Here is a 56700-nt window from a genome sequence, read left to right as displayed (position 1 = left end):
GTGGACGACGGCTCTTCGGACGGCTCCACTGAACTGATTCGCCGGCTGGCAGAGCAGGATGAGCATATCCGTCCGGTCATCTTTGCGCGCAACTTCGGGCATCAAATTGCCGTGACCGCCGGATTGGATTACGCCCGCGGTGATGCCGTGGTGATCATTGACGCCGACCTGCAAGATCCGCCGGAGGTCATTCCCGACCTGGTGGCACGCTGGCGGGAAGGGTACGAGGTGGTCTATGCCGTGCGCACCGAACGCGAGGGCGAATCGTGGTTTAAACTCTTCACCGCCTCGCTGTTCTACCGCCTTATCTTCCGCATCACCGATGTCAAAATTCCCATGGACACGGGCGACTTCCGCCTGCTCGACCGCAAGGTGGTGAATGTACTGAAAACCATGCGCGAAAGACACCGCTTCCTGCGGGGTATGGCAGCATGGGTGGGCTTTCGACAAATTGGCGTGCCGTACAAACGCGCCGCGCGCTTTGCCGGAAGCACCAAGTATCCTTTCAAGAAAATGCTCCGGCTGGCGCTTACTGCCATCACCGGTTTTTCGTACTTTCCCCTGCAGGTAGCCACCTATCTGGGCTTCATTGCCGCAGGGCTGGCGCTGATTTTCATCCCCATCGTCGTCATTGAGCGGTTGATCGGCAATCAAGCCTTCTTCGGGCAGGCAACCACACTGGTCAGCGTGCTTTTCCTGGGCGGCGTGCAGTTAATTTGTCTGGGCATTTTAGGTGAATACATCGGGCGAATCTATGATGAGGTCAAAGGCAGACCCCTGTACATTGTGCGCGAAGCGCCCGAAAACGACTCTTCCCAACCTCAAAAATGAGAAAGGAAAATCATGGCAACCATTGATTTGACTGTCCACCCCGACCGACTGGAGCGCGCCGTCCAGCGCGCCCGCGAACGCGGCATCATCATTCCTACCTTTGCGCAAATGAAAGATCCCACCCGCATTCCGGAGAAAATCCGTGAGCAGTTGAAGCAAACCGGATTGTGGGACGTGACCCCCGTCAACCTCTTCCGCATCACCTGGAAAAATGAACCCAAACCCTTTGGCGGACTGTATGGCGGGGTGAATTTCATCGAGTTTCCCTCCAGCCTGACCGGCGTGCCTGCGCGCATCATTGCACTGGTGGGCAAGTGGTTCCCCACAGGAGCACACAAGGTCGGCGCCGCGTTTGGCTGTCTGGTGCCGCGGCTGGTCACCGGACAGTTTGACCCCACCACGCAAAAAGCCGTCTGGCCCTCCACCGGTAATTACTGCCGCGGCGGCGCGTATGACTCGGCTCTTCTGGGATGCCAGTCCATTGCCATCCTGCCGGAAGGAATGAGCCGCGAGCGCTTTGAATGGCTTTCCCGCATCGCCGGTGAGGTCATTGCCACCCCGGGAAGCGAGTCCAACGTCAAAGAAATTTTCGATAAATGCTGGGAACTGCGCCGCTCGGGTGAAGACCTGATGATTTTCAATCAATTTGACGAATTTGGCAATTACCTGTGGCATTACGAGGTCACCGGTCACGCCATGGAAGAAGTCCTGCACAGCGCCTTAGGTTCAAACGATGCCTATCGCGGCGTGGCGTTGACCACCGGTTCAGCAGGGACGATTGCCAGCGGCGATTACCTGAAACAGTTGTACCCCACCAGCAAGATCATCGCCTCAGAAGCCCTGCAGTGCCCCACCCTTTTGCAAAACGGCTTTGGCGCGCACCGCATCGAAGGCATTGGCGACAAGCACGTACCGTGGATTCACAACATCAAGAACACGGACATCGTGGTTGCCATTGATGATAATGACGTGGTCAAAATCATGCGCCTGTTCAACGAGCCGGCAGGGCAGGAATATCTGCAACGCAAGGGCGTTCCGGTGGAAATCATCGAACAACTGGACCTGCTGGGATTCTCCGGCATTGCCAATGTCCTGTCGGCAATCAAGTTTGCCAAATACTATGAACTGACCGGCAACGATGTTGTCCTGACGGTACTGACCGACTCGATGGAACTGTACAACACGCGCATTGAAGAATACCGCGAGCAATTCGGCGAGTTTACTCCCGCCGACGCCGCTGAAGCCTTTGCCGGCGCCCTGCACGGCGTGCGCACCGATGCGCTGCTTGAACTCTCATACGCCGAGCGCAAGCGCATTCACAACCTCAAGTACTACACCTGGGTTGAACAGCAGGGCAAAACCTACGAGGAAATTCAGGCACAGTGGTACGACCCCAATTACTGGACAGATATTCAGCGCCAGGTTGGCGAAATTGACGCCAAAATTGAAGCCTTCAACCGTATGGTGGGCTTGCTGTAAAGGTTCCGGGTTTTACGTGCGCCGCTCTGCTGAACGGCGCACGTTTCTTCTTCAAAATCCTATGCCGCCGGTTGATACCGATTTAATTCTGGTCGTTTACCTGCCCGCGCCGCGCGATTGGGAAATTGCCCGTGTGCTGGGCTGGTACCGCATCCCCCTGCGCCATGCTCCCAAAATCATCGAAGTGGACTATCTGGCATTTTATCAGGGAGCGGCGTTTGGAGAAGATCACCGCTGGCGCATTGAGTCCATTGCGCGGGTGCTGGGTCACGAACTCACCACCCGCGCCGCCCTGCTGCGCGATGAACCCGAACACCCCCGCGCGCATGAGGAATACTACAAGATCCAGATTGGCGCGCTGGAGCGCCTGCCAGCACCTATCCTTGCGGGACGCTGGAAGCGCATCACCTTCCTGTACACCACCGGAGAACGCCTGTTGCGCGCGCGCACACTTGCCGACCTGACCGTTCGGAACGAAGAAGAACGGCAGGTGCTGTGGCGTTCCCTGCGCGAACGCGCCCTCCAGGGAGGTAGTTACCGTACCGGAGACCTTCCTGAAATACCGCTTGACCCGCTTCTGCTGGCACTGCTGGGTGGATGGATGCCCGAAGAGTAGCCCTAGAAAAACGCCTTCCCGCAGGGTTTCCTGCGGGAAGGCTGGTGATGGAGCGGTACTGGCTTCATTTCTTCTGAAGCGGTGTGCGGCTCTGCCACCAGGCAAACACCAGCAGAAGCACAATACCGGCAAGCACAGCGACCAAACCGAGGATGTCGTTACCAGCGTTCATCTCTCACCTCCGTATGTCTAAAAGGCTCGACCTGCGATGACGCTTGATGAACGAACAGTCCCGCAATTCTCGTCCGGTTTTAAGGTGCCGCTTTTCCCTCCAGCCGCACCTGCGCCTGAGCAATCCAGTCTTCCGGATTGGCGTTGGGAAGGCGTAATCCGGACTGGCTCAGCAGGTCCCGCAAAACATCCGGCGAAGATTGCGCCAGTTGGGCAAAAGTGCGGATGCCGGCTTGAGCCAGCACGCTGGCAGTTTTGGGTCCAATGCCCCGGATGACCGTCAGGTCGTCAGCGGGGAGAGGGGCATCCTCTTCCGGGGGGAGGACAATGCGCGGGGCAGGCGGAGAAACCGCGGGACCCTGTTGATGAACCCGTTTGCGGCGCTCTACCAGCAAGAGGGCAAACAAGCCTGCCAGTAACGCCATCAGCGGGATCACAAACCACCATGCCACCCCAGCACGTCTTTGTTGCATGCACACCTCCATTTATATTATAGAAAAATCCGGGGCTTTTTTCCAGTAGTTCTGGCTTTTCGATGAAAATGCCCCCTTCCCGTACAATGTGCAATTATTCCACCGCCAATCTCTTTACCCCCATCCCTGGGACCATCTTGCTGAGTTCATTTTCATGCCATGGTTTGGAAAAGTCCCTGCCCCGCTCATCTGGACTGTGTCCGTTGCCACACTCTGGCAACCCTGGAATTCACCCGGGTGTTTAACGATTATCTCTGGGCAATTATCCTGCTCCGTGCCGATACCCTCCGCCCGGTGACGGCTGGACTGGCAACCCTGCGGGGACAGTACAACACCGACTGGCCCGTCATCACCGCGGGGGCTTTACTGGCAACTATCCCCACCCTGATCGTTTTTGTCTTCCTGCAGCGCTACTTCATCCAGGGGTTGACGCTGGGTTCCAGCAAATAGCCCTTCTGGTCTACTTAAACCCAAACGCCCGCACCCTGTCTGGATGCGGGCGTTTCTTTTTAACTCTGAACATCAATGCTTCTTGTGCCCGTTGCGTTTGGGACAGAAGTGTCCTTCGGGATCCATGGGCTGACCGCAATACGGACAAATTGGACGTCCGCGCGCCGCCACCTCTAATCCCCAGCGCGCCATGGCATGAATTTGCGATCGGGTGCACCAGAAACGCACCACCGCGGCGCGTTCCTCCATCGAGGCGGGGTCTTCTCCCATTTCTTCTTCTGCCACCAGTTCTCGGGCAATCAAAATCACCCGGTCATTGTCAGCATCGTATGCCAGTGCCAGTTCGCCCACCCGAAAGAGCGGATCCACCGGTGGAGAAATGCGCATTTTAGATTCGTCAAACTCTGCAGCGGGAGCGCTCAGGTGAGGAAACCGGTTGGCAATTTCCTGTAAAAATTCCTCTACCCCAAGAGCAAGCGTCTGGATTTGAATTTTTTCCACGATCAGCGTCACAACCTGATCGCCTTGCACCCCTTGAATGTAAAATACCCGCTTGCCGGGTTGTCCAATAGCATCGGTGGTAATGTGATCCACCGGGTTCAGGTCCAGTTCAAAACGCGGCATAAGATGACTCCTCTTTGTTAGTATACCAGTTCCGGATGAATCTGCTCATCCCACTGTATGACCTCTACCTGAGGATTGGGAAAGACCTTCCCGAGCAACCGTACAATCATCCTCCGAAAAGCCTCTCCATCTCCAGTAGTCAGGAACCGCACCGGTGCCGGCGCATCCCCCTCTGCAAGCCAGCCATGCGCTTCCAACACACGGAGAGTCTGCCGCGCCACCGCGGGGGCAGGGTCAATCACCCGCACCGCCTCGCCGACAATCTGCTGAATAAGTGGAATTACAAAGGGATAATGGGTACAGCCCATCACCACCGTATCCATGCCGCGCGCCAGCATAGGGAGCAGGGCATTTTCCAGAATACGGCGGGTGTCTTCTCCATTCAGGTTGCCTGCTTCAATTTGCTGAACCAGCCCTGAGCAGGTATCCTGCAGAAGAGTCACCCCATGAGCGAACCGCTCCACCACCGAAGCGTACAGCGCCCCCTGAAAGGTTGCCGGGGTTGCCAGCACCCCCACCACGCCCGACTGGGTGCTCTCGGCGGCGGGCTTGACCGCCGGTTCCATGCCCACAAATGGCGTCTCCGGGAAGGTTTGCCGCAAATGGTACAGCGCCGCCGCTGAAGCCGTGTTGCAAGCCACCACAATCACCTGTGCGCCTTGCTGAATCAGGAACTGGCTGATGGCGCGGGAAAATTCGCGCACCTCATCCAGAGGACGCGGTCCATAAGGCACATGCGCCTGATCTGCCAGATAGATGACCGGCTGAGCGGGAATGAGGGTACGAATTGCCCGCAGGACCGAAAGCCCGCCCACACCTGAATCGAACACGCCAATCATAGCCGTATTGTATCTTATTTCTGACGGACAGCAGACTGCACAAAAGCAGAGAACAGCGCCTGTTGAGGAGCGTATTCCTGCAACCATTCCGGGTGCCATTGCACCCCCACTGCAAAGGGATGTCCCTCCACTTCCACCCCTTCAACCAGACCGTCCGGAGCGTGCGCCGTCACCCGCAAAGAGGGCGCTACCGATCGAATGCCCTGATGGTGCAGACTGTTAACCTCGAACTGCGTGCCCCCCAGCACCCGCGCCAGCAGGCTCTGGGGATGTACCTGAACGGCATGCGCCAGGGTATTACGGGGATAACCGGGGAAGTAATCATGTTTGAGCGCGCCGGGCATTTGATCAGCGAGGTCTGTGTAGAGGGTGCCGCCCAGCGCCACATTCATCACCTGCACCCCGCGGCAAATGCCCAGCAGAGGCATGGATGCCTCCAGCGCCACGCGCACAAGATGGATTTCCATCGAATCGCGTTCGGGTTCAATGCCATAAACCCGCGGATGCTCCTCTCCCTGATAGAGAGCAGGGTCGAGGTCGCCGCCGCCGGTGATCAATACCCCATCAAGGCGCTCCAGCAAGGCAGGAATCTGCTCGCGGGAGAACACGGGCGGAATCAACACCGGAATTCCTCCGGCACGTTGAACAGCCTGAATATACGAGAAGGGAGTAGCATACCAGTGGGTCTGTCCCGCTTCTCCTTCCTTTCGGCTGGCAGTAATTCCAATAAGGGGCAGGGTCATCTTCTTTTTCCTCCAGGACGGCAAAAAATTACAAACAGTCAGAGGTTCTGGCAAACACAAAAAGGTGCAGCCGTAGCAGACTGCACCTTAAGTTTACACCACAAAGATTCTTAGAAACGCTGTTTGAGGCGCGCGCTCTTGCCCGTGCGGTTGCGCAGGTAGAACAGACGAGCGCGGCGCACCTTGCTGTGACGTTCCACCACGACCTTCTCAATGCGGGGCGAGTAAGTGAGGAAGGTGCGTTCTACGCCAATGCCGTTGGACGCAATGCGGCGCACGGTGAAGGTGGAGCCAGCACCCGCGTTCTTGGTGAACAGGACGGTGCCCTTAAATTCCTGTACACGTTCGCGGTTGCCTTCTTTGATTTTCACATGCACGCTCACCACATCCCCGGGACGCAGGGGCGGAACATTCGGATTGGGCTGAGGTTCAATTGCTTTCAAAATTTGCTCGCTCATGGTTTAATAATCCTTCCATGGTTATAATGGCTCATTCCATTGCCGCTCGTAGGCGCAAGGCGGGATTATATCATGGGAACGACAGCAGGTAAAGGTTTTTTTCAGCCAGTTTTTCTCCTTGTCTTCCCTCTTGAGGAAAGATTATATCGCTCAAACAGGTGACTCGACAAACCTTTGGTTGATGGTAGAATCAGAGCAGGAAAGTTGCAATCTTACGGGAACCTGTGGAGAGGGGGCAAATGAACTCATTTGTGATCTCCCTCCCGTTCCCGGGTCTGTCTGGAAAACCCCGCTCGAACCCTTCGAGGTGGTGTGGGGTTGAGGAAAGAGGAGTGATCCACTATGTCAGGAATGGAACGTTTTACCCAAAGAGCGCGGCGTGTGCTCAGTCTGGCTCACCAGGAGGCAGAGCGCCTGCGCCAGGAGACCATCAATACAGAGCACTTACTGTTGGGATTGATTGAAGAAGATGGAGGCATTGCCGGTCGGGTTCTGCGAGAGTTAGGGCTGGAGCCTGAACGGGTGCGCGAAATGGTTGAGCGCCTGGGAGGCATCGGTACTTACCGCGGCGGTAAAATTGATCTTGCTCCCGGCACCCAACAGGTACTGGAATACGCCATTGAAGAAGCCCGCCGCATGGGGCACCACTACATCGGTACAGAACACCTCTTGCTGGGGCTGGTTCGATCCACCGACGGGCTGGGCATGGAAGTACTGCGCAAACTGGGCGTCACAGCCGAGCAAATCCGCCGCCAGACGCGGCGTATCCTGCAGGAAAGCAGTTCTGCGCCTACCGGCGCTCCTGCCGGGACTGCCCCAACAGGCGGACGCCCTGCCTCTTCCCGCCAGGAGAAGGAACGCCCCAAGACTCCGCTGGTGGATCAACTGGCAGTGGACCTGACCGCCAAAGCCGAAGAGGGTAAACTGGACCCGGTCATTGGGCGCCAGATGGAAATTGAGCGCGTCATCCAGATTCTGGCGCGCCGATCCAAGAACAACCCTGCTCTGATTGGCGAACCCGGCGTGGGCAAGACCGCTATTGTCGAAGGACTGGCACAGCGCATCGTCGAAGGCGATGTGCCACCACTTCTGCTGGGCAAGCGTGTCCTGCAACTGGATGTAGGATCGCTGGTGGCGGGCACCATGTACCGCGGTCAATTCGAGGAACGCCTCAAACGGGTCATTGACGAGTTAAAGTCCTCCGGCGCAATTCTCTTCATTGATGAAGTGCACATGCTGGTTGGCGCTGGCGCAGCGGGCTCCTCTGTGGATGCCGCCAACATTCTCAAACCCGCCCTTTCGCGCGGCGAACTGCAGGTCATCGGCGCAACCACACTGGATGAATACCGCAAGCACATCGAAAGCGATGCCGCACTGGAGCGCCGCTTCCAGCCCATCATCGTCAACGAACCCACCATTGAGGAAACCATCGAAATCCTTAAGGGCATCAAGACGGCATACGAAGAACATCACCGCCTGACCATCACCGATGAAGCCCTTGAAGCCGCCGCCAAACTTTCGGCGCGCTACGTCACCGATCGGTTCCTGCCCGATAAAGCCATCGATCTGGTGGATGAGGCTGCCTCGCGAGTGCGCATGTACAAAAGCACTGCCGCCGCAACTGCCCGCGAAATCATGAAGAAACTGCGCGAGGTGCGTCAGAATCACGCCCTTGCGGTTGAAGATGGACGACTGGACGACGCCCAGGAATTTCTGGAGCGCGAAGCCGAACTGGAAGAACAACTGGAACGTCTGCGCACCGGTTGGGATCGTGCCGCCAGCCCCAAAGTGACTGCCGATGACATTGCCGAGGTGGTTTCGATGTGGACGGGCGTGCCGGTCATGCAAATGGCAACCGAAGAATCCGAGCGATTGCTTCACATGGAAGAAGAACTGCGCAAGCACATCGTCGGACAGGATGAAGCCATTGACGCCATCGCCAAAGCGGTGCGCCGCGCCCGCGCCGGTCTGAAAGACCCGCGCCGCCCCATCGGCTCATTCATCTTCCTCGGTCCAACCGGCGTTGGCAAGACCGAACTGACCAAAGCCCTTGCACGCTTCATGTTCGGGAGCGAGGATGCGCTCATCCAGCTGGATATGAGCGAATTCATGGAACGCCACACCGTCAGTCGTCTGGTGGGCGCGCCGCCCGGATACGTGGGCTACGAGGAAGCCGGTCAACTCACCGAAGCCATCCGCCGCCGTCCGTACTCCATTGTAGTGTTCGACGAAATCGAGAAAGCCCACCCCGAAGCCCACAACATGCTTCTGCAAATCATGGAAGAGGGGCATCTCTCCGATGCCAAAGGGCACAAGGTGGACTTCCGCAACGCCATCATCATCATGACCTCGAACATCGGCGCGGATATGATCAAACGTCAAACCTCGCTGGGCTTCCCACTGGCAAAAGACCAGACAAAGGAAGAGCAGGAAGCCTACGAGGATATGCGCAAGAAACTGCTCGATTCCCTGCGGCGGGTGTTCCGTCCGGAATTCATCAACCGTCTGGACTCGGTCATCGTCTTCCGCGCCCTCAACCGCGACCACATTCGCCAGATTGTCAACCTGGAACTCAACAAGGTGGCGGAACGGCTCAAAGAAAACGGCATCACCCTGCGGGCGACCGAAGCCGCGCTGGAGAAACTGGCAGAAGAGGGTTACGACCCCGAAATGGGTGCCCGTCCTCTGCGCCGTGTCATCCAGAACAAAGTGGAAGACCGCCTCTCCGATCTGGTGCTGGCGAAAGAGTTCAATCCCGGCGATGAGGTACTGGTGGATCTCGACCCCGAGACCAACGACATCATCCTCTGTCGTCCAGAGGAAAGTCCTCAGGAGCCTGAACAAGCCCTGAACATGAGTTAACGGTTCGATCGTAAAACAGCACACCCCCGACGAGTTGCCGGGGGTGTGTTTGTTTATGGAATTCCCCTCAAGGCTTATGCCTTAACGGCAAGGTACTCCGCGCCGCGTTTCAGCGCCTCGACGTTCAACGGCAACAGGCGGTGATGCCGCGCCGGCAGGTGCGCTTCCAGTGTCTGGATCAGCGCTTCCAGCGGCAGGATGGGTAGATTCGCCAGCAAAGCCCCCAGCATGACCATATTGGTCATGCGGCGGTCGCCCAGTTCCTCAGCGATCTCATTACCCGGCACCATCACCCAGTGGATATCGGTGCGGGTGGGCTGACGGTTGACCATTGAGGCATTGACGATCAGTACGCCCCCACTTTTGACCAGCGGCTCATACTTATCCAGCGAAGGCAGGTTCATGGCAATGACCGCCTGCGGGTGTCTGACCAGCGGCGAGCCAATCTCCTCATCGGAGATGACCACGGTACAGTTGGCAGTGCCGCCGCGCATCTCCGGACCGTACGAGGGAATCCACGTAACCTCCTTGCCGGCATCCATGGCGGCATAGGAAAGCAACTGCCCGGCAAATAACACGCCCTGCCCGCCAAACCCGGCGATGATGATTTCTGTTTGCATACCTGTTCCCTCCTTAAATCCGAATCTGCGCCACCATTGGGGCAACTTTGTAATCGCCCAGCGGATAATACGGAACCATGTGTTCTTCCAGCCAGTGCAGCGAATCCACCGGCGTCATTCCCCAGTTGGTGGGGCAGATGGAAAGCAATTCCACCATGGAAAAACCCATGCCCTGCGCCTGCACTTCCAGCGCGGTGCGGATGGCTTTCTTGGCAAGGCGAATGTTTTTGGGATCGTGCAAACTGCGGCGCACCACGTAAGACGCCCCTTCGAGCGTTGCCAGCAGTTCAGCGGCACGGATGGGATACCCGGCAGTTTCCACATCGCGCCCGCCGGGTGAGGAAGTGGTGCGCTGTCCGGGCAACGTGGTGGGCGCCATCTGTCCGCCGGTCATGCCGTAATTGGCATTGTTGATGAAAAACACGGTAATGTTCTCCCCCCGGGCAGCAGCATGCACCACCTCTGCCATGCCGATGGATGCCATATCGCCATCTCCCTGATAGGTCACCACAAAGCGATCGGGCAATACCCGTTTGATGCCGGTTGCCATGGCAGGGGCGCGCCCATGAGGTGCCTGCACCCAGTCGAAATCAAAGTAGTTGTAAGCAAACACCGAGCAACCCACCGATGCCACACCAATCATGCGATCGCGGATGCCCATTTCATCAATCACCTCGGCAATCAAACGGTGGGCTACACCATGCGTACACCCGGGGCAATAATGGGTGCTCACCTCTACCAGCGATTCAGGACGCTGATAGACAATTTCTTCCGGAAGGATCTGTTCCATGACCATCGCACCTACCTCCTAATTCTTACCATTCATACGCTGGAGCCAGCGTTCGCGAGGATGTCCTTCCAGCGTGAGACCGCCGGACGCAATGCGCTGAATCTCGGAGAGGATTTCATCGGGGAAAGGCATCACTCCGCCCAGACGCCCGTAAAACTCCACCGGCTTTTGCCCGGCAACCGCCAGGCGCACATCTTCGAGCATTTGCCCGGCATTCATCTCCACCACCAGGAAGCCTTCCACCCGTTGTGCCAGTTTGCGGATGTGCTCATACGGGAAGGGGCTGAGAGTGACAGGACGAAGCAAGCCCACGGGAATGCCCTCGGCGCGAGCCGCACGCACCGCCGAAAGCGCCACCCGTCCCGCCGAGCCAAACCCCACCACCACATAGCGGGCATCGTCCATGAAGTATTCCTTGAAACGGATTTCACTGGCTTCTACCTCTTGCCAGCGGCGCAAAAGGCGCAGGTTGGTTTGCTCCTCATCGGGGGGATTGAGGTAAATGCTGGTGAGGATGTTACGCTTTTCCCGCTTTCCCATCATACCGGTTGCCGCCCATTCCGGGAAAGTGGTTTTGACCGGCCGCATGGGGGGCAATTCCGCCGGTTCCATCATCTGTCCCAGCGAACCATCCAGCAAAACCACGGCTACCGTGCGGTACTTCTCCGCAAGGTCAAACGCCAGCACGGTGAGATCAACCGCTTCCTGAACACTGGCAGGCGCCAGCACAATGAGGTGATAGTCGCCGTGCCCGCCGCCGTGCACGATTTGATTGTAGTCGCTTTGCGCCGGGGCAATGTTGCCCAGACCCGGGCCGCCGCGCATCACATCCACCAGCACGGCAGGCACTTCGGTACCGATGATGTAGGAAATTCCCTCCATCATTAAACTGATACCGGGGCTGGATGAAGATGTCATCACTCTTGCCCCGGTACACGCCGCTCCATATACCATGTTGATTGCGGCAAGTTCGGACTCCGCCTGAACAAAGGCACGCCCCAGTTCGGGCATGCGTTTGGACATCCATTCCAGCAGTTCAGTTTGCGGGGTAATGGGGTAACCAAAATAAGCCTGCAATCCCGCACGGATGGCGGCTTCAGCGATGGCTTCATTTCCTTTCAACAGTTCGCGCGCCATGACGCCCTCCTATGCTTCAGCCGCTTTGCGAGTCGGCATCTTTTGCCGGTATACCGTAATGGCGGCTTCCGGACAAACCACTGCACAGATGCCGCAACCGGTGCAACCGGGTCCCGCCAGTTCTGCCGGGTGGTACCCCTTGGCGGTAAGACGATCGGGCGAGAGTTGCAACACATGTTGTGGACATGCGGCAACGCACAACTCGCAACCTTTACAATACAAATCGCTGACAACTATACGTCCCTGTACGGGCATTCGCAGTCCTCCTGTGTAAATTTGAGAACTCGGACAAAAACTGTGCGCTTTTTATGCGCACTTTCATTATGGCGCAATTCTCGATAAAAAAGGTAGTGATAAGTTTCCGCAGGAATGCAAACATTGTTCACGTCACCTTCAGGCAACCCGTGCATCTGAATTAAAACAACCTGCCCCGCTTGAAGGAAGAGGCAGGTTGTTTTTCCTTCAATCGTTTGTCGAAACTCAATCGTCTTTTTTCTCGCGCTGTTGCCGTCGAGCCAGCCGTAAAACCCGTCGCACCAGTTCAAGCAGACGAGGATCGAGGGCTTCTTCGTGGGCTTCCAGCGTGTGCCGCTGAACCTCGTCCTCGATGGTGATGATATACTCAAACTGATTCACAGCCAGGGTGTTGGCAGTGAGACGCGATGGAAGACGGAAGAATTCGCTCTTTTCCACCAGATCTTCCAGTTCTTCGCGCTCTTCTGCATCCAGGCGCTCGGTATCAATGACGGCATGCATGCTCAACCCGGCAAAGCCGCCCGTCCGTTCCACTTGAATGATCATGCACCCCTCAACAATTTCAAAAATGCCTGCAAACAACCAGGATTGGGACTGCCGTTTCCGCCGCCATCGCCGGTCACCTCGATACCTACCAGCGACCAGGCACGCTTAACCGCCTGTTGTTCCAGGCTGTTTGCCCCAAACAGATCGCCTGCTACCGCAAACGTCAGGTTTGCGGCATCCTGAAACGTCGAACCCGCCCGCAGACGGTCGCGCAGGGTCACGTACCAGATGCGTCCGGCTTTTTCCCAAGCATACCCACCCATCTCGATTGCCGCATAGTAGAAGGCATGGTTGGGAATGCCCGAGTTAATGTGCACTCCCCCGTTATCGCGGGTGGTGGTGACGTAATCGCGCATGTGTCCGGGTTGCGGGTCTTTGCCCAGAATGGGATCGTTGTACGCCGTGCCCGGCTCTTTCATGGAGCGCAGCCCTACCCCACTGACGTTCGAGGTAAACAGCCCTTTGCCAATGATCCAGTCCGCCTCGGCGGCGGTCTGGCGCAACTGATACTGCCGTACCAGCGAGCCAAACACATCGGAGAAAGACTCGTTAAGCGCCCCCGACTGATTGGCATAGGTCAGGTTAGCGGTGTACTGGGTGATGCCGTGGGTCAGTTCGTGTCCAATGACATCCAGCGAGATGGTAAAGCGGTTAAACAGACGATCTTCTTCCGGTAAATCTTCATCGCCGTCGCCGTACACCATTTGATACCCGTTCCAGAAAGCGTTATCGTACCCTTTCTGGTAATGAACCGTGGATACCAGCGGCATCCCTGCGCCGTCAATCGAATTGCGCTGATAGACATCCCAGAACAAATCGTATGTAGCGCCGGAGCCGTCGTAGGCTTCATCCACAGCGGGATCTCCGCTGGGGGCTGATCCCTCGGAGCGTACCAGCACGCCCGGCAGGTTGCTCAAAAACTGGGCAGAATGCACCGAGCGCTGACGTACCGCTGGCCCTGCGCCTCGCAAGGCTTCAGTGCGCACCGCCTTCTGGCGCTGTTCTCGCATCTGCTCGGAAAGGACCAGGGCTTGTTTGGCGCGTTCCTGCTGAACAGCCGTTCCATTTTCGGCAATGCGCTCCAACATGTAAGGCGGGATAACGCAAAATAAAGGATGACGGTGAGACAAGGAATCACCTCCTCAGGGAAATTCTATACCATTCTTATTCAGTATAGCCCGATAAAAAGTAAAACACAAGACTTTTAGAAACGCAGAGGCAAGTTCCGAAACCTTTTCTGTTCCCCTTGACGGAAGCCCATTCCCTTTGTATAAACAAATTAAAACTGGCATTACAGGAATGATCACATGACTGAACGCATTCTTTCCCCCCGTGGAGAAGATCTGCGCCGTGCAATGCGGCGCTGGGTCACGGGGGTTTCCATTGTGACCGCAGCACACGACGGTAAACGCCACGGCATGACGGTCAACTCGTTTGTCTCCGTCTCAATTGACCCGCCGCTGGTAACCGTCACCCTGGCGAACACTACCCGCACCCATAAACTGGTCAGCGAGTCAGGACGTTTTGGGGTAACCATTCTGGATATTCATCAGCAAACCGTATCAGATCGTTTTGCCGGGCGTATCCCCGAAGATGGTGACCGTTTTCACGGGTTAGAGGTGTTCTCGCTGTCCGGGCAAGTACCTCTGTTGAAAGGCGGACTGGCGGCGCTGGAGTGCCATGTGGTGCACCGCTATGAGATGCCCCATTCCACCCTGTTTGTTGGCGAGGTGGAACAGGTCTGGGTACGCGAGGACGGTGAGCCGCTGGTGTATGTCAACCGCGCTTACCGCTGCCTGAAGGACTGCTGATCAGATAGGAAAATCAAGAAGGGAGGGCAGTATGTCTCGAGAGCCGCTGAGTGAAGAGGAACGCCGCCTGTTACTGCAACTGGCGCGCCGATCGATCGAAGCCGCTGTGAACGGCAAACCCCTTCCTGAGATTCGCCCTGAAGAGTACCCGGCGCGGTTGTTCGAGCCAGGGGTGTGTTTCGTCACCCTGACAGATGCTCATGGAGAACTACGCGGGTGCGTGGGAGCACTGGAGGCATATCAACCCCTGGTGGAAGACGTTCGCGAGCACGCCGTCGCCGCCGCCCTGGAAGACTACCGCTTTCCCCCCGTTCGCCCGCAAGAGGTGGAGCACTTGAAAATCGAAATTTCCCGCCTGACTCCGCCTCGTCCCCTGCCCTATGAGAACCCTGAAGACCTGCCCCGCCTGCTGAGACCGCATGTGGACGGGGTGATTTTGCGGGATGGCATCCGCCGGGCAACCTTCCTGCCGCAGGTGTGGGAAAAGATTCCCGAACCGGAAGCGTTCCTCAGTCATCTGTGTCAGAAGATGGGGGCACCTGCCGGTTTATGGCGTAAGAAAAAACTGGACGTGTACACCTACGAAGTAGAAGAATTCCACGAATAAAAAACATGCCCCCCAGTCCATTCGCCGGGGGGCAAATTCTGTTTAGTTTAAACAGTGGGTTACAGTGAGCGATTGACCTGCGCCTGTTTGTAAGCCTGCCCGTAGAAGTGATACAGCACCGCCGCAGCATAGGTATAGGTGAAAATCACCCCTACCACGCAGGCAATCGAGCCGAGCCCGGCAACAAACCCGCAAAGAATCGTTGCCAAGAGCACAATCAGATAACCGCCAGGATTACCGGTGACGGTGCGCCACACCTCGCCGAACTGGAAAGCGGCTCTCAACGTATCGGTGGCAGCAAAGCGCGCATATGCTGCCGGCGCCAGCAGGTTAAGCACCAGCCCGTACAGGAAGATGAGAAGAACCACGCATACCATCAACAGGACAAGAATGGCGCTGGCAAAATCAGAGGAGGCATTGTCGAGAGCAACGCCAAAAATGGTGCTTAAGATCGCCAGCACAATCATCGGCACAGAATACACCAGACCGATGATAAACCCTTTGAAGCCATCGCTCAGATGCCTGCCAAAGTCCAGTTCAGGCAACCAGGGACGCTCATCCCGAATCACCCGGCGGGTAATATCCAGCCCCCAGCCCAACAGGACCAGCACCCCGACCACGGGAATCAGGGAGACAATCGCCACAAGAGCAATCTTCTCAAGCCACTTCTCATCTTCAAACACGAACGTAAAAGGTCTGGCAAAATCCATGATGTTCTCTCCAGATGACAGAGTAGTGAGCAGGGTTAGAAGTGGACGTACTGATCTACTTTAATCACAAAGATGGTGGCATGACGGGTGCCAGGTTCTGCGGGTGTCTGACAGTTATTGCGGATGATCTGCAAAGCAGGTTCAACCTGCTCGTCTTCACACCCCACCATCAGGGTGGTGTTGCCGCGCCGCCAGAAACCGCCCGTTGAAGCAATCATTGTGACCCGGTAACCGGCAGAGGTGAGGGCTTGAGAAACCGCATCATGATCAATATCGCGTAGAATCGCAAGAATCAGTTTCATGGCTAAATCTCCTCATAATGATCCACTTCAAGGGTGAAAATGGTTGCCCCGCCCACCGTCACCGGTGTGGGAGTAGGCATGGGCAGGGGGGCACTTTCCAGAGGGATGGCAATGAACTCCACCCGCTGACGGCAATTCTCGTGCAGGGCTTGCTCCACCAGATCCTGTTTCTCCGGGGGCACCCCAATTAACAGGGTGGCGTTGCGCCGCCCCAAAAAACCCCCCACGCTGGGAAGCCGCTCCACGTGCAGTCCTAATTTCTCAACGGCTTCGCGGGCAATCTCGGCGTCCTGCGCCTGCACCACGGCAATCCATAAACGAATGGGTTGGATAGGAAACTCCGCGCTCATTCATCCTCCTTTCTCGGAAAATTAATCGAGTCTTCAGGTCAAGGAGATGCGTCGGGCTTCCGAGCCGGTAACCGTGTAAGCAGGATGTCCCGGAAACCGTACAGTGGTGGTATCCCCTTCCCGCGTCACGCTGATTCTCTGATATTTTACCGTAACTGGGAATGGAAAGGCATTAAAACCGCTCACTTCCACTTCCTGTGGAGCAATTTTCTCAATACCGGCAATACGCAGGAACAATCTCAACGGGGGAATGCCCCACAGATGACCGGCTTCCCCCATGGGAGCGCCGGTTTCGGCATGATAGTACTGGAAGAAAGTATGCCGGGTCTTCAGCGCTTCCAGGGCAGGCTGGAGAAAGCGCCCAAACAAATCCGCGGCTTCCCGGCGCATTCCCCAATCCAGAAGGCTGTGGGCAATCAACGCATTCCACGGCAAAGATACCGCCTGCCCCTCGGCAGGCGTCGGGGAATTTTTTCCCTTACCCATCAACACGGGCAAGCCAAAACGGCGGAGCATTTGCCGGAAGAGGGTCTTTTGCACCAAATTTTTTGCCTGTTTATCCTTCACCACACCCGCCCACAACGGCAGGAACAGACTGATGTCCACCACATCCAGTCCCGCGGCAAGCACCCTGCCCTGATCTCCGAAAGGAACGCCGCTGACCGAAATTTCCTCCACCCGGGCGAACAGATTGCGGGTGGTAAGACGACCCACGCCATTGTGCCAGGAGATTTCGCGCGGTGAAAACTCTTCCTGCACCCGTTCGTTGACCGCATTCACCCCGCGGATGTGCACAATTGCCGAAAGGGTGTGCGCCTCGGGTGCAGTCAGTTGCACCACCAGCCTTTGCGGTTTAAGCGGTTGACGTTTGGGTTTGAACACCCCCGAGCCATGAAAAGCGAGCAGTTCCCGCGCGGCAGGAGAGCGGTGGGACTGCATATCCCGGTAGCGGAAGACACCGCTGCGATGATCCCAGCAGGACTGCACGGCGGCATTCAACAGCGCGGCTTTGGCTTCCAGCCAGGCTTCTTCTTCGCCGCGTCCCAAACGGCGCGCCAGGCTCAAGAGAACCTCGACCTCGCGCACCAGCATGGCACCCAGAGCAGGGGATTCCACCCATTCAATGCTCATCCCCTGAGCCGAAGGATGCCACAGATCAAACAGGGGATGATTTTCCAGCATGGTCTGCAGGGGATGCTGATACTCGGGCAGAGCGTCCTGATCGCGATCATGTTCGTAATCCAGCCACGCCTGGATCAGGTGGAACAGAATCGGAAAGAAAGTTTCTGTCTCTTCTTGAGAGAGCGATGTGAGATCGTACAGTTGAGTCAACAGGGGGAGCGCCAGCCGGCTGGAACGCTGTCCGCCCAACCCGGGTTTCCATACCGGCACACCCTCTTCATTCACGGCGGCGGCAAAATTACGCAGGAAGCGCTTTCCCAGATCGGGGATGCCGGGCAGGACATCGAGAAAATACAAACTGTCGAAAGCGGTTTGCCCGCTCCACAGGTAGGGATAATCACTGCCATCGCCGCGGGTGGAGTAGCCCTGATCGGGGCGGCGGGTAAGCACAAAAGAATCTTCAGGAAGAGCGTCGGTATGGGTTTGCAACAAAGATACCGCGGCAACCTGCGCCTGCCAGAACAGCGCATCCCACTCCGGTTGAGAAGTGACGACTTCGATGAAATCGGCGGTGGTTTGCAGTTCAATGCGGGCGGTGGCAGCATCCCATGAGCGCATGGTGGCTTCGCGAGCCTGCTCAAAGGCCTGGTCGGTATCTGCCGCGGCAGAGACCGCCCAGTGGAAAGCAATACTCCCACCCGGATAGAGGTTAATGGGTAGGCACAACGAGGGGTACACCCCTTTGCCGGGTTCAATCCCCCCAGAGACGAACACCACAACTGCCAGATCGCCCGTGTTCCCATGCAGGATGGTGTTCAACCCCACAGGAAGGACACCCAGCCCTACGCCATACCCCAGCGGGTCCAGCACCCCCGCCCAATCCACACAGCCCTCCTGCGCTAGCACACTGCGGTTCAAAACCCGCACCCGCCCGGTGAGGGTCTGTGAAGAATCCACCCTGTACTCTAACTGCACATCCACCCCTTCAAAGGGCGAAAGGGTCAGGGAAAGATAACCGGGAAGAATCTGAGTCACCTGTGGTGGACGATGAAACTCAGCCGGATCATGAACACTGCGCTGACCAAATCGAAAGATGGGGAAGAGGCGCATCTGCGCGGCGCGTAAACCAAACGTAGTCGTCACTGCCAGCGCCGGTGGCTCTCCACCGTGCAGTTGCAATGCCCAGATGATATCGTTAGGGTATGTGGTGGAAGTCACCCGCGCATTTGCCGCCAGTGTTAAGAACAGTGGAGCATCCTCGTTCAATTTCCATGAGCGCATAAAATGATTGTACCATGCTCTCCAGAAGGCATCATGTCGCTTTCAGGGCGCATTTACAGGTGCAATTTCATGTGGGGAAAAACCCTTGACCAATTTCCGGGCTTACATTAAAATGAGATTAACTCTGAGAAAGGAAGCAAAACGCATGGTCTATTCTGTCATCCAGGTTGCTGTTCGTCTCCGTACCGAAGCGAGTGGTGCGCTGATTCCTTCTCGGAGTGTGTCTACAGGCAGGTAATCTACACAAAATTGCTGATGAACCAGCCACGGACATGCTCCCCGCCCCGTGGCTGGTTTTATTTTCCCCACCGGGCGAACCGTTAAAAAGTTTTTGATATGGAGAACTGTCATGAAACCGAATTTCTCTCTACCCCCTGCCTTCACTTCCCGACCGGCAACTCTTGCCGACGCTGAAGCGGTAGCCAGTTTGTTAAACCGGTGTTCGATGGAATGGGTCGGCGCTCCTGAAACCAGCGCGCAAGACATCCTCAGTTTCTGGACAAACCCCATGATGAACCTGGAACGGGACACCCTGCTGATTCTCGATGAGGATCAGCAGGTGGTAGCCTATGGGGAGATGTACGACTCGCCCCCGCATGTGCGCCTGTATCTGTATGGCAGGGTGCACCCCGAATGGAAGGGCAAAGGGCTGGGCACAGCCCTCATCCAGTGGGGGCTGGCGCGGGCTGCTCTTGCGCTGGAAAGCGCCCCCGCTGAGGCGCGCGTGGTTGTGCATCAGTACCTGCCCTCGCAGGCAGTTGACGGCGCGCAATTGCTGGAAAGGTCTGGTTTTCGGCACATCCGCAACAGTTACCAGATGCGCATCGAGTTCAACACTCCTCCACAGCCTGCCATCTTCCCGGAGGGCATTCAGGTGCGTCCGGTGAATCTGGAACAGGACCTTGAAGCACTCATTCACGCCCATAAACAGACCTTTAAAGACCACTGGGGATACGTGGAAACCCCCATGGAGGAAGCGCTCAAGGACTGGCGGCACTGGATTGAAACCGACCCGCACGTTGACCCGGCTCTGTGGTTTGTTGCCATGAACGGCGGGGAAATTGCCGGGTACTGCCTGTGCTCAACCGGCACTGAAGAAGACCCGCAACTGGGCTGGATCAACCTGCTGGGTGTGCGCCGTGAGTGGCGCAAGCATGGACTGGGGCTGGCGCTGCTGTTACACGGATTCCATGCGCTGTATCAGCGCGGGTTTTACCGTATCGGGCTTGGAGTGGATGCTTCCAACCTGACCGGTGCTACCCGTCTTTATCAACGTGCCGGGATGCACGTCCATCGAGAGTATCATCTCTTTGAATACGAGATGCGCCCCGGCAAAGATTATCTGACGCAAACCATCGAAGGTCATGAACACGAAAAAGCCGCTGCTGAATGAGACCTTAATCTGGTTTCTCATCGCCATGATTCTGGCGAATATCGCCGGATCCATGTACATGGATCTTCTGCCCCTGTACCTGCAGGAATTGAACGCTACCGTCACACAGGTGGGGTTGTTCTTCACCCTTTCCGCCATCATCCCGCTGGCGCTGCAAATTCTGGGTGGTTGGATCTCCGATAGTCTGGGGCGCCTGCGCAGTATCGCCATGGGCAGTCTGGCAGGAGTGCTTTCCTACGTTGGACTGGTGCTGGCGCCCTCATGGGAATGGATTTTGCTGGCGCAGGGGTTAGGCGCGGTAACAACGGCGCTGGTCGCCCCCAGTTACGGCGCATTCATTGCCGAATCGTCCAGCGAGGAAAACCGCGCCCGTGTGTTTGGGGTGGTCGAGACGCTCTACGCGGTTGTGGGCATCATCGGTCCACCGCTGGGAGCATGGCTGGTGCAAATCCGCGGATTCAAGCCCATGCTGTTTGTGGCGGGAATCCTCTACCTGAGCGCTACCATCATCCGGGTTCGCATGGCACGCAATGCCCGCCGACAAAACCCGGCGCCAGCCAGCCCGTTAACGCTGGACAGTTTACGCGTCAACCTGCGCAGTCTGCTGATCTTGCTGGTCAGCGGTGGATTGCTGACGTGGCTGTTCCTCACAGACGGGGTGCGCGATATCTTCTTCCGCATGTCGTTCACTTTCTTCCCCGTTTACCTCAAATCGGTGGGTGGACTGACCATTCAACAGATTGGCTGGCTGAGCGCCGCTCTGAGCGGCGCGATCATGGCAACCAACCTGGCAGGCGGCTGGCTGGCAGACCGTAAAGGCGAACATGTCGCCATCAGTTCAGGGTTTCTAATTGAAGGGATCTCCATGGTCATCTTCCTCAACGCCCACACCTTCCCGATGTTTTTGCTCTCGTGGACGCTGGCGGGAGTAGGCATTGGCATGATGAGCCCGGCATACAGTTCGCTAATGAGCAAAGCCCTGCCGGAACGTCTGCGCGGCACCGGCTTTGGACTGCTGCACTCCAGTCTGGGGGTGTTCTCCCTGCCTGCCCCATCCATTGGAGCCTACCTGTATGAAAAGTTCAGCCCGCGCGCGCCGTTTATGCTTACCACGGTCATCTCTTTTCTGACCATATTGCCAGCGTGGTTCAAATTCCGCGCCCACAGCGGTACACCTTCTATTATTATCCCGGAAGGACAATCCGCACCAGAAAACGAACAGGGGTAAACCTGTGGAGCAACAAATATCCCCTCCCGTAAGGTGATGGGAGGGGATATCACCTTCTCGTTCCCCCGAGTTAATCCAGTCCCGTCCTGCCTTCGAGCATGCGCTCCAGGTCTTTCGGACGAAAGAGGGTGATATGCCCCTCGGTGTCAAAGGTGAGCACTCCTTCCCGGCGCAAGGTCACCATGACCTGATTGACGCGCTTACGCGAAGAACCCACCAGTTCGGCAATATCCCCCTGAGTGAGGCGCAGAGGAATAAACACCCCACCGCCCTGTTCTCTGCCGTAGGTGTGCGCCAGCGAAAGCAACTGCCGGGCAATCCGTCCAGGGATGTCCAGAGAAGCGTAAGCCTGCACGTTTTCGGTCGTCAGGCGCACCCGTGCCGAGAGGATGCGCAGAAGATTCTCGTTCATCTGAGGAATAGTGCGCAGGGCTTCCTGAAACATTTCGCCGGTCATCCAGATAGTTTCGGTGCGCTCCAGCGTCACCACACTGGCAGAGCGCTCCCCGCCGTCAATGACGCCCAGTTCCCCCACGGTATCGCCAGGACCGAGGATGTTGACGATAACTTCCGAACCGTCCACCTGAGGCACGAAGATCTTCACCGTCCCGCTGAGGATGAAATAGACCGTCTCGCCGGGCGTCCCGGCAACAATCAGTTCCGCACCTGCAGGAAAGGTCCGGCTGTAAGCCCGCGCTGCCACCCATTCTAACTGCTGAGGGGTCAATCCGCGAAACAGCCGTACGCTTTCCAGTCCCGTTGCCAGTTCTTTTACACCCATGTTTATCCACCCAGAGGATTAAAATGCCGGTTGCAGAATTTTTAAATAGTATACCGCACTATGATACAAATTCCCCGAACGGGGGAAGAAACTATCTCCGCCGGGATAAAAAGTCCCCCGTGTCGGGGGACTCAAAATGATCAGAAGGAAGCCGCCGGTTAAATATCCAGATTGCGCACATCTCGTGCGTGGGTCTGGATAAATTTGGTACGCGGTGGCACAGCCGCCCCCATTAGCATATCAAAGGTGCGGTCAGCGGCGGCGGCATCTTCTACCGTTACCATCAGCAGCGTGCGGTTTTCGGGGTTCATGGTGGTTTCCCACAACTGGGTGGGGTTCATCTCACCCAAACCCTTGTAGCGCTGGATTGAGGCTTTCTCCGGAGTGATGCCCAGTTCCTTGAGGATACGGTCGCGGTCAGCGTCGGTGTAGGCATAGCGCACCTGATTCTTGTAGGCGATGCGGTACAGTGGCGGCTGAGCGATGAACAGATGCCCTTCCTCAATCAGCGGGAGCATGTAGCGGAAGAAGAAAGTCAGCAGAAGCGTGCGAATGTGACTGCCGTCTACATCCGCATCGGTCATGATGATCACCCGCCCATACCGCAAACCGGACAGGTCGAAAGAATCGCCAATGCCGGTACCCAGTGCAGAGATGAGCGCCTTGACTTCGTTGTTGGAGAGGATTTTATCCAGCCGGGCACGTTCCGTGTTGAGAATCTTTCCGCGCAGGGGAAGCACCGCCTGGAAGTGCCGGTCGCGCCCCTGTTTCGCAGAACCGCCTGCACTATCCCCCTCGACGATGTAGAGTTCGGTCTTGCTGGCATCGCGTTCAGAGCAGTCTGCCAGTTTTCCGGGCAGGGTCAAACTTTCAAGGGTGGATTTACGGATGACCAGATCGCGGGCTTTGCGGGCAGCATCACGGGCGCGCGCCGAGGTGAGACACTTCTGGATGATGGCTTTAGCGGCTTGCGGATTTTCCTCCAGAAAGGTGCTGAAGGCTTCGCCCACTACCTGCTGAACGTAGGTCTGCACCTCAGGATTCATCAGTTTGACCTTGGTCTGGCTCTCAAACTGCGGATCGGGGTGTTTGACCGAGACGATGGCTGTCAAACCCTCGCGGGTGTCATCGCCGCTGAAGTTGGGATCGCCGTCTTTCAGGAAGTTATTGCGGCGGGCGTAGTCGTTAATCACGCGTGTGATGGCGGCGCGCAAACCGGTCAGGTGCGTCCCACCGTCAATGGTGTTGATGGTATTGGCAAACGAGTACACCGATTCAGCGTAGGCATCGGTATACTGAATGGCGGCTTCAACGCCCACTCCCTCCACCTCTTTTTCGGCGTACACCACCGGATGGAGCACCTCACGGTTGCGGTTCAGGTAACGCACAAACGAGGTAATGCCGCCCTCAAAGTAGAAGGACATCTCCCGCGAGGTCCGCTCGTCAATCAGGCGAATGGTCACCTTGCGGGTGACAAACGCCATCTCGCGGAAGCGCTGAACCAGGGTATCAAACTTGTAATCCAGATCGCCCTTGAAGATGGTGGGGTCGAAGCGGAAGGTCGTTTTGGTGCCGGTTTCAGTGGGTTTGCATTTGCCAATCACTTTGACAGGCTCCACCGGTACGCCGCGCTCGTAGCGCTGGAAATGCACCTTTCCATCACGGCGCACCTCTACCTCACACCATTCCGAAAGCGCGTTGACCGCCGAAACGCCCACGCCGTGCAGACCGCCTGATACCTTGTAACTCCCGCTCCCAAACTTTCCGCCGGCATGCAGGACGGTCATGACCACCTCTAAAGCCGATTTTTGCTTTTCGGGGTGAATATCTACAGGAATACCGCGCCCGTTGTCTTCCACCGTCACCGAACTGTCGGGGTGAATGGTGACGACAATGCGGTCACAGGCGCCTGCCAGCGCCTCGTCAATGGAGTTATCCACCACTTCATAGACCAGGTGATGCAGGGCTTTTAAGTCCGTGCCGCCGACATACATCCCCGGGCGGCGGCGGACGGCTTCCAAACCCTCCAGAACCTGAATATCTTTTGCACCGTAAGAAGTGTTCACAGGTATTGCCAAACCAACCTCCCATCAAGCGGCTTCTGGCGAAGCCGCGCCTTATTTCAAAACTTGTGTGGCGCGCCGCAGGGTTTCAGCCCACAACAGCGCATCCCGATAGTACACAAAACTTGCCCCCAGCAATGCAGTGCTGACCACCGCATTGCCCAGAATGCCTGCCAGCATCAGCCAGGAATCTTCCGGCGGGATACGCCACAGATAACCCAACCCCTGAGAGATGAGCAACAGGCTGATTAAAAACAGCGCAATACCCGGGAAAAGCCAGCGCCATGTGCGCACGCTGAGCAGTGCGGAGGTGAGGAAATTGCGCCTTGCCACAAAAATCCCGTGCGGGGTAAACGCCAGTGGCACAACGATCCAGAGGAGCGCCACCATCACCACCAGGATGAACATCTGCAAAAATTGCAGACTGATCATCTCCAGAATCACCGCCATGCCCAGCAAAGGCACACTGATGACCAGCGCCAGCAGGATCAAACTCATCACCAGCAGGAAGACCTGCCCAACCTCCCAAACCAGCAAGCGGATCGAATCGCGTTCCTCAAAGAGCCTAACTTCACTGGCAAGCAGGCTGAAATACACACACCCCAGCACCAGTCCCAGCAAGCCAAAGAGCAACCATCCACTTAAGAACTGTCCGAAGGATTGCGCTTCAATAATCAAGGGCATGCCCCAGGGCGTTCTGGCAGGCATTAACCCTGCCATCATGCTGGGGATGCCGATTGGGAAGGTGCTTAACGCACTGAAGAGATTGAAACGCTCCAGTTGAAATTGCCAGAACTGGCGCACCACCTCGACCATCGAAGCCGCCTGCTCTCCCGCCATCGTCTGCGTCATGTTAAGCCAGTCTTCGATGAAGGGAGAAAACAGGGCTTTCACCCGATAGCGCGGTCCGAGCCAGATGAATAAATCCAGCAGGATGGGAAACACCAGCAGGTAAGCGCGATTGGCAACCAGATTGAATCCAGCCTGGATAGACGCTATCAGGCGGGGTGGGGCAATTTCGGTGCGGACAGATGAATCCATACGAAATTCTATTTTACCATAGGAAGGGCTTTCAAACGAACGGGCACACGGCGCGCAACAGGTTGGACTCTCCAAACCTGCAAGGCTCATCCCCAAAGCGCAGCCCTTGCGGTACAATCAAAATGGACATGGAAGACCATGAGCATCTGCCCGATCGCAATCGCATGAGCGTAGTCATCGCCGCCGTGATGCTGGCGTATGCCATTACGCCTTTTGTTCAAATTGCTCCGCTGGTACTGCAAACCCAACTGCCGGGGCTGTTTCTCTCCTTCACCATTGATTTTTCTACCTTATCTTCCCTTCTGGCAGCAGCGCTTGCCGCTACCGGCTCCTGGTGGCTCCTGCTGGATCATCCTCTGTACCCCACCTGGCAAAATCGCGGCAGGCACTGGCTTCTTCCGGCACTGACCGCCTGGGTGATCGGCGTGCCGCTCAACTCGCTGGAAGCAGGTCCGGAATGGTGGGCGCTCTTCGGTCTGGGAGGAGTTTTCCTGGTCATTGTCCTGCTGGCAGAGTACATCGCTTTTGACCCCGAAGATGTACGCCATGCTCCTGCCGCCATTGGGTTAACGGCGCTCTCCTTTGCGCTGTTCCTCCTGTTATCCGTTTCGCTAAAAGCAACCGGTTTACGACTCTTTCTCACCTTCCCCGCCATCACGCTGGCGGTGGGGCTTGCGGCGCTGCGCACGCTGTACCTGCGTCTGGGTGGGGTCTGGCACTGGAAAGGTGCTCTGGTGGTCGCTTTAGTCACGGCGCAGATTGCCTCGGCGCTTCACTACTTTCCTCTTTCTGCCCTGCAGTATGGGCTACTGCTCACCGGTCTGGCGTATGCCCTGACCAGCATCGTCACCGCCTATGAAGAAGAGCGCACTGGCTCTGGGTTGTGGCTGGAACCCACTTTGATGTTTGGAATCTTACTTTTGCTGGCGGTACTGATTCGGGGGTAAAACCCATGCGTATTCCAGAGGAAATGGTTAACCAGATTCTCGCACATGCCCGGCACGACGTTTCCGAAGAACGCTGCGGGCTGATCGGCGGCATTGCCGGGGAAGCCCGTCTGTTCATCCCTACTACCAACGTCCTGCGAAGCCCGACCCGCTTTCGCATGGATCCCACGGAGCAATGGCAGGCATTTCAAACCTTTGAAGCCAGCGGGCTGGAACTGATTGCCATCGTTCATTCTCATCCGGGCGGACCACCCACCCCTTCGCCCACCGACCTTGCCGAGTTTGCCTATCCGGGGGTGCTGTATCTCATCGCTTCCCCTGCACCGAATGACTGGCAACTGCGCGCATTCTGGCTGGATGAGGGAACCATTCGAGAAGAACCGCTGGAAATCTGTCGTAACCCATCTGCGTAAAATGGGTTAAACTATAACGCGAGGAAATCGAGAAAATGATGCAGGTCGTTCAGGTTCTTGGTGTACTGGTTGTTTCCTACCTGTTGGGATCCATCCCCTTTGGATGGATCATCGTCAAACTGACCACCGGGCGAGATATCCGCGAAGTGGAAAGCGGACGTATGGGCGGCACCAACGCCATGCGCGCGGCGGGCTTTCTGGCAGGGCTGTTCACGGCAATCGGCGATGTCGCCAAAGCCTACGTTACCCACTGGCTGGTGGTGTGGTTTATTCCTGCCGACTGGGGCATTCGCATCTGGCTGGAAGTTGCCGCACCGCTCATGGCGATCATGGGGCATAACTACTCAATTTACATGCTCACCCGCCACAGCGACGGTAAGGTTACCCTGCGAGGCGGTGCCGGAGGCGCACCCTGCTTTGGCGGAACGCTGGGCATTTTGCCGTGGAGTGCCTACATTATCCTGCCTGTAGCGGTGCTGGTTTACGTATTCGTCGGTTATGCCTCAGTGACCACGCTGAGCATCGCCATTTCATCCATTGCCCTTTTCACCTACCTGACGCTGACGCAGGGATACCCGTGGCAGTACATCCTCTACGGGGTCTTCAGCCTGCTGATTCTGGCATGGGCACTACGCCCCAACCTGAAACGTCTGGCAGAGGGAACCGAACGGGCTGTAGGACTGCGGGCATATCTGCAAAAACGGCGCCAGGCGCAGTCAAAATAAACGAAAAAGCAGGGACGAGCATCCCTGCTTTTTGTTTACGTCTTTTTCGAAATTACTGACGCTCACCGGCTTCCACGCGATCCTCTTCATTCTGCATCTGACGGAAGAGAAAGCGCAGGTTGCGACGGTGCAATTCTTCCGCCAACCCCCCCAGGAAGACACGGCTCTTCCCGCAAGACTCAATGTCAATGGCGTAGAGCGCATCTACAGGATTGCGCTTGCGCAGAGCGGCGCGCACCTGCTTGCGGATGGTGCTGAGGTATGCCAGATTTTCTTTGACCGCTTCGTCAATTTCGCCGCGCAGAATGATGTCACCGTGCCCCTGCACGATGTTTTCCAGCCCCATCTTGCCAATCTTACGGATGGTTTCGCTGAGCACCTCGGCATCGCCATCCACAATGTATGGCAAGGGTAAAAAGGCATCGCCAGCAAACAGCACGCGGTCTTCCTCAACCAGCACTGAAATGCCATCCGCACTGTGCCCGGGGGTTGGGAAAATGGTCAAACTCTTCTTCCCCACCCGCAGAACGAGCGTGCCTTCTTCCAGAGTAATATGCGGTGGAACCAGTTTCACCTGCTTGAAGGTCGGATTCTGGCGTTTTGCCGATTCAAGCGAAGCCGCGCCTTTTTCAAGCAATAACTTGCGGGTCAGGGCATGGCCCAACACGGTAGCCCCGGGGAAGAACCCATTCCCCCAGCAGTGATCGGCATGGTAGTGGGTATTGATGACGTAGCGCACCGGAACCCCCAGTTCCTCTTCGATAAAAGCACGCATTGCCAGCGTTTCTTCCGGTAACGCCAGCGTATCAATGACTACCGCCCAGTACGGCCCTGTAATGGCACCTGCTGTCACCTGAGCGTAAATTTCGCTTTGAAACCAGTAGACGTTTTCCGAAATTCGTTCGCGTTGCATACAGCCCAATCTTCCATTTTAAAATCAGCAGGGCATAGGATAGCACAAAAGAAAACAAAAGTCAAAAAATGCTCTTTTCAGCGCCGTAAAATGCCCAGTTGAGTGGCTTTGCCCACCGCTTCCGTGCGGTTGGAGGCTTCCAGTTTGTCCAGAATGTGACGGATGTGCGTCTTGACAGTGTTTTCAGAGATGAACAACCGGGAAGCAATTTGCTGGGTTGTCAGCCCTTCGGCAAGACATTGCAGGACTTCCAGTTCGCGGTCGCTGAGCAATTGTGTGGATGCCTCAAGGGTGCCTCTCTGCATCACTCCCAGCACGGGGGGAACCACCTCCGGAGAAAGCACCCCTTTGCCTTCGGCAATGTTCAGGAGGGCTTTGCGCAAATCCTCCGGCTCGGTGTTTTTGAGGATGTAGCCATTAGCACCCGCCCGGATTGCCCCGATGAGATCCTGATCTTCCTGTGAGATGGTCAACATCAATACACGCAGGGATGATTTTTGCCGCCGCAGGGCTTGCACCAGCGCAATTCCATCCATGCGCGGCATGTTCACATCCACCAGAGCAATATCCGGATGCCTTTGAGCGATCACCCGCAGGGCTTCCTCACCATCGCTGGCTTCGCCCACCACCTCAAACTCAGACATCTCTTCCAGCAGGCTGATCAACCCTCGACGAAAGAGGGCATGATCATCCACAACCACTAACCGGAACTTCCTGCTCATTCTACATTTTCCTCCTGACGAGAGGGCAACGATACACGCACGGTTGTCCCCAGATGTGGCGCGCTGATGATTTGCAGTTCCGCCCCGATCATTTCAGCCCGTTCGCGCATACCGCGCAAGCCATACTGCGCCACCTCCGGAACATCTTCGGGATCAAAGCCACGCCCATCATCATGAATCTCCATGACCACATCCCCGCCCCATTCCCGCAAGGTGATACTCACCCGTGAGGCATGGGCATGCTTGCGGATGTTATTGAGGGCTTCCTGAAGGATACGCACCATCTGCACCTGCGTTTCCGGTGCCAGCCTCGGCGGTTGAATCAACCACTTCACTTCAGTGGGAATGCCGGTATTGCGCTGAAAACTGGAAGCCAGCCCCTCCAGCCACACGGTCAAATCTTCTTCGGGCTGGGCGCGCAGATGATCAATGGTCTGGCGGGTGTCCTGATAGACCTCTTCCAGCGCCTGACGGTGATCGTGGAGAAGTCGCCCCAACCGGGCAAGATCGCCCTGTTGAAGGGCAGTTTGCATCTGCGAGACCTGCATTTTCAGGAAAGCCAGCGTCTGTGCCAGTCCATCATGAATTTCCCGCGCCAGACGGGTGCGTTCCTGCAGAATAAGGGTGTATTCAAGAGTGAGCAGAGAGCGCTCGTTTTCAATGATCAACGCCGCCTGCGCCGCCGCGGTTTGCAAGAGGGCTTGCTGAGCCGGAAGCAGGTTTTCCACATTCGGCGCCAGCAAGACCAGACATCCCATAGACAGCCCTTCGGGTAACTGCAAGGGGTACAGACAAACCCAGCCATATTCCTCACGCCGCTGATGGGCTTCTTTACAGACCAGCGCCTGTTCCAGCAAACTCTCCAGCCATCCCGCCGGATATGCCTGTGCCTCTCCAGTCACAACCCGCATACCCGAAAGGCGTTCATCTTGAAGCGGGCGCACCTGAACAATCAACGTACCAAAGCCCAGATGATTTCTCACCCGCTGCAGGAGCGCCATGAGGGTACTCTGCAGGTCACGGCGAGGCAGGCGCAGAGCCTGAATCTGGCGCAGGGTTATGATTTCCTGCCGGTGCAGACGCGCCGTCTCTACTGCCAGTGCCAGTTCGTTGAGAATGCCCTGCAAAAAGTCATGAACGGCTGGATCCAGGGAGCGTTCCGAAGGCAGATAAAGATTGACCATTCCCAGCCGGCGCTCACCCAGAGAAAGCGGGAAACAGTAAATGCCCATTGCCCCCATCGGTCCCCAGCGCAAAGGGCAGGCTTGCCCCGGCGCTGATTGCAGCACTGCGCAGGTGCGGCAGGTACCCCGTACCTGTTCGGAAACCAGATGTTCCGCCCAGCCTTTGAGAACGGGTTCGGGTAAGTCACCCGCGGTAAAGGCAGGCAAAGGCTCTCCCCAGGCATCAAAGGGCACAAAGGAAGCCCCCACCCCGCCCACCAGACGATTAATTTGCGCCAGCGCCGTCTCGATGAGGCTTTTTTCGTCTTCCTTCTCCGCCAGTGCCCGGTTCAGACGAAGGACCACATCCAGTTGGCGTTCTATCTCCTCTAAACGAGACTGGAACTGGTGGGCACGGTCATTTTGCCGGCGCAACCACCAGAGGAAAATTCCCGTTACCGCCAGGGCAACGAAAATCACCCCAATCCACCAGAAAATCGACACATCCTGGATGCGCATGCCATAATTGTATAACAAAAAGGCGAGGAAGTTGACTCCTCGCCCTCATATAACCCTATGCAGAAACGAACAGGGATTTATTTCCCGAAGGTGTCGATGTATGCCAGGATCTTCCAGATTTCATCCTCGGTAAGAACGCCCTTATACGCCGCCATGGAAGCGCTGCGTCCAGCCGCGGCGCCGCCCTCAGACACAATCCAGAATTTGTAATCTTCCGAAGCCTCTTTCGCGGCGACGATCAAACTGGAGGGTTTGGGATCCAGCGAAGCGCCCGCAGGACCATCTCCGGCGCCGGTTTCACCGTGGCAGGTGGCACAGTTGATGTTGTACAGTTCCTTACCCTCGGCAATAGCGGCTTCGTTATCTCCATAGGGATTGGTCTTTCCAGCATACTCCGGAGGGGGCGCTTTGCGCTCAACCTTTGCCTGACCACCACCCCCGCCACAAGCCGCCAGTACAAGCGCGCTCATCACAACCACAGCCAGAAGTATCCAAATACTCTTCTTCATAGGACAAAATCCTCCTCTGGTGAAATCAAAAACAAATCGTTTTTGGTGAATTGGTTCACAAATTTATTATAGTCTTAATCTATCTTAATGGAAGATGGAGATACGGGTGATACAGGGTCTCCATTTCGATGATTTTTTCATCCTCCACCCGGATTGTTAACTGTTTGTAAACTCCGTGGGCTGGACAATTCTGGACTGAATTGATTATGATTGTGATGGTTATCAAACCAAAAAGTAAAAAATGTCACTTTTGAGAACGTTTTCAATTGATTATTATTCTGGTCAATCATAATAATATTAAACACAATAGAGGTGAACCATGTTTCGAGTGAGTCGAAGAATTGATTACGGTGTTCAGTTAATGATTGCTCTGGCACAGACTGAAACCGATCGCCCTGTTCCGACCGCTATTCTGGCAGAGAAACTGCACATTCCTCTGCCTTTCCTGCACCAGATTGGCCGTTCGCTCATCCAGAGCGGCTATATCCGCGCCACACCCGGACCGCGCGGCGGATTGCGCCTGAAACAACCGGCAGAGAACATTTCGCTCCTGCAAATCATCGAATCCCTTGAGGGTCCCATGCGCATTATCCCCGAATCCAATGGCAACGGCATGATGACCCGTGAAGTGTGGCAAGACTTGCAGGAAAAGGTAGTGGCGACTCTGGCGAATATCCGCCTGAGTGAACTGGCAAAGAAAGCCCCTCAGGGAATCTCGCTTTCGGTTGAGTCCATTAACATGGCGGAACGCAACAACTGATCGCCGTCCATGTCCTGACCTCCTGAGAAACCATCGAGACGCTTCGGGGTGGAAGCGTCTCGATGGCATTCATGCATGGGGCAATATAACGAGTCTCAGGTGCTGGCGCCCTGCCAGTTGCGCAGGGCTTCCAGCACTTCCTGGCTGTGTCCCTCGGGTTTGACGCCTTCCCAGACTTTCACAATCGTCCCTTCAGGGTCGATCAGGAAAGTTGTGCGGAAGACACCATCATACTCTTTGCCCATGAACTTCTTCCGCCCCCACACGCCGTACATCTCACACACGCGGTGATCTTCATCCGCCAGCAGGGTGAAGGGAAGGTTGTATTTGGCTTTGAATTTGGCATGGGACCTGGGTGAATCCGGACTGACCCCCAGAATCACCACGCCGTTTTCAGCATAGACATGATAATCATCGCGGAAATTACAGGCTTCGGTGGTGCACCCCGGGGTGTCATCCTTGGGATAGAAATACAGTACTACCGGCTTGCCCCGAAACTCAGAAAGCGAACGCACCGTTCCGGTCTCATCCGCAAGGCTGAAGTCGGGCGCAGGTTGATTGGCTGAAAGAACCATAAATAACCTCCTGTGAAAAATGACTACAGCAATTGTGCCACAATTTGACCCATGTTTTCCACTGTATAACCGGGTAAACCCTGTACACTGCGGCGGAAGGTTTCATCCTGCATCAGGTCGCGCAGAGGACGAAGCAACTCGCTCTCATAATAGACCGTGGGGATGACCAGTTGATAGCGCTCGGTAAACAGCGGAATAAAATCCAGATCCAGCGCCTGCGCTGCCGCCATCACCCCCAGTCCGCAATCTGCGCGCCCCGAAGCCACTGCCGCCGCCACCGCCAGATGGGTGTACTCTTCCTGATCATACCCCTGTACCTGAGCCGGATCGATACCCAGCCGTTCCAGATGGTAATCCAGCAGCACGCGCGTGCCCGCCCCGCGCTGACGGTTGACAAAACGCACTTCAGGACGGGTCAGGTCTTCCAGACCGTGAATCTGGAGCGGGTTGCCCTTCTTCACCAGCAAGCCCTGAATGCGCCCCACCCATTCCACCAGGGTAACGGGTGTTTCGGGCAGGTATTGACGAATATAGGGCAGGTTAAATTCCCCCGTCTGCGGGTCAAGCAAATGAGAACCCGCCAGATGGGCTTCACCGCGGCGCAGTGCTACCAGCCCGCCAAGGCTGCCCACATTGGCAGAGACCAGCCGCCGCTTACGGGAGGCAAGCGCCTGCGCCAGCACATCCAGCGTCAAATCGTGCGAGCCAATGGCAAAGATGGTCTGTTCCACCTCTGCGGGAGAGCGGTACAGGCGCACCTTCACCGGCGTTCCTGCCTCCACGCCCTGAACACCGCGCGGCAGAATGACAATGCCATCTGCACGCACCAGCGAAGTAATCACACCTGCCCCGCGGGAAAGAGGCGCCGCCAGCACACGGTCACCCACTTTGCCCACCACCACCCGCATGTAATCGTCATCTCCTGCCGGAGAAGTCACCTTGCGGGTGATTCGGGCTTCGATTTCCAGAGGTTCAGCCGGACGCCTGCCAAGCCAGCGGGCAAGGAGCGGCTCTACGAAAATCTCGCCAGTCAGCGCCGCCGAGACGGGATACCCCGGCACGCCGATCATGGGCGTCCAGCCGCCCTGAGAACGACGAATCAGCCCCAGAATGACGGGATGTCCCGGGCGCACCGCCACACCATGCACCAGCAGTGTTCCCAGTTGTTCCACCACGCGGGCAGAGAAATCCTCAGAACCGGCGGAGGAACCCGCATTTAACAGTACCAGATCGCAGGTATCAGCGGCTTTTTGCACCTGCTGGCAAATTTGTTCAAAGTTATCGGGGGTGATGGGGAAACGCACTGCCTCACCGCCCCAACTGCGCACCTGCGCCGCCAGCACCAGCGAGTTGTACTCGATGATATCCCCACGCCTGACCGGCTGACCGATGGGAATCAGTTCTGTTCCGGTGGGTAGAATTGCCACCCGCGGCAAACGGGCAACCCAAACGCTGGTGTGACCGCTGGCGGCAATCGCTCCCAGATCCACCGGACGCAGGATGTGACCGGCAGGCAACACCAGTTCAGTAGCGACGATATCCTCGCCCATGGGACGCACGTGCGTCCACGGCGGGAGCGCCTCGCGCAGGCGAATACTCAGCGGGTGACGGGGATCGGATGCAGGCATCCCGTGATCGTCCAGGGCTTCCACGTTCTCAATGGGCACAACCGCGTTTGCCCAGTCGGGGAGCGGATCACCGGTATCCACATAGACGGCTTGTTCGCTCACCTGCAGGGTAACCGGACGGGTGGGAGAAGCCCCCGCGGTGGCTTCGGCACGCAAGGCAAAGCCGTCCATCGCCGCGGCATGATAGTGAGGGGAAGAGAGACGCGCCCAGACCGGCTCTGCCAGCACACGCCCCAGAGCCTGCTCATCCAGAGGAATCTCCTCCTTCCCTAAAAAGCCGTCCATTCCTGCCCCGGCGAGCGCCTGTGTGAAACGCTGTTGTGCTTCAGGCAGGGGAATATCGTGAAGATAAACGGACATAGAGATCTCCTCCCCTTCAGGGTTGTGGAACGCTCAACAGGTCAATGAATTGATCCAAATCATAATCCGCCCTGACCTCACGGCGGCTTAGATAATACAGAGTTCCCGGTGTATGCCGGTTAAGAATACCCAGCCCCATACCGGCAGTGAAGCCGTAGCGTCTGGTGCGGTTGAGTACATATTCATCCACCCGTCCATAGGGATAGGCTACTGTCAAGATGGGACTTCCCAGCCATTCTTCAAGGATTTGACGAGACTGGGATAACTCTATGCCGATCCGCTCATGATGCTGAGTGAGATCGGTATGGGTGAGGGTATGGGTGCCAATTTCCCAACCGTGCGCCGCCAGATCGCGCAGTTGCTCCAGATCAACCCGCCCTGAAATCCCCACATACGAGGTAATCACATACAACGCCCCCCGCAAATGATATTTTTCCATAATTGGGAAAGCCGTCGTATATGTATCGGCATACCCATCATCGAAGGTAATGATCACCGGACGTTCCGGCAGTTCCCCACCGTTGAGGATTACCCTGGCAAGGTGCACCGGGGTAATGGTGGTGTAACCATTCTCCGCCAGATAGCGCATTTGCTCCTCAAAGGCTTCGGGGGAAACCGCATAACGGTTATTCTCCTGTCCTTCCACCACACGGTGATAAAGCAGAATCGGCACATACACCTCGCCCGCAAATACGCTTTGCCAGGTGGGGGACGGGGTCAGAGTAGGGGTTGGGGATGGAGAAGGGGTCAGGGTAGGGATCAGGGTAAGGGTTGTCGCAGGGGAGGCAGTTGCCGAAGGTACTGGAGAAGGCGTTTGTGTGCGGGAAACATCTCCTGCGAGCAGGGTTTCTACCCGCACCGCCACATCCGTTTGATCCACCTCGTTTAATGGAGCAGCGTAACCAGGGTGGTGCATCCGGATAATCCCCAAAGTGCCACAACCATGACCAAAAGGAGTACGCGTCTCATGACCGCCTCAAAGCAACTGAACCTCCACCTCTTCGCCCACTCCCAGACCGGTGGCGCTGGAGGGAATTTTGACCAGACCATCGGCGCGGGCAAGGGTGAAGATCAGGTTGCTCTTGTAAAAAACAGGTTCAGCGAACACCCGTCCGTCTTTCTGGATGAGTTGCACGGGAACGTAATCCTCACGTCCCGCCTGCGAAGCCAGGTTGACGGTCAGGATTGCACGTACCGCCGGTTGCCACCTTCCACCGGAATATCCCAACAGATGATGCAGGACCGGAACGACAAACAGACGGGCGATCACCAGCGCGCTGACCGGGTTACCCGGCAAGCCAATGACGGGCTTTCCCTCACAAACGCCGAGAATAGTGGGTTTTCCCGGTTTGACATTGACGCCATGCACCAGCACCCCGGGCGCGCCCATCTCGTTAATGACGCTGGCGGTGAAGTCACGCGTCGAAGCCGAAGAGCCAGCAGTAATGATCACGGCATCGCACTCATCCAGCGCCCGACGCAGGAACTCCCGCAGGGCATCGGGACGGTCGGGAACAATGCCATACCGGTGAGCCAGTCCGCCATGACGCTCCACCAGTGCGCTCAACGAATAACTGTTGACATCGCGCACCTGACCGGAGAGAGGCGATTGTTCCGGCGGGATGACCTCATCCCCGCTGGAAAGGATGCCCACCCGCGGCTGGCGGACAACGTCCACCTCCAGAATGCCCAGCGCCATCAAACCACCAATCTGAGCATCCTCCAGACGCATCCCGGCAGGCAAAACCACCTCGCCCGCACGCACATCCTCCCCGGCAAGCAGGACATTTTCGCCTTCTGGCACCGCCCGAAGAATTTCCACCTCGCCCGGACGGGAGGTCTGCGTATGCTCCAGCATCACCACGGCGTCTGCCCCATCCGGGAGCATTCCTCCGGTATGAATCAGCGCGCACTCTCCCCGTCCAATCGAGAACGCAGGCGCCGCGCCCATCGGCACCTCTCCAGTGCATTTCAGGTATGCGGGCAAACTTTCAGAAGCGCCGAAGGTATCGCGCGCCTGCACAGCATAGCCATCCACAGTAGAGCGGGAAAAAGCAGGCAGATTCTCCCCTGCCGTCACCGGTACAGCGGTGACCCGTCCACGCGCCTGCACTGTTGGAACACGCTCTCCAGGAAGCGATTCTGGAGGTAAAGCCCTTCTGAAAACCTCCCAGGCCTGTTGGGGAGGAAGCAATTCGAGAAATTCAGGCATAGGTCAATCCGTCCAGAGAGCCAGATTTAAATCATAAAGCGTCACCACCAGCGTCGCCGCGGCGGTAATCATCAACAGGCGCCAGCGCGGCGGCGCCCCGCTGACAATGCGCATCAACTGCCAGATCTGGAATAAGCCAACCGGCAACCCCAGCAACCCGGGAAACAGCAAACTGCGGGGGATGCCCATCAAACTCCCCAGGGGGAAGAGCAGAAAACCCACCAGCAGGAGATAATGATGCAGACCTACCGCCCGTTCCCATCCCAGCCGGTTGAGCATGTTGCGCCTCCCCTGCTTCAAGTCGCTGGCGTAGTGTTCCAGCGAAAGCGCCAGCGAACAGGAAAGGTACAGGAAAATTAGCGGCAGGGTGAGGTACCCCAGCAGGGTGTGCAGTTCCCCGCTTTGCAGGGCAAAAGCAAACGCAGGGATGAGGTTAACGAAGAGAATGCCCCACAGCAAATCGCGGTAGGCTGAATTTGCCAGCCTGAACGGAGGAACGCTCAGCGCCAGCATCACCAGCACACTGAGCCCCAGAATCAACAGCGCAACAATGGTCAACGACCGCTGGGCAATCCATAAAGCCGTACAGGCTGCCCCGCCGGTGAGCAAAATCAGGCTGATGCGGAGCGCCTGAGAGCGGGTTAAACGACGCGGCTTTTCCCCATCGGCAGAAGAAACGGACTCCGGAGGGAGTTCAAAGGTCTCAAAAAGAAAAAAGCCGCACAGCAAAAGGATGAACACCAGCAATTGTCCACCCAGATAACGCCCCCAGTCCAGAGATGTGCCCAGATAATGCGCCACACCTCCGCCCAGTGCGTAGGTCAACAGGGAAAGACCCAGCGCCCATGGACGCGAAATGCGCAGGATGTGCTGAATGAGGGTGGGAGATTCGGAGGGTTCCATCAGTGCTGGAAGAAATTCTTCAGGAAAAACCACAGGTTGGCAGGGCGCTCGCCCAGCCGCCGCATGAAATAGGGATACCAGTGCGTTCCATAAGGCACATACACCCGCACCGGGAAGCCCTCGGCGGTAAGGCTTTCCTGCAGATCGCGGCGGATGCCGTATAACATCTGAAATTCCACCGCCCGCCTGGACAGGTACAGTTCCTCCACCGCCTGACGGACAAAACGGATGCGTTGAGGGTCATGGGTTGCCAGCGCCGGGATGGGCGGTGTGCGCCCATCCGATGATACCTGCGGCGCGCCGTGACGCAGGGTGTACCGGAGCATTTGCAGGGCAAGTTGATCAAAATTCAAATTGACATCCGATTTACGGGAAAATGCCCGCGAGGGCGGCTCTTTGTACGCACCCTTACACAGGCGCACCCGTCCGCCAGCCGTCAGTACCCGGGTCAAATCTGCCTCAGTGCGGTAGAGGTAGGCTTGCAGGACAATGCCAACATGCTGGGCAAAACCACCGGTCAGCGCTTTAAAGTACAGGTCAAGCGTGCGCTGGGTGAGAGAAGAATCTTCCATGTCAATGCGCACAAAATTCCCCAGTTCTCTGGCTCTGGTAAGGATTTTCCACAGGTTGGCTTCACACAATGCCGGATCCACCACCAGTCCAATCTGACTGAGTTTGATGGACACATTTGCCTGTACGCCCGCCGATTGAATGGCATCCAGCAGGGAGAGAATCTCGGCGGTCGCCTGTTCCGCATCGCCGGGACGGGTGGTAGATTCACCCAGATGATCGAGTGTGGCGAGGATACCGCGCTGATTGAGTTGCTCCACCACCTGCAAGGCTTGCGCCTGCGTTTCTCCGGCAACAAAGCGCGCCGCGGCTTGACGCGCCATCGGCATACGGGTAATCCACTTTTGAGCCCATGTGGCTCGCGAGAGAGACACAAAGAATGCCCTGAACATGTTTTTATTCTAACATGGTTTATCTTGTTGCTCGCCAGAGCAGCGCAAGTCACCCAGCCGCATGGCATAAGATTCTTTCATTCTCTGCTATAATCATTTTCGAAGTTCGTCTGATTTTTTTCAGCCAGTTGGAAGGAGACAAAAGATGAAGCGCTTTTCTGTTGTTATTTGGGCAATACTGATCGTCGCGCTGGCGCTTTCAGCCTGCGCTACCCCCGCCCAGCCAAGCGAAAAAACCAAAGTGCGTGTGGCTACCGATGCCACTTTTCCGCCTTTTGAAATGGTGGATGAGAACACCAAGGAACTGACAGGCTTTGACGTGGAGTTAATGAATGCCATTGCTCAGAAAGCCGGTTTCGAGGTGGAATGGGTCAACGTAGGATTCGACCCCATGCTGGCGGGCATCGCCGAATGTCAGTATGACATGGCCATTGCCGCCATTACCATCACCGAGGAGCGCAAAGCCTCAATGGACTTCTCTGACCCTTACATCAACGCCGGACAGATTGTCACCGTGCGTAAAGAAACCACCGATATTGGCGGGAAGGATGATTTGAAGGGCAAGAAAATCGGCGCACAGTTAGGCACCACGGGCGCCATTGAAGCCGCAAAGATTGCCGGCGCAGAGGTAAAGTCCTACGATTCCTACGATCAGGCGTTCCTTGACCTGGCAAACGGGCAGATTGACGCCGTGATTGCCGACTACCCCACCACACTGGCGTTCCTCGCCACCAATCCCGATAAACTCAAGACGGTGGGCGATGTCTTCACCGATGAAAACTACGGAGTTGCCTTCTGCAAGAAGAAAGCCGATCTCATCCCGCAGGTAAATGCCGCCATCAAAGCCCTCAAAGAAGACGGCACCATCAAAAAACTGGAAGAGAAGTGGCTGGCAGGGAAATAGCCCCCATCACCGCGAACGTCAACAAAAGGTCGGGAAACACCGACCTTTTGTTATAATAAAGTCAAGATATCCCCCCGTTTGGAGCAACCTGAAACCTCATGAGCACCTCAACCCCTGCTGAAGTTGATCCCCATCTTCCCACCATTCGCGGAAACGAAAACGTCTTCCGCTGGGATGCGGGCTGGCTGTTAGTCCTGGCGGCTTCGGCTCTGCTCGCCATCCTTGTGCTGGTGGTTGGCAACCCCTTCGACCGCATCTTCCGCTTTGTGCTGGATGGTCTGCGGGTGACCGTGACAGTCACACTGGTCACCTTTGGGCTTGTGCTGGTCGTGGGTATTTTTGGCGCTCTGGGACGGCTGAGCACCGCCATCCCCCTGCGTGGAATTGCCACGCTGTACGTGGAAGTGGTACGCGGCATCCCACTGCTGGTGCAGTTGTACTTCTGGTACTACGCATTCCCATCCATTGTTCGCGATCTGGGAGCCCGGTGGAACATCGAGAGCATGAAGAACTTCGTCGCCAACCCGTACGTGATGGCAATTGCCGGGCTGACGCTGTGCTACGGTGCTTACATGACCGAAGTGTATCGGGCAGGCATCCAGAGCATCCCGAAAGGACAGATGGAAGCAGCCCGGAGTCTGGGGATGACTTACGTGCAGGCAATGCGCTATATCATCCTCCCGCAAGCCATCCGCGTGATCCTTCCGCCGGTCGGTAACGAATTTATCACCCTGCTGAAAGATTCCTCGCTGGTCAGCGCCGTTGCCGTCGCCGATTTGACCCGCCGCGGGCGCGAATTTCAGGCAATCACCCCTCTGCCTCTGCACATTTACCTGATGATCGGGTTGATGTACCTGATCATGACCCTGTTGAGCGCGCGGGTCGTTGCCATGATTGAAGCGCGCATGAGCAAGGAGCGCTAAAATGGAACCCATCATTCACATTGAAAACGTCCACAAGTACTTTGGAAAGGTGCATGCCCTGCGCGGGGTCAGCCTGGATATTCAAAAAGGCGAGGTGGTGGTCATCATTGGACCATCTGGCTCGGGGAAATCTACCCTGCTTCGGTGCATCAACCGGCTGGAAGAGTTCGACAAAGGGCGCATCATCGTAGATGGCATTCCGCTGGACAGCGCAGAGAACATCAACGCTGTGCGTACCGAAGTGGGCATGGTTTTTCAACAGTTCAACCTCTTCCCACACCTGAGCGTGCTGGAAAACATCACCCTGGCGCAAAAGATTGTGCGCAAGCGCTCAGAGAGCGAAGCCGTCAGGATTGCCATGAACTTGCTGGAAAAGGTGGGCATCCCGGAGAAAGCCCATGCTTACCCCGCGCAACTCTCCGGCGGACAACAGCAACGGGTCGCCATTGCCCGCGCGCTGGCGATGAATCCGAAAATCATGCTGTTCGATGAGCCGACCAGCGCGCTGGACCCTGAGATGATTCAGGAAGTGCTGGACGTGATGCTGCAACTGGCGCGCGAAGGCATGACCATGGTGGTGGTCTCGCACGAAATGGGCTTTTCGCGTAATGCCGCCGACCGGGTGATCTTCATGGATGGCGGAGTCATCGTTGAGGAAGGTCCCCCAAGCGTCATCTTCACCAACCCCACTCAGGAACGCACCAAACTCTTCCTGAGCAAAGTCATGTAAAACCCATTCAGGGCTGTCGCAAGGACAGCCCTCTTCTTACTAAGGAGAAACCGTTACCATGAATATCACGATTCGCCCCGCCACCCACGAAGATGCCCCTCTGCTTGCCGGGTGGCACGTGCGCATGTTTGTGGAGTTACTGGAAGAAGAAGGGCGGGAAATTCACCCACAGGAGATGGCGGTCCTGGACGCCATCACCCGGCAGTATCTGGCAACGCGGATGGCACAGGACAAAGCCGTGGCATGGATTTTGCTGGAAAACCAGCAACCTGTTGCCTGCGCGGCGGTTTCCATCCTGCCCTGTGTGCCCGCACCCGGCAGGCTGGACATGGAATACCCCCTGCTTCACAGCGTCTTTACCCTGCCTGAATACCGCCGCAAAGGGTATGCCCGCCGACTGGTGGAACAGGCGCTGGAGTGGTGCCGCCAGCGTGGATTTTCGGCGGTAGATTTACACGCCAGCAAGGCAGGCGAGCCGCTCTACCGTGCGCTGGGGTTTCAGCCCACCGGCGAGATGCGGCTCCACCTGTAATTCCCAAACGACTGAAATGAGACTTCAATCCCGCCGGGGACGTGGGCGATGCTTGCGCGGCTCATCGTGGAAGAACAAACTGAGCAGAGCGCTCACCACCGAGACAATCAGCGCGCCAAGGAAGGCGGGCAGGAAGCCGTCCACCTCAAACCCCACACCGAACTGCGTGCCAATCCAGCCTGCCATCACGAACATAAGGGTGTTGACGAGCAGGGTACCCAGCCCCAGGGTGAGGATCAGCAACGGGCAGGACATGGCAATCACAAACGGACGGACGAGCGCATTGACCAGACCGAAAATCAACGCCAGCCAGAGAATCTCCCACCAGTTTTCAAATTGATGGGTAATGCCGCGCCCGCTCAACAGATAAATGGCAGTATACAGGGCAACCGCATTGATACCTAAACGAATCAAGAGTTTTTGCATGGTTCTTTCTCCTCGTCATCAGACTTCTGAATCGCCAAAAACAATCCAATCAGCCATATTTTGTCATTCTTTCTACGCAAGGTTGAAAGAAAAGTTGCACAGGCTCACCCGTTTTCCAGGCGTTGTTCCATCCAGATCAGCACGCTGTGCTGATGAAATCCGCAAGCCCGAAAGGCGTCTTCGGCTTTGCCTGCAGGATAGTTGACGCCCAGGGGAAGATGGAAATGCACCAGTTCCTCCTGCGCACGGGGGAGCAAAGCCATTAAAGCCTCTTCTTCATGGGCAGGGTTTGCCGCCACCCAGAGCATCTGGGTATAGGAGGTAAGATGCTCCCATGAGAGAAAGCCCCACGGCCTGGGGTCAGAAGATTTACTCCGCGCCACCCAGTGGCGCTGATCCCCCCCCATCATCCACTGCAGGAACTGGTAAAACGGATTGGCATTGAAACGGGAAATGCTCAGCGAGAGATTCCAGCGCACATCCGGAGGATACGTGCGCTGAAGCCACTCCCGTTGAAATTTCCAGTCCCGCCATCGGCGCCCGGTGACCCTGACGCCGGTAACGGTGGGTGGACGTACCATTGGGTGGGAAGAAAGCCATAATGCCCGCCGGGAGCGTTCCACAAACCCGACCGAGAGATAGAGATGATGGGCGGCGGGGTTATCCTCACGCACCTGCAGCCAGGCAGATGAAATATGATGCTCACGGAGATGATCCAGCGCGCGCAAGGTCAACTGACGGGCAATACCCCTCCGGCGGTAGTCGGGATGAACGGCAACATTGGCGATAATATATACCCACTCATTGCCCTTCCGGGCGGGGATGAGGGTGAGATTGCCCACAATGCGGTCGTCTTCTTCCCACACATAGCCAAACAATGGAGAAGACACCTCTTCATCGGTTGTCCACGTCCAGCGGATAAGCGAAGGATCCTCCACGGCACGGCGGATGTGGTACAGGTACTCCCGTCCATCGGGGTCGAGGGTCGAAGCAAAACATTCCTCGATCAGCGCGGCAACGGCAAGCATATCGCGGTTGATATCCAGGGGGCGGATATGGGCAACTTTGACGGGAATGAAGACCTTCACAGGATTAATTGTAGTCCAGGGGTTGGAAATGACAGGAGAAAATGGGCATGTTTTTTGCACGCTCCAACAGGGAACCGTGCGGGCGTTCTTATATTTCTCTTATACACGTTCTTTGTTTTTCTAATATCCGTAATGCTATAATCAAACTGGCTACGATTATTTTAAGAAACTGGAAAAGATGGCGCAAACAACCATCGAGGATAAACCGATATGATGCGATTTGACCGATTTACCGAACGAGCACAGGAAGCCGCTCAGCGCGCCGCGGAGATCATCCAGCGGTATGGGCACAACCAGATTGACACCGAGCATATCCTGCTGGCAATGATCGAACAGCCGCAGGGTGCCGTACCGCAATTACTGGAAATGTTAAAGGTGGATACCAATGCCCTTGCCGAACGCCTGGATTACATTTTGCGCACCAGCCCCAAAGCCAGCATCTTTGGCGGAGGTGCGGGGCAAATTTTCATCACCCCGCGGGTAAAGCGCATTATTGACATTGCCAACGAAGAAGCCAACCGCATGAAGGATGAGTACATCTCCACCGAGCACATTTTCCTGGCGATTCTCTCCGAGCGCAGCACTCCGGCGGCACGCCTGCTGGAAGGCTCCGGGGTGACTCGAGAACGAGTGTACGAAGCCATTCAAATCCTGCGCGGCGGTCAGCGCGTCTCCGACCCACAAGCCGAAACCCGTTACCGTACACTGGAAAAATACTCCCGCGACCTGACCCAGCAAGCCCGCGAGGGTAAACTGGATCCGGTCATCGGACGGGATAAGGAAATTTTACGGGTCATGCAGATTCTCTCCCGCCGCACCAAGAACAATCCCGTGCTGATTGGCGAAGCCGGGGTGGGCAAAACCGCCATTGTCGAAGGGCTGGCGCAAAAAATTGCCAACAACGACGTGCCCGAGATCCTGGCAGGTAAACGAGTCATTGCGCTGGATCTTGGCGCAATGATTGCAGGCTCACGCTTCCGCGGTGAGTTTGAGGAACGCCTGAAAGCCGCCATCGAAGAAGTGCAACGCTCCGAAGGCGAAATTATTCTTTTTATTGACGAACTGCACACAGTGGTGGGGGCAGGTGCAGCGCAGGGCGCCATGGACGCCAGCAACATGCTCAAGCCCTCGCTTGCCCGCGGGGAACTGCAGTGCATTGGCGCCACCACCCTGGATGAATACCAGAAGTACATCGAAAAGGATGCCGCGCTGGAGCGACGCTTTGCCCCAGTGTTTGTAGATGAGCCCTCGGTTGAGGACACCATTCAAATGCTGAGAGGTCTGCGCGACCGCTATGAAGCCCATCACAAGGTCAAAATTTCCGATGAAGCCATTGTGGCGGCGGCACGGCTGAGCGCGCAGTACGTCCCCGACCGGCACCTGCCGGACAAAGCCATTGACCTGATTGACGAGGCTGCCGCCAAACTGCGCGTGGCGCTGTACTCCCTGCCGCCTGAACTGAAGCAAATGAAGAGCGAACTTGACCGTCTGAAAGCCGAGGAAGAGCAGGCGGGGCAGGAGCGGGATTACGAACGCGCCGCCATCAAAAAAGCCGAACGTCTGCGTCTGGAAAATCAGTACAACGAATTGCGCACCCGCTGGGAGACCGAACACCAGCTGGATGGGCAGGTGGACGGGAACGACATCGCCGAGGTGATTGCCCAGTGGACGGGCATCCCCGTGAGCCAGATGATGGAGAGCGAGGCGGAGAAACTGTTGAAGATGGAAGAACGCCTGCATGAGCGCATCATCGGTCAGGACGAAGCCGTACACGCCATTGCCGACGCCATCCGCCGGGCACGCTCCGGGTTGAAAGACCCACGCCGTCCCATTGGCTCGTTCATTTTCATTGGTCCTTCCGGCGTAGGTAAGACCGAACTGGCGCGCGCTCTGGCAGAATTTCTGTTTGGCGATGAAGATGCGCTGGTGCGTCTGGACATGAGCGAATACCGCGAACAGCATACCGTCTCGCGGCTGTTCGGCGCCCCGCCCGGATACGTGGGATACGAAGAGGGCGGTCAATTGACGGAAGCGGTACGCCGCCGCCCCTATCGGGTGATTCTGTTTGATGAAATCGAGAAAGCCCACCCCGAAGTGTGGAATGCCCTGCTCCAGATTCTGGACGACGGTCGTCTCACCGACGGACAGGGCCATGTGGTGGACTTCCGCAACACCGTACTGATCATGACCAGCAACCTCGGCACAGAATTTGTGCGCCGCGGCGGCACACTGGGCTTCCTGCCATCCGAGAACAACGAAGACCGGCAGGCGCATGACAAAATCGAAAAAGCCCTCAAGTCCACCTTCCGTCCCGAGTTCCTCAACCGCATTGACGAGATCATCATCTTCTCGCCGCTCAGCATGGAACACATGCTTCAGATTGTGGATTTGCAGATGCAGGAAATCAAAAACCGCCTGCAGGAACATGGTCTGGATGTAGAACTCTCGCCGGAGGCACGCAACTGGCTGGCACAGGTGGGCTTCGACCCCAACTTTGGCGCCCGTCCATTGCGGCGCGCCCTGCAGAAATACGTGGAAAGCCCGCTGTCGGTCAGCCTGCTTTCCGGTGAATTCAGGCAAGGCGACCGCGTGCTGGTGGAAATTGAGAACAACCGTCCGGTGTTCCGGAAACTGGAAGAACCTGTCACGGCTTAAAATAGAAAAAACGGTTGTTTTTAAAAGCCCTGCGTACCTCAATCCGCAGGGCTTCTCTATCCTGTTAGGAAATTGAAAGGCAATTGTTAAGATTCTGGTATTCCTGCTGCCATTTTCGGGGTATGATTGAATCGGTATGAAACGGGCAGATTTTCCCTATCTTGCCGACTGGTTTGCCATTACCTTCCGCTGGATGGCAATTGTCGCTCTGGCATTCTCGCTCATCCTGCACATGGATGGACAGTGGCTTCCGCTGGCATTGCTGGCAGGATCGCTGTTGTGGAATCTGGTGATGACCGTGCTGGCGGTATTCAACCAGCGTCTGCCCGCTCACCGTACCCTGAACACCCTGGTAGATCTGGTTATCAGCATGGCGCTCTTTGGGCTAACCGGTTCAGCCACCACTCCCATTCAGTGGGTGGGCGTACTGGCAATTGCCCCTTCTGCCATGTATTTCGAACTGCGCGGCGCATTGCTGATCGCCATTTTAACGGCGGGGCTGGAAACGGGCTTCCTGTACTTCCTCTTTCCCAGTCAGTTCAACCCGCTGGTAGTCGAACTTCTGGCAGGGTTGAATCTTGCCATTGGGCTGGTTTTTGGCGTCTTGAGTTTGCCCCTCATGAAACGACTGCGCACCACCTACCGCGAACTGGTGCGCAAACAGCGGGACAGCGAAACAGCCATCCAGCGGCAGGAACGCGAACGCCTGAAAGCCTTTTTTGACATGATTGAAACCTTCAGTTCCACTTTCAACTACAAAACGGTACTGGAGGTAGGTATCCAGGCAGGCATCAAGGCAATGGGGCTCAGCGAAGCCGAGGGAACCCGCTTGCTGGCGGCTTTCTTCCTGTTCGAGGATCATACCCTGCGCTACGTGGTCGGGCAGGGCTTTCCCCTGCGCGACCAGAATCTCCCCCTTGCCGCCCGGGAAGGCATGCTTCGGGAGGCACTTCAGAGCGGTGAACCGCAAATTCATAACGGTCCCTGCGAAGACCCGGAACTGTGCGAACTGGTTGCCCTGCATGCCTGTCAGTCTTTCCTGATCATCCCCCTGTTGCGGGGCATGAACGTGTACGGTATTCTGCTCTTTGCCCACCCGGAGAGCCACTTCTTCACCCCCGAACGGGTAGAATACCTGATGATCGTGGGGCACCAGGCGGTCATTGCCATTCAAAATGCCCGTTTGTTTGCCGACCTGCAGGAAGAAAAAGAGCGCATCGTGCAAACACAGGAAGAAGCCCAGCGCAAACTGGCGCGCGATTTGCACGATGGACCCACCCAGTCCATCTCTTCGATTGCCATGCGACTGAACATCGCCCGAAGGTTACTGCGCCAGAACCCTGCCGCCGCCGAAGAAGAACTGGCAAAAATCGAAGATCTGGCGCGGCGCACCACGCAGGAGATTCGCCATATGCTCTTCACCCTGCGCCCACTGGTGCTGGAAAGCGAAGGGCTGGAATCTGCCCTTAAAGCCATGGCAGAAAAGATGCGCGACCTGTACCAGCAGAATGTGGTGCTGGATGTGGACTCTGCCGCCATCTCTGCGCTGGATTCCACCCAGCAAACGGTTGTGTTTTATCTCTGCGAGGAAGCCGTCAACAATGCCCGTAAACATGCTGAAGCCAGTCAAATCACCGTGCGGCTGAAATTCGTGACCAACTACACCGATATCATCGGCCTGGAAATCAGCGACAACGGCAAAGGCTTCAACGTTAACGAAGTGATGGGCTCGTACGAACGGCGCGGCAGTCTGGGCATGATCAATCTCCGTGAACGCGCCGATCTGGTAAACGGGCTCCTGCGGGTCGACTCGGCTCCCGGAAAAGGCACGCGCATTCGCGTCTTCATCCCCCTCACTGAAGAAGCCATGGATCGCCTGCACGGACGGGTGCGGGCTTAACCCTTTGCCAGCAATTGCCGAAGGATGGGTACAGCCGCCATCACCGCCCGCGCACGGTGGCTGATGCGATTTTTCTCTTCCGGAGGCAGTTCTGCCATGGTCATACCCCGTTCAGGGAAATAGAAAATGGGGTCATAGCCAAAGCCATGAGTGCCACGTTCCTCAGGGATGATCTCCCCCGGGCATTCCCCCTCGGTGAAGAAAATCTCACCCTGCGGGGTGGCAATGGCAACGGTACAGACAAAGCGCGCCAGCCATGGACGAGGCTTCCCACGCAAATTCTCCAGCAGGTAAGCGCGGCGATCGGCATCGGTTGCGCCTGTTTGGGGAGCGTAACGCGCCGAATGCAGACCAGGGGCACCGCCCAGAGCCTGCACCTCCAGCCCGGAATCGTCGCTCAGGGTGATTAAGCCGCTTGCCTGTGCATAGGCACGGGCTTTCAACGCAGCGTTTTCCCGATAGGTCGTGCCGGTTTCCTCAACCGTTAAGGCAATCCCCAGATCCGCAGGCAAAAACAGATCATACGGCTCTCCGGAAAGGATCTCTTGAAATTCGCGCAGTTTTCCACGATTGGTTGAAGCAATGAGCAGTTTTGTCACATGAACCTCGATTTTTTATGATAAAAATCATAAAAACTTGACTTGGCTATACGTACATGCTATAATGCTTTTGTATTATTATAACCTCTACCTAATCGCCACCTGTGAATCTTCCTAGACACCCACTCCGCGTTAATGTTGGTTTCCTGCTCAATGCCCCTGTTGGTTACAGCCGGGATATTCACTTCGAATTTCCCATTGTACAACTGGAACAGGATTTTCTGGTCACCGAGTTCAACGGTTTGTTACGGGTAAGCCGCACGCCGCAGGGCATTCTGGCACAGTGCGATTTCAATGGATACACAGAAGTGGAGTGTGTGCGCTGTCTCTCTCCATTTCCGCAGTTTTTGCATACGGTGTTCAGTGAACTGTATGCCTTCAGTCGCCGTTCCCTTACCGAATCCAACCTGCTGTTTCCTGAAAATGGCAACATCGAACTGGAGCCTCTGGTAAGGGAGTATCTGATTCTGGAGATTCCGATCTCGCCGGTGTGTCGTCCTGATTGTAAGGGGTTATGTCCGGTGTGTGGAGAGAACCTCAATCTCCGCCTCTGCGAGCACTCGATTCTTCCATCACAGGTCTGATTCATGCAACCCAAAGCCATGAACATCGTTTAGTCTGCGAATCGTTACCGATCACGGAAGAATGACATCCAAGGATTACCGGGGGTTGTCATCGCAAGGAGGGTCTGGATTATGGCAAGTCCGGGAAGCAACAAACGGGGGAATGAGATCCTCAAAATGCTGCTAGAAAAAGCCGACGTTCAGGGATACCTGACCACAGAAGATCTGATGGAAGCGTATCCCAAGGTCAGCGAAGATCACGAGCGCTTTGAAGCCATCCTTCTGGCACTGCGCCGCCACGGTGTGGATATTTACGACACCGAAGAAACAGAATACCCTTTTCCCGAAGACGAATTTGACGGCGCTTTCATTGAAGAAGACCCCGTGCAGACTTTCGACCTCAACCGTATATCCAGCGATGATACCGTAGGGCTGTATCTGAAAGAGATGTCGCGGGTGCCGCTGCTTTCCAGCGAAGAGGAAGTGGAACTGGCAAAGCGCATCGAGCGCGGACGTGCGGCAAAGAAAGAACTGAACCGCAACGGTTCGCGTCTCTCCCCTCAACGCCGCAGTGAACTGGAAGCACAGATTCAGGATGGGGAAAGCGCCCGGGAACACCTCATTAAAGCCAACACCCGTCTGGTCGTCTCCATCGCCAAGCGCTACATCGGCAGAGGGGTACCATTCCTGGACCTGATTCAGGAGGGCAATTTAGGGTTGATGAAAGCCGTGGAGAAATACGAGTATCAACGCGGCTTTCGCTTTTCTACCTACGCCACCTGGTGGATTCGCCAGACCATCACCCGTTCCATCGCCGACCAGGGGCGCACCATCCGTGTGCCCGTGCACATGGTGGATCGCATCCGCCGCCTGTACCGCACCACCCACGAGATGGAACAAAAACTGGGACGCTCCCCCACCAGCGAAGAACTGGCTGATGCTATTGGCGTCAAAGCCTCCAAAGTGGACTGGATGATGCGCGTCTCGTGGTTGCCGCTCTCTCTGGAAAGTCCCATCAACGAAGACGAGGAAGATTCGGAACTGGGACAGTTCATTGAGGATCAGGTCACACCCTCACCCATGCAAACCACCTATACCAACCTGTTGCGTGAAAAGATTCAGGAAGTGCTCGACACCCTGCCCGCCCGCGAGGCGCGCATCCTGCGCCTGCGCTTTGGACTGGAGAACGGGCGCACCTATACCCTGGAGGAAGTGGGACAAAAATTTGGATTGACCCGCGAACGCATCCGCCAGATTGAAAACAAAGCCCTGCGGAGATTACGCCATCCACGCCGGGCACGACAGTTGAAAGATTATCTATAATAGAGGTAGCAAAAAATCCTGAACTACCGGGAGGGGGAATGAGCGATCTGTATCTGGCAAATATGTATCTGGAACAGGGTGACCGTGAAAACGCTGCCCGTGAACTGGAACGCATCCTCAGCGTGGATATGGACAACATCCATGCCTGGCGGTTACTGGCGCATGTACTCACCAGTCCGGATGAAATCCGCGAGTGCTGGGATAACGTTCTGCGCCTGAACCCCAGAGATCCGGAAGCCATCGCTGCGCTTAAAGCCATGGAAACCCAGTCGGTAACGTTTATCACCGAAGGCACCCCACCGCCCTTCCCGGAAGAAGATATGCAAGTCCTGGAGAGAGGGGATATGCCGGTGTTTGAGGAAGAAACCTCTCCTTCGCTGGAATACCGCATTGCTACCGAAGCCACCCGCCCGGTTCCTCCAAAGAAAGGCGATGAATTTGCCTACCTGGAACGCAACACCGAACCCAGACCTGCCGAAAAAGAGGAAAAGGGCTTCTTTGACAACGATTTCATCTTCTACACCCTGATCGTTCTGGTACTTCTCTTCATCGCTATCATGGCAATTCTGCTGATTTTTGGACCCGAGGCGTTCAATCCGCTTCTGGATTGGCTGCAGAGTCTGGGCCTCCCCCTGGGATCTCCATAACCTGCACAGAATATCGGAGTTCTTTTTCATTGCCCGAAGTTCAATTTTATGCTATCATACGCGCACGAGGTTGAACCAATGGAAACGTTGCTCATGGGCATGCGCGGCATGATGATGCGCGGGAGACGAATCTCACCGCCGGTTCTGGCTGCGTAGCCCTCGAAACGAACCTGCAGCCCGGCTGGCGGTGCCCGCCGGGTTTTCATTTCTAAAAATTTACGTCTTTGTCGAGGTTGCCTTATGTCCACTCCTGTTCTGGTTGCTGTTGCCTGGCCCTATGCCAACGCGGAAATTCACGTTGGTAACATCACCGGCGCGTACCTGCCGGCGGATATCGTCGCCCGTTACCACCGCCTCAAAGGCAATCGTGTGCTGATGGTCTCTGGCACCGACTCGCACGGCACTCCGGTCACCCTGCGCGCCGATGCCGAGGGGAAACCCGTCGAAGAAGTTTATAAACGCTTCCACGAATCCTTCCTGGATTTATTCCAGAAATGCGGGTTGACCTACGACCTCTTTACCACCACGCACACTGAAAATCACTTCAAGGTAGCACAGAGCGTCTTCCTTGCCCTGCTGAAGAACGGTTACCTGTACACCGAAACCCGCCCGCAGTGGTACTCACCCGCACTGAACCGTTTCCTGCCCGACCGTTATATCGAAGGCACCTGCTACCTTTGCGGCTATGAACACGCTCGCAGCGATCAGTGCGATAAATGCGGAAACGTGCTGGAGCCGGAAAAACTGCTCAACCCGCGCTCCAAAGTGGACGGCTCCACCCCGGAACTGCGCGAAACCGAGCATTACTACCTGGACCTCTCCAAACTGGAGCCGGAGGTTGCCCGTTTCCTGCGCGAACGCCAGCACTACTGGCGGGAAACCGTCAGCCGCCAGACGCTGGGGCAGATTGAAAGCGAGGGGCTGAAGAGCCGCCCCATCACCCGCGATCTGGACTGGGGCATTCCGGTGCCGGTGCAAGGCTGGGAAGGGAAATGCCTCTACGTGTGGTTCGAGGCGGTCATCGGCTACCTCTCTGCTCCCGTGGAATGGGCAAACCTGCACGGACTGGGCGATGTCTGGAAAGACTGGTGGGTCAACCCCGAATCGCGCACCATTTACTTTATCGGGAAAGACAACATCTTCTTCCATGCCGCCTGGTGGCCCGCACAACTGCTTGGAATGGGCGAAACCTTCATGGAAATTTTCACCGGAGAGAAAGGACAGAAACTGGTCCTGCCCTACGATGTGCCCGCCAACCAGTTCATGAATCTGGAAGGCGATAAAATCTCCGGCAGCCGAAACTGGGCGGTGTGGGGACACGATTTCCTCTCCCGTTACGATCCGGATCCTCTGCGCTACTACCTCACCGTCAACATGCCGGAGATGCGCGATACCGACTGGGACTGGGAAGATTTTTACAAGCGCAACAACGATGAACTGGTGGCTACATGGGGCAATCTGGCAAACCGGGTGCTCTCGTTTGCTGTCAAGCACTTCGAGGGCAAGGTGCCTGACCCCGGTCCTCTGACCGCTCTGGATGAGGACATACTGCGCAGGGTGGAAGCCGGTTTTGAGAGCGTGAGCGCGGAACTGGAAGCCGTGCATCTGCGCAATGCCCTGGGCACTGCCATGGCGCTGGCAACGGAGGTCAACCGCTATCTGGATCAGACCGCGCCGTGGAAGGAAATCAAGACCGATCGGCAGGCGGCGGCGCGCGCTATCTACACCGCCCTGCGCTGTATTGACAGCCTTTCCATCCTGCTGTCGCCTTTCCTGCCCTTCAGCAGTGAGAAACTGCATCAGTACTTCGGGTATGAGAAGCCGCTGTTCGGCAAACAGGCCACCCGAACGGTGCAGGACAGCCTGGGCGAGCATACCGTGTTGCTTTACGACCCCGACGATGCTTCCGGCAGGTGGGAGCCCAGCCAGTTGCAGGCAGGGCAACCCCTGCAGGCGCCGCAACCGCTCTTCAAGAAACTGGATGCCAGCATTGTTGAGGAAGAACGCGCCCGTCTGCACGCACAGCGCAAATCATAACCAACCCGCAAGGATTGATCCGGCGGAGTCCATCAACGGCTCCGCCGTTTTTTTTAAAATCACCCCCTGAAGGGCTTGAATTTTCGCGCAAAATATTCCATAATGTTTGAAAGAAATTGATTGATTTTGATTGTTTGTGATTGAATTTTATGGAAACCTCCCTCTCCAACATTGAACGTCAGCAAGCCATTCTCTCCCTGCTCCAGCGACAGCAGCGTTTGAAAATTGCGCAAATTTGCGAAGAATTTTCCATCAGCGAAGCCACCGCCCGCCGCGACCTGGAAGCGCTTGCCGCCCAGGGCTTGATTCAACGCGTGCATGGCGGCGCAATCCCCCTGCAACACGCCACCCCGGAACCGCCTTTACTGGAACGCAGTCAGGAACAGGCGGACGAGAAAGCCCGCATTGGCAAACTTGCCGCCGGACTGGTGCAGGACGGCGAAACGGTGTTTCTCGGTTCAGGAACAACCGTCCTGGAAGTGGCAAAAAACCTGCGTGACCGCAAGGGACTGACCATCATCACCAATTCCCTGCCGGTCATCAACCTGTTTGCGGGGCTGGAAACCATTCAGGTAGTCTGTCTGGGCGGGATTTTACGCAACAGCGAACTGTCCTTCATTGGACACATCACCGAGCAAGCCCTCAGTGAAGTGCGCGCCGACAGGGTCTTTCTGGGCGTGCGCGCAGTGGATCTCGAACATGGCTTGACCAATGACTACCTGCCCGAAACCATGACCGACCGCGCCATCCTCAAAATCGGGCGCGAGGTAATCGTGGTTGCCGACCATACCAAAACCTGCCGCGTTTCCACTGCCTTCCTCGCCCCCCTGACCAGCATGCACACCTTCATCACCACCCGGGAAGCCGACGAGAGTTTTATCGCCGCCCTTAGAGAACTGGGTATTCAAGTACTCCTTGCCTGAGCGATTTTGATTATCTGGAGTTCATATGCTTCTTTCACAGTACCGTCCTCGCCCCAAACTGGTCACCCCACAACATCAAGTGGAAAGCCCCCGCTTTCCGGTCATTGATGCTCATAACCATCTGGCGCCTCCCTTTGGCGGAGATTGGGAAGAGAAACCCATCAGCGCCCTGCTGGAACGCATGGACGCCGCGGGCGTGATTCACTACGTGGACCTGGATGGCGGTTGGGGAGAAGACATTCTCGACCGGCACCTGAATCTCTTCAAAGCCCGCGCCCCGGACCGCTTTTCGGTGTTTGGCGGGGTGGACTGGAGCCAGTGGGAACATCTGGGCAACCGCTTCCCGGAATGGGCGGCTCAGCGCCTGCGCATTCAAAAGGAACGCGGCGCAGATGGGGTGAAAATCTGGAAAAATTTTGGCTTGCATGTGCGCGACCACACCGGAGCGCGGGTGTCAGTGGACGATCCCCGTCTGGACCCTGTATGGCAGACAGCGGGAGAACTGGGGATGCCGGTGCTGATTCACGTGGCAGATCCGGTGGCTTTCTTCGACCCGATTGATGAAACCAACGAACGCTGGGAAGAACTGGGCAAACACCCGGACTGGTCATTCCCCAGCCCGCCCTTCCCCCCGTTTCTCGATATTGTCAACGCGCTTCATCGGCTGGTCAAACGCCACCCGCAGGTGACATTCATAGGAGCGCATGTGGGATGTTATGCCGAAAACCTCGCCTGGGTAGGTAAGGTGCTTGACGACTGCCCCAATTTTTACGTGGATATTGCCGCACGACTGGGAGAACTGGGACGGCAGCCCTACACGGCGCGGCGCTTCTTCCTGAAATACGCCGATCGCATCCTCTTCGGCACAGATGTCGGTCCTGACCTGGAAACCTACCGCATTTACTACCGATTCCTCGAAACCGATGATGAATACTTTAACTACAATCCGGGCGAAATCCCCTGGCAGGGGCGCTGGTACATCTACGGCATTTTCCTGCCCGATGAGGTGCTGGAAAAGGTGTACGCAGGCAATGCCCGGCGAATTCTTCGCATTCAGGGATGACATGATGGAACAGGGAACGTTTACATTTCAGGAAATTCTCTCTCAACCGCAGGCATGGGCAGGCACGCTGGAGGTCTTGAAACCGCTCCGGCAGGACATTCTGCACTTTCAACCCGAAGGGTATACACAGATTCTCTTTACCGGCTGTGGTTCCACCTACTACCTTGCCCTCTCTGCCGCCGCGCTCACACAGGAATTGACCGGTGCACTGGCGCGGGCTTTCCCCGCTTCAGAACTGTGGTTAAATCCAGAGTTGGTTTATCCCCGGGGGAAAACCCTGCTGATTGCGGTATCCCGTTCGGGGGAAACCAGCGAAACCCTGCACGCCTGCCGCTCCTTCCTGGAACAGCAACGCGGCGACCTGATTACCCTCTCCTGCTACCCCGAAATGCCGCTGGCAGAGATGGGCGCTTTGAATATCATCCTGCCATCCGGGCAGGAACAATCGGTAGCCCAGACGCGCGCCTTCTCCACCCTGTACCTCGGCACCATGGCGCTGGCCACCCTGTGGTCAGGGCACAATCACCTCTTCGAGGCTCTTAACAACCTGCCCGAAGCGGGCGCACGGGTTCTGGAAAGCGCCGCCGGGCTGGCAGGTCAACTGGGACAGGATACCACTATTGACCGCTTTTACTGGCTGGGCTCGGGAATACGCTATGGACTGGCATGTGAACTGAGCCTGAAGATGAAAGAGATGAGTCTGAGCCACAGCGAACCCTTCCATTTTCTTGAGTTTCGCCACGGTCCCAAGAGCATGGTTGCCGACTCTGCCGTCATCATTGGCTTACGCTCCAGCCGCAACGGGCAAATGGAAGGAGCGGTACTGGAAGATATGCTCGATCTGGGCGGCAGGGTGGTGGATTTATCTTTTGCCAATGCGCCTCTCTCCCCGAAAACACCCACCCATCGCCTCACGCTACCTTCTTTGCTGGCGGAGGAAATTCGAAACATTCTCTACCTGCCCGTTGGTCAGCGCATTGCCTTCGAACGGGCACTTTCTAAAGGGTTGAATCCAGATCGTCCCACGCATCTGGATACCGTGGTCAAGTTGTAACATTTCGAGAAAGGAGTATGTAATTATGAAGCGCACCCTGTTTTCCCTGATTCTGGTCCTCATCCTTGCCCTGACCGCCTGCGCCCAGGCAGGCGGAAAACCGGCAGCCTCCGGAGGACCCGTGGAGATTCGATTCATGGCATGGGGAGACCCGGCAGAACTGGAAGTGTGGAAACAAATCGTGGCAGATTTCGAAAAGGAAAATGCCAATGTTAAGGTCAGTGTGGAAGTTTCGGACTGGGATTCGTACTGGACGAAACTGAAAACCCTGCTTGCCGCCAATACCCCGCCGGATATCTTTGCCATTGACGCCCCGCTCTATAAGGATTACCAGGCTCGCGGCGTCCTGCTCAACCTCAAACCCTACCTCGATGCCAACCCCGGCTTGCTGGATGGGCTGTATCCCGTCACCTTGAAAGCCTACGAAACCCCCGAAGGC

Annotated in this window: 58 protein-coding genes (2 of these 58 running past the window's edge); 27 read left to right on the top strand and 31 right to left on the bottom strand. The window is 56.5% G+C overall.

Annotation, left to right across the window (positions count from 1 at the left end; genetic code table 11):
• The 3 genes in view from LHF31_RS04190 to LHF31_RS04180 are tightly spaced (at most 12 nt apart) and all read left to right on the top strand, a layout consistent with a single transcriptional unit that may run on beyond the window.
• Positions 1-831 carry the 3' portion of a glycosyltransferase family 2 protein gene (locus tag LHF31_RS04190; RefSeq protein ID WP_303773632.1) on the top strand. The gene continues 120 nt to the left of window position 1, outside the view, so the window shows 831 of its 951 coding nt (coding positions 121-951); its start codon lies off the left edge, out of view; the stop codon is at positions 829-831.
• Between the two features lie 12 nt (positions 832-843).
• On the top strand, positions 844-2310 hold the full coding sequence (locus tag LHF31_RS04185; RefSeq protein WP_298005331.1) for a pyridoxal-phosphate dependent enzyme: 1467 nt from the start codon (positions 844-846) through the stop codon (positions 2308-2310).
• Positions 2264-2926 (top strand): hypothetical protein, encoded by a 663-nt coding sequence (locus tag LHF31_RS04180; protein WP_298005329.1) that lies wholly within the window; start codon positions 2264-2266, stop codon positions 2924-2926. The genes LHF31_RS04185 and LHF31_RS04180 overlap by 47 nt, the downstream gene beginning before the upstream one ends.
• Before the next feature lie 251 nt (positions 2927-3177).
• Here LHF31_RS04180 and LHF31_RS04175 read toward each other — a convergent pair whose 3' ends face one another.
• On the bottom strand, positions 3178-3570 hold the full coding sequence (locus LHF31_RS04175) for a DUF4332 domain-containing protein (protein WP_298005326.1): 393 nt from the start codon (positions 3568-3570) through the stop codon (positions 3178-3180).
• 159 nt (positions 3571-3729) lie between these two features.
• On the opposite strand from LHF31_RS04175, the gene LHF31_RS04170 reads away from it, so the two are divergent.
• Positions 3730-4020: a hypothetical protein gene (locus LHF31_RS04170; protein ID WP_298005323.1), complete on the top strand. Its 291-nt coding sequence runs from the start codon at positions 3730-3732 to the stop codon at positions 4018-4020.
• Between the two features lie 72 nt (positions 4021-4092).
• Here the strand turns inward: LHF31_RS04170 and LHF31_RS04165 are convergent, their stop codons facing one another.
• The 4 genes from LHF31_RS04165 to rplS form a co-directional block, all read right to left on the bottom strand.
• Entirely contained in the window at positions 4093-4644 is a 552-nt protein-coding gene (locus LHF31_RS04165; RefSeq protein ID WP_298005320.1) for a DUF3090 domain-containing protein, read from the bottom strand.
• Between the two features lie 17 nt (positions 4645-4661).
• The gene (gene murI, locus LHF31_RS04160) at positions 4662-5483 is read right to left on the bottom strand and encodes a glutamate racemase (protein ID WP_298005317.1); all 822 of its coding nucleotides are present in this window, start codon (positions 5481-5483) and stop codon (positions 4662-4664) included.
• 14 nt (positions 5484-5497) lie between these two features.
• Positions 5498-6226, bottom strand: coding sequence for a gamma-glutamyl-gamma-aminobutyrate hydrolase family protein (locus LHF31_RS04155; protein ID WP_298005315.1), 729 nt, complete (start codon positions 6224-6226; stop codon positions 5498-5500).
• A 110-nt stretch (positions 6227-6336) separates the two neighbouring features.
• Entirely contained in the window at positions 6337-6684 is a 348-nt protein-coding gene (gene rplS, locus LHF31_RS04150) for a 50S ribosomal protein L19 (RefSeq protein ID WP_298005311.1), read from the bottom strand.
• A gap of 342 nt (positions 6685-7026) precedes the next feature.
• On the opposite strand from rplS, the gene LHF31_RS04145 reads away from it, so the two are divergent.
• The gene (locus LHF31_RS04145; protein WP_298005308.1) at positions 7027-9546 is read left to right on the top strand and encodes an ATP-dependent Clp protease ATP-binding subunit; all 2520 of its coding nucleotides are present in this window, start codon (positions 7027-7029) and stop codon (positions 9544-9546) included.
• A gap of 74 nt (positions 9547-9620) precedes the next feature.
• Here the strand turns inward: LHF31_RS04145 and LHF31_RS04140 are convergent, their stop codons facing one another.
• From LHF31_RS04140 to LHF31_RS04115, 6 genes are all read right to left on the bottom strand, one after another.
• Positions 9621-10166, bottom strand: a complete 546-nt coding sequence (locus tag LHF31_RS04140) for a 2-oxoacid:acceptor oxidoreductase family protein (protein ID WP_298005304.1) — start codon at positions 10164-10166, stop codon at positions 9621-9623.
• Positions 10167-10179: 13 nt separating this feature from the next.
• Positions 10180-10962, bottom strand: a complete 783-nt coding sequence (locus LHF31_RS04135; RefSeq protein WP_363324760.1) for a thiamine pyrophosphate-dependent enzyme — start codon at positions 10960-10962, stop codon at positions 10180-10182.
• A 12-nt stretch (positions 10963-10974) separates the two neighbouring features.
• Positions 10975-12093 (bottom strand): 3-methyl-2-oxobutanoate dehydrogenase subunit VorB, encoded by a 1119-nt coding sequence (gene vorB / locus LHF31_RS04130; protein WP_298005298.1) that lies wholly within the window; start codon positions 12091-12093, stop codon positions 10975-10977.
• A 9-nt stretch (positions 12094-12102) separates the two neighbouring features.
• Positions 12103-12348, bottom strand: coding sequence for a ferredoxin family protein (locus LHF31_RS04125; RefSeq protein ID WP_298005296.1), 246 nt, complete (start codon positions 12346-12348; stop codon positions 12103-12105).
• 225 nt (positions 12349-12573) lie between these two features.
• Positions 12574-12894, bottom strand: coding sequence for a protealysin inhibitor emfourin (locus LHF31_RS04120; RefSeq protein WP_298005294.1), 321 nt, complete (start codon positions 12892-12894; stop codon positions 12574-12576).
• Entirely contained in the window at positions 12891-13982 is a 1092-nt protein-coding gene (locus LHF31_RS04115; RefSeq protein WP_363324761.1) for a M4 family metallopeptidase, read from the bottom strand. The genes LHF31_RS04120 and LHF31_RS04115 overlap by 4 nt, the downstream gene beginning before the upstream one ends.
• Before the next feature lie 219 nt (positions 13983-14201).
• Here LHF31_RS04115 and LHF31_RS04110 point away from each other — a divergent pair, with 219 nt between their 5' ends.
• The gene (locus tag LHF31_RS04110; protein WP_298005290.1) at positions 14202-14705 is read left to right on the top strand and encodes a flavin reductase family protein; all 504 of its coding nucleotides are present in this window, start codon (positions 14202-14204) and stop codon (positions 14703-14705) included.
• A 31-nt stretch (positions 14706-14736) separates the two neighbouring features.
• The gene (gene amrA / locus LHF31_RS04105; protein ID WP_298005288.1) at positions 14737-15312 is read left to right on the top strand and encodes an AmmeMemoRadiSam system protein A; all 576 of its coding nucleotides are present in this window, start codon (positions 14737-14739) and stop codon (positions 15310-15312) included.
• A gap of 59 nt (positions 15313-15371) precedes the next feature.
• Here the strand turns inward: amrA and LHF31_RS04100 are convergent, their stop codons facing one another.
• The 4 genes from LHF31_RS04100 to LHF31_RS04085 are packed head-to-tail and all read right to left on the bottom strand — an operon-like array spanning position 15372 to position 19077.
• Entirely contained in the window at positions 15372-16022 is a 651-nt protein-coding gene (locus LHF31_RS04100) for a DUF4013 domain-containing protein (protein WP_298005286.1), read from the bottom strand.
• A 35-nt stretch (positions 16023-16057) separates the two neighbouring features.
• Positions 16058-16324: a cyclic-di-AMP receptor gene (locus tag LHF31_RS04095; protein ID WP_013558873.1), complete on the bottom strand. Its 267-nt coding sequence runs from the start codon at positions 16322-16324 to the stop codon at positions 16058-16060.
• 2 nt (positions 16325-16326) lie between these two features.
• Positions 16327-16674 carry a cyclic-di-AMP receptor gene (locus LHF31_RS04090; RefSeq protein ID WP_298005280.1) on the bottom strand — a complete coding sequence of 116 codons (348 nt, stop codon included), beginning with the start codon at positions 16672-16674 and terminating at the stop codon, positions 16327-16329.
• Between the two features lie 33 nt (positions 16675-16707).
• Complete coding sequence (locus tag LHF31_RS04085) at positions 16708-19077, bottom strand: hypothetical protein (protein ID WP_298005277.1); 2370 nt, start codon at positions 19075-19077, stop codon at positions 16708-16710.
• Between the two features lie 349 nt (positions 19078-19426).
• On the opposite strand from LHF31_RS04085, the gene LHF31_RS04080 reads away from it, so the two are divergent.
• Together LHF31_RS04080 and LHF31_RS04075 are read left to right on the top strand one after the other, a co-directional pair.
• On the top strand, positions 19427-20470 hold the full coding sequence (locus tag LHF31_RS04080) for a GNAT family N-acetyltransferase (protein ID WP_298005276.1): 1044 nt from the start codon (positions 19427-19429) through the stop codon (positions 20468-20470).
• A complete protein-coding gene (locus tag LHF31_RS04075; RefSeq protein ID WP_298005275.1) occupies positions 20442-21698 on the top strand; it encodes an MFS transporter in 1257 nt (418 codons plus the stop codon). Before LHF31_RS04080 ends, LHF31_RS04075 begins: the two co-directional genes overlap by 29 nt.
• A gap of 70 nt (positions 21699-21768) precedes the next feature.
• Here LHF31_RS04075 and LHF31_RS04070 read toward each other — a convergent pair whose 3' ends face one another.
• The 3 genes from LHF31_RS04070 to LHF31_RS04060 all read right to left on the bottom strand — a co-directional run bounded on the left by LHF31_RS04070 (position 21769) and on the right by LHF31_RS04060 (position 25583).
• Positions 21769-22479, bottom strand: coding sequence for a Crp/Fnr family transcriptional regulator (locus LHF31_RS04070; protein ID WP_298005274.1), 711 nt, complete (start codon positions 22477-22479; stop codon positions 21769-21771).
• A gap of 158 nt (positions 22480-22637) precedes the next feature.
• Positions 22638-24557, bottom strand: coding sequence for a DNA topoisomerase (ATP-hydrolyzing) subunit B (gene gyrB, locus LHF31_RS04065; RefSeq protein WP_298005273.1), 1920 nt, complete (start codon positions 24555-24557; stop codon positions 22638-22640).
• 39 nt (positions 24558-24596) lie between these two features.
• Positions 24597-25583, bottom strand: a complete 987-nt coding sequence (locus LHF31_RS04060) for a hypothetical protein (protein ID WP_298005272.1) — start codon at positions 25581-25583, stop codon at positions 24597-24599.
• 122 nt (positions 25584-25705) lie between these two features.
• Between LHF31_RS04060 and LHF31_RS04055 the strand changes: the two genes are divergently transcribed.
• Genes LHF31_RS04055 through LHF31_RS04045 form a run of 3 tightly spaced genes read left to right on the top strand, consistent with a single transcriptional unit; the run spans position 25706 to position 27668 of the window.
• Positions 25706-26530, top strand: a complete 825-nt coding sequence (locus LHF31_RS04055; protein WP_298005271.1) for a hypothetical protein — start codon at positions 25706-25708, stop codon at positions 26528-26530.
• 5 nt (positions 26531-26535) lie between these two features.
• Positions 26536-26943 (top strand): M67 family metallopeptidase, encoded by a 408-nt coding sequence (locus LHF31_RS04050; RefSeq protein ID WP_298005270.1) that lies wholly within the window; start codon positions 26536-26538, stop codon positions 26941-26943.
• A 35-nt stretch (positions 26944-26978) separates the two neighbouring features.
• Positions 26979-27668, top strand: a complete 690-nt coding sequence (locus LHF31_RS04045; protein ID WP_298005269.1) for a glycerol-3-phosphate acyltransferase — start codon at positions 26979-26981, stop codon at positions 27666-27668.
• 52 nt (positions 27669-27720) lie between these two features.
• Here LHF31_RS04045 and LHF31_RS04040 read toward each other — a convergent pair whose 3' ends face one another.
• From LHF31_RS04040 to LHF31_RS04025, 4 genes are all read right to left on the bottom strand, one after another.
• The gene (locus LHF31_RS04040; RefSeq protein ID WP_298005268.1) at positions 27721-28581 is read right to left on the bottom strand and encodes an MBL fold metallo-hydrolase; all 861 of its coding nucleotides are present in this window, start codon (positions 28579-28581) and stop codon (positions 27721-27723) included.
• A gap of 77 nt (positions 28582-28658) precedes the next feature.
• Positions 28659-29303: a response regulator transcription factor gene (locus LHF31_RS04035; RefSeq protein ID WP_298005265.1), complete on the bottom strand. Its 645-nt coding sequence runs from the start codon at positions 29301-29303 to the stop codon at positions 28659-28661.
• Entirely contained in the window at positions 29300-30985 is a 1686-nt protein-coding gene (locus tag LHF31_RS04030) for an ATP-binding protein (protein ID WP_303773623.1), read from the bottom strand. Before LHF31_RS04030 ends, LHF31_RS04035 begins: the two co-directional genes overlap by 4 nt.
• 77 nt (positions 30986-31062) lie before the next feature.
• Positions 31063-31494: a c-type cytochrome gene (locus LHF31_RS04025; RefSeq protein ID WP_298007790.1), complete on the bottom strand. Its 432-nt coding sequence runs from the start codon at positions 31492-31494 to the stop codon at positions 31063-31065.
• A 319-nt stretch (positions 31495-31813) separates the two neighbouring features.
• Here LHF31_RS04025 and LHF31_RS04020 point away from each other — a divergent pair, with 319 nt between their 5' ends.
• A complete protein-coding gene (locus LHF31_RS04020; RefSeq protein WP_298007788.1) occupies positions 31814-32254 on the top strand; it encodes an Rrf2 family transcriptional regulator in 441 nt (146 codons plus the stop codon).
• 95 nt (positions 32255-32349) lie between these two features.
• On the opposite strand, the gene bcp is transcribed toward LHF31_RS04020, so the two are convergent.
• The 6 genes from bcp to LHF31_RS03990 are packed head-to-tail and all read right to left on the bottom strand — an operon-like array spanning position 32350 to position 38894.
• A complete protein-coding gene (gene bcp / locus LHF31_RS04015) occupies positions 32350-32829 on the bottom strand; it encodes a thioredoxin-dependent thiol peroxidase (protein ID WP_298007786.1) in 480 nt (159 codons plus the stop codon).
• Positions 32830-32852: 23 nt separating this feature from the next.
• Positions 32853-34817, bottom strand: coding sequence for a molybdopterin biosynthesis protein (locus LHF31_RS04010; RefSeq protein WP_298007784.1), 1965 nt, complete (start codon positions 34815-34817; stop codon positions 32853-32855).
• Positions 34818-34833: 16 nt separating this feature from the next.
• On the bottom strand, positions 34834-35733 hold the full coding sequence (locus LHF31_RS04005; protein WP_303773621.1) for a polysaccharide deacetylase family protein: 900 nt from the start codon (positions 35731-35733) through the stop codon (positions 34834-34836).
• Positions 35734-35793: 60 nt separating this feature from the next.
• Positions 35794-37029, bottom strand: a complete 1236-nt coding sequence (glp, locus tag LHF31_RS04000; RefSeq protein ID WP_298004379.1) for a gephyrin-like molybdotransferase Glp — start codon at positions 37027-37029, stop codon at positions 35794-35796.
• Positions 37030-37032: 3 nt separating this feature from the next.
• Positions 37033-37932, bottom strand: coding sequence for a prenyltransferase (locus LHF31_RS03995; protein WP_303773620.1), 900 nt, complete (start codon positions 37930-37932; stop codon positions 37033-37035).
• Positions 37932-38894, bottom strand: a complete 963-nt coding sequence (locus tag LHF31_RS03990) for a proline dehydrogenase family protein (RefSeq protein ID WP_298008478.1) — start codon at positions 38892-38894, stop codon at positions 37932-37934. Before LHF31_RS03990 ends, LHF31_RS03995 begins: the two co-directional genes overlap by 1 nt.
• Before the next feature lie 145 nt (positions 38895-39039).
• Between LHF31_RS03990 and LHF31_RS03985 the strand changes: the two genes are divergently transcribed.
• From LHF31_RS03985 to LHF31_RS03970, 4 genes are all read left to right on the top strand, one after another.
• A complete protein-coding gene (locus tag LHF31_RS03985; RefSeq protein WP_298008475.1) occupies positions 39040-39798 on the top strand; it encodes a basic amino acid ABC transporter substrate-binding protein in 759 nt (252 codons plus the stop codon).
• A gap of 98 nt (positions 39799-39896) precedes the next feature.
• Positions 39897-40721, top strand: a complete 825-nt coding sequence (locus LHF31_RS03980; RefSeq protein WP_298008473.1) for an amino acid ABC transporter permease — start codon at positions 39897-39899, stop codon at positions 40719-40721.
• A 1-nt stretch (position 40722) separates the two neighbouring features.
• The gene (locus LHF31_RS03975) at positions 40723-41451 is read left to right on the top strand and encodes an amino acid ABC transporter ATP-binding protein (protein ID WP_298008471.1); all 729 of its coding nucleotides are present in this window, start codon (positions 40723-40725) and stop codon (positions 41449-41451) included.
• Between the two features lie 58 nt (positions 41452-41509).
• Entirely contained in the window at positions 41510-41983 is a 474-nt protein-coding gene (locus tag LHF31_RS03970; protein ID WP_298008468.1) for a GNAT family N-acetyltransferase, read from the top strand.
• Positions 41984-42007: 24 nt separating this feature from the next.
• Here LHF31_RS03970 and LHF31_RS03965 read toward each other — a convergent pair whose 3' ends face one another.
• Positions 42008-42409: a phage holin family protein gene (locus tag LHF31_RS03965; protein ID WP_298008466.1), complete on the bottom strand. Its 402-nt coding sequence runs from the start codon at positions 42407-42409 to the stop codon at positions 42008-42010.
• A 104-nt stretch (positions 42410-42513) separates the two neighbouring features.
• Positions 42514-43497: a GNAT family N-acetyltransferase gene (locus tag LHF31_RS03960; protein ID WP_298008463.1), complete on the bottom strand. Its 984-nt coding sequence runs from the start codon at positions 43495-43497 to the stop codon at positions 42514-42516.
• A gap of 213 nt (positions 43498-43710) precedes the next feature.
• On the opposite strand from LHF31_RS03960, the gene LHF31_RS03955 reads away from it, so the two are divergent.
• The gene (locus LHF31_RS03955) at positions 43711-46152 is read left to right on the top strand and encodes an AAA family ATPase (RefSeq protein ID WP_363324783.1); all 2442 of its coding nucleotides are present in this window, start codon (positions 43711-43713) and stop codon (positions 46150-46152) included.
• Positions 46153-46288: 136 nt separating this feature from the next.
• Complete coding sequence (locus tag LHF31_RS03950; RefSeq protein WP_298008457.1) at positions 46289-48052, top strand: GAF domain-containing sensor histidine kinase; 1764 nt, start codon at positions 46289-46291, stop codon at positions 48050-48052.
• Here the strand turns inward: LHF31_RS03950 and rdgB are convergent.
• Complete coding sequence (gene rdgB / locus LHF31_RS03945) at positions 48049-48651, bottom strand: RdgB/HAM1 family non-canonical purine NTP pyrophosphatase (protein WP_298008453.1); 603 nt, start codon at positions 48649-48651, stop codon at positions 48049-48051. The two genes, LHF31_RS03950 and rdgB, sit on opposite strands and share 4 nt — an antisense overlap.
• A gap of 104 nt (positions 48652-48755) precedes the next feature.
• Here rdgB and LHF31_RS03940 point away from each other — a divergent pair, with 104 nt between their 5' ends.
• The 8 genes from LHF31_RS03940 to LHF31_RS03905 all read left to right on the top strand — a co-directional run.
• Positions 48756-49235 carry a DUF177 domain-containing protein gene (locus LHF31_RS03940; RefSeq protein WP_298008450.1) on the top strand — a complete coding sequence of 160 codons (480 nt, stop codon included), beginning with the start codon at positions 48756-48758 and terminating at the stop codon, positions 49233-49235.
• Positions 49236-49346: 111 nt separating this feature from the next.
• Positions 49347-50537 (top strand): sigma-70 family RNA polymerase sigma factor, encoded by a 1191-nt coding sequence (locus LHF31_RS03935; RefSeq protein WP_298008448.1) that lies wholly within the window; start codon positions 49347-49349, stop codon positions 50535-50537.
• 38 nt (positions 50538-50575) lie between these two features.
• Entirely contained in the window at positions 50576-51184 is a 609-nt protein-coding gene (locus LHF31_RS03930; protein ID WP_303773615.1) for a tetratricopeptide repeat protein, read from the top strand.
• A gap of 240 nt (positions 51185-51424) precedes the next feature.
• Entirely contained in the window at positions 51425-53221 is a 1797-nt protein-coding gene (gene metG, locus LHF31_RS03925; protein WP_298008442.1) for a methionine--tRNA ligase, read from the top strand.
• A gap of 149 nt (positions 53222-53370) precedes the next feature.
• Complete coding sequence (locus LHF31_RS03920) at positions 53371-54144, top strand: DeoR/GlpR family DNA-binding transcription regulator (protein ID WP_298008440.1); 774 nt, start codon at positions 53371-53373, stop codon at positions 54142-54144.
• Between the two features lie 25 nt (positions 54145-54169).
• A complete protein-coding gene (locus LHF31_RS03915) occupies positions 54170-55207 on the top strand; it encodes an amidohydrolase family protein (protein WP_298008438.1) in 1038 nt (345 codons plus the stop codon).
• 1 nt (position 55208) lies between these two features.
• On the top strand, positions 55209-56261 hold the full coding sequence (locus tag LHF31_RS03910; RefSeq protein WP_298008436.1) for an SIS domain-containing protein: 1053 nt from the start codon (positions 55209-55211) through the stop codon (positions 56259-56261).
• A gap of 25 nt (positions 56262-56286) precedes the next feature.
• Positions 56287-56700: the 5' portion of a sugar ABC transporter substrate-binding protein gene (locus tag LHF31_RS03905; RefSeq protein WP_298008434.1), read on the top strand. The gene runs 867 nt beyond the window's last position; only the first 414 of its 1281 coding nucleotides appear in the window; the start codon lies at positions 56287-56289; its stop codon lies off the right edge, out of view.

The sequence above is a fragment of the Anaerolinea thermophila genome (assembly GCF_020723905.1).
In the GTDB taxonomy this organism is placed as follows: Bacteria; Chloroflexota; Anaerolineae; order Anaerolineales; family Anaerolineaceae; genus Anaerolinea; species Anaerolinea thermophila_A.
Note: the sequence above shows the minus strand (reverse complement) of the source record. Positions and strands in the feature narration are given on the sequence as shown.

Coding starts and splice junctions, on each gene's coding strand:
- LHF31_RS04185 (WP_298005331.1), top strand. CDS start 844: ATGGCAACCATTGATTTGACTGTCCACCCCGACCGACTGGAGCGCGCC.
- LHF31_RS04175 (WP_298005326.1), bottom strand. CDS start 3,570: ATGCAACAAAGACGTGCTGGGGTGGCATGGTGGTTTGTGATCCCGCTG.
- LHF31_RS04170 (WP_298005323.1), top strand. CDS start 3,730: ATGGTTTGGAAAAGTCCCTGCCCCGCTCATCTGGACTGTGTCCGTTGC.
- LHF31_RS04165 (WP_298005320.1), bottom strand. CDS start 4,644: ATGCCGCGTTTTGAACTGGACCTGAACCCGGTGGATCACATTACCACC.
- murI (WP_298005317.1), bottom strand. CDS start 5,483: ATGATTGGCGTGTTCGATTCAGGTGTGGGCGGGCTTTCGGTCCTGCGG.
- LHF31_RS04155 (WP_298005315.1), bottom strand. CDS start 6,226: ATGACCCTGCCCCTTATTGGAATTACTGCCAGCCGAAAGGAAGGAGAA.
- rplS (WP_298005311.1), bottom strand. CDS start 6,684: ATGAGCGAGCAAATTTTGAAAGCAATTGAACCTCAGCCCAATCCGAAT.
- LHF31_RS04145 (WP_298005308.1), top strand. CDS start 7,027: ATGTCAGGAATGGAACGTTTTACCCAAAGAGCGCGGCGTGTGCTCAGT.
- LHF31_RS04140 (WP_298005304.1), bottom strand. CDS start 10,166: ATGCAAACAGAAATCATCATCGCCGGGTTTGGCGGGCAGGGCGTGTTA.
- LHF31_RS04135 (WP_363324760.1), bottom strand. CDS start 10,962: ATGGTCATGGAACAGATCCTTCCGGAAGAAATTGTCTATCAGCGTCCT.
- vorB (WP_298005298.1), bottom strand. CDS start 12,093: ATGGCGCGCGAACTGTTGAAAGGAAATGAAGCCATCGCTGAAGCCGCC.
- LHF31_RS04125 (WP_298005296.1), bottom strand. CDS start 12,348: ATGCCCGTACAGGGACGTATAGTTGTCAGCGATTTGTATTGTAAAGGT.
- LHF31_RS04120 (WP_298005294.1), bottom strand. CDS start 12,894: ATGATCATTCAAGTGGAACGGACGGGCGGCTTTGCCGGGTTGAGCATG.
- LHF31_RS04115 (WP_363324761.1), bottom strand. CDS start 13,982: ATGTTGGAGCGCATTGCCGAAAATGGAACGGCTGTTCAGCAGGAACGC.
- LHF31_RS04110 (WP_298005290.1), top strand. CDS start 14,202: ATGACTGAACGCATTCTTTCCCCCCGTGGAGAAGATCTGCGCCGTGCA.
- amrA (WP_298005288.1), top strand. CDS start 14,737: ATGTCTCGAGAGCCGCTGAGTGAAGAGGAACGCCGCCTGTTACTGCAA.
- LHF31_RS04100 (WP_298005286.1), bottom strand. CDS start 16,022: ATGGATTTTGCCAGACCTTTTACGTTCGTGTTTGAAGATGAGAAGTGG.
- LHF31_RS04095 (WP_013558873.1), bottom strand. CDS start 16,324: ATGAAACTGATTCTTGCGATTCTACGCGATATTGATCATGATGCGGTT.
- LHF31_RS04090 (WP_298005280.1), bottom strand. CDS start 16,674: ATGAGCGCGGAGTTTCCTATCCAACCCATTCGTTTATGGATTGCCGTG.
- LHF31_RS04085 (WP_298005277.1), bottom strand. CDS start 19,077: ATGCGCTCATGGAAATTGAACGAGGATGCTCCACTGTTCTTAACACTG.
- LHF31_RS04080 (WP_298005276.1), top strand. CDS start 19,427: ATGAAACCGAATTTCTCTCTACCCCCTGCCTTCACTTCCCGACCGGCA.
- LHF31_RS04075 (WP_298005275.1), top strand. CDS start 20,442: ATGAACACGAAAAAGCCGCTGCTGAATGAGACCTTAATCTGGTTTCTC.
- LHF31_RS04070 (WP_298005274.1), bottom strand. CDS start 22,479: ATGGGTGTAAAAGAACTGGCAACGGGACTGGAAAGCGTACGGCTGTTT.
- LHF31_RS04060 (WP_298005272.1), bottom strand. CDS start 25,583: ATGGATTCATCTGTCCGCACCGAAATTGCCCCACCCCGCCTGATAGCG.
- LHF31_RS04055 (WP_298005271.1), top strand. CDS start 25,706: ATGGACATGGAAGACCATGAGCATCTGCCCGATCGCAATCGCATGAGC.
- LHF31_RS04050 (WP_298005270.1), top strand. CDS start 26,536: ATGCGTATTCCAGAGGAAATGGTTAACCAGATTCTCGCACATGCCCGG.
- LHF31_RS04045 (WP_298005269.1), top strand. CDS start 26,979: ATGATGCAGGTCGTTCAGGTTCTTGGTGTACTGGTTGTTTCCTACCTG.
- LHF31_RS04040 (WP_298005268.1), bottom strand. CDS start 28,581: ATGCAACGCGAACGAATTTCGGAAAACGTCTACTGGTTTCAAAGCGAA.
- LHF31_RS04035 (WP_298005265.1), bottom strand. CDS start 29,303: ATGAGCAGGAAGTTCCGGTTAGTGGTTGTGGATGATCATGCCCTCTTT.
- LHF31_RS04030 (WP_303773623.1), bottom strand. CDS start 30,985: ATGCGCATCCAGGATGTGTCGATTTTCTGGTGGATTGGGGTGATTTTC.
- LHF31_RS04025 (WP_298007790.1), bottom strand. CDS start 31,494: ATGAAGAAGAGTATTTGGATACTTCTGGCTGTGGTTGTGATGAGCGCG.
- LHF31_RS04020 (WP_298007788.1), top strand. CDS start 31,814: ATGTTTCGAGTGAGTCGAAGAATTGATTACGGTGTTCAGTTAATGATT.
- bcp (WP_298007786.1), bottom strand. CDS start 32,829: ATGGTTCTTTCAGCCAATCAACCTGCGCCCGACTTCAGCCTTGCGGAT.
- LHF31_RS04010 (WP_298007784.1), bottom strand. CDS start 34,817: ATGTCCGTTTATCTTCACGATATTCCCCTGCCTGAAGCACAACAGCGT.
- LHF31_RS04005 (WP_303773621.1), bottom strand. CDS start 35,733: ATGCACCACCCTGGTTACGCTGCTCCATTAAACGAGGTGGATCAAACG.
- glp (WP_298004379.1), bottom strand. CDS start 37,029: ATGCCTGAATTTCTCGAATTGCTTCCTCCCCAACAGGCCTGGGAGGTT.
- LHF31_RS03995 (WP_303773620.1), bottom strand. CDS start 37,932: ATGGAACCCTCCGAATCTCCCACCCTCATTCAGCACATCCTGCGCATT.
- LHF31_RS03990 (WP_298008478.1), bottom strand. CDS start 38,894: ATGTTCAGGGCATTCTTTGTGTCTCTCTCGCGAGCCACATGGGCTCAA.
- LHF31_RS03985 (WP_298008475.1), top strand. CDS start 39,040: ATGAAGCGCTTTTCTGTTGTTATTTGGGCAATACTGATCGTCGCGCTG.
- LHF31_RS03980 (WP_298008473.1), top strand. CDS start 39,897: ATGAGCACCTCAACCCCTGCTGAAGTTGATCCCCATCTTCCCACCATT.
- LHF31_RS03975 (WP_298008471.1), top strand. CDS start 40,723: ATGGAACCCATCATTCACATTGAAAACGTCCACAAGTACTTTGGAAAG.
- LHF31_RS03970 (WP_298008468.1), top strand. CDS start 41,510: ATGAATATCACGATTCGCCCCGCCACCCACGAAGATGCCCCTCTGCTT.
- LHF31_RS03965 (WP_298008466.1), bottom strand. CDS start 42,409: ATGCAAAAACTCTTGATTCGTTTAGGTATCAATGCGGTTGCCCTGTAT.
- LHF31_RS03955 (WP_363324783.1), top strand. CDS start 43,711: ATGCGATTTGACCGATTTACCGAACGAGCACAGGAAGCCGCTCAGCGC.
- LHF31_RS03950 (WP_298008457.1), top strand. CDS start 46,289: ATGAAACGGGCAGATTTTCCCTATCTTGCCGACTGGTTTGCCATTACC.
- LHF31_RS03935 (WP_298008448.1), top strand. CDS start 49,347: ATGGCAAGTCCGGGAAGCAACAAACGGGGGAATGAGATCCTCAAAATG.
- LHF31_RS03930 (WP_303773615.1), top strand. CDS start 50,576: ATGAGCGATCTGTATCTGGCAAATATGTATCTGGAACAGGGTGACCGT.
- metG (WP_298008442.1), top strand. CDS start 51,425: ATGTCCACTCCTGTTCTGGTTGCTGTTGCCTGGCCCTATGCCAACGCG.
- LHF31_RS03920 (WP_298008440.1), top strand. CDS start 53,371: ATGGAAACCTCCCTCTCCAACATTGAACGTCAGCAAGCCATTCTCTCC.
- LHF31_RS03915 (WP_298008438.1), top strand. CDS start 54,170: ATGCTTCTTTCACAGTACCGTCCTCGCCCCAAACTGGTCACCCCACAA.
- LHF31_RS03910 (WP_298008436.1), top strand. CDS start 55,209: ATGATGGAACAGGGAACGTTTACATTTCAGGAAATTCTCTCTCAACCG.